The 45,610-nt window shown below is 60.7% G+C and carries 70 protein-coding genes; 11 read left to right on the plus strand and 59 right to left on the minus strand.

The features are described 5' to 3' along the window. The first annotated feature begins 99 nt into the window (after positions 1–99). The 3 genes from EH209_RS23455 to EH209_RS23465 all read left to right on the plus strand — a co-directional run bounded on the left by EH209_RS23455 (position 100) and on the right by EH209_RS23465 (position 2,470). Positions 100–1,191: a hypothetical protein gene (locus EH209_RS23455; RefSeq protein ID WP_126665217.1), complete on the plus strand. Its 1,092-nt coding sequence runs from the start codon at positions 100–102 to the stop codon at positions 1,189–1,191. 144 nt (positions 1,192–1,335) lie between these two features. Next, positions 1,336–2,109 carry a ParA family protein gene (locus EH209_RS23460; protein WP_126665218.1) on the plus strand — a complete coding sequence of 258 codons (774 nt, stop codon included), beginning with the start codon at positions 1,336–1,338 and terminating at the stop codon, positions 2,107–2,109. Then, a complete protein-coding gene (locus tag EH209_RS23465) occupies positions 2,102–2,470 on the plus strand; it encodes a hypothetical protein (RefSeq protein WP_126665219.1) in 369 nt (122 codons plus the stop codon). The genes EH209_RS23460 and EH209_RS23465 overlap by 8 nt, the downstream gene beginning before the upstream one ends. 117 nt (positions 2,471–2,587) lie before the next feature. Here EH209_RS23465 and EH209_RS23470 read toward each other — a convergent pair whose 3' ends face one another. The 4 genes from EH209_RS23470 to EH209_RS23485 all read right to left on the minus strand — a co-directional run bounded on the left by EH209_RS23470 (position 2,588) and on the right by EH209_RS23485 (position 4,707). Then, a complete protein-coding gene (locus tag EH209_RS23470) occupies positions 2,588–3,136 on the minus strand; it encodes a hypothetical protein (RefSeq protein ID WP_126665220.1) in 549 nt (182 codons plus the stop codon). Between the two features lie 2 nt (positions 3,137–3,138). Further along, complete coding sequence (locus EH209_RS23475; RefSeq protein ID WP_126665221.1) at positions 3,139–3,408, minus strand: hypothetical protein; 270 nt, start codon at positions 3,406–3,408, stop codon at positions 3,139–3,141. A gap of 196 nt (positions 3,409–3,604) precedes the next feature. After that, on the minus strand, positions 3,605–3,847 hold the full coding sequence (locus tag EH209_RS23480; RefSeq protein ID WP_126665222.1) for a hypothetical protein: 243 nt from the start codon (positions 3,845–3,847) through the stop codon (positions 3,605–3,607). 89 nt (positions 3,848–3,936) lie between these two features. After that, entirely contained in the window at positions 3,937–4,707 is a 771-nt protein-coding gene (locus EH209_RS23485) for a hypothetical protein (RefSeq protein ID WP_126665223.1), read from the minus strand. A 153-nt stretch (positions 4,708–4,860) separates the two neighbouring features. Between EH209_RS23485 and EH209_RS23490 the strand changes: the two genes are divergently transcribed. Next, positions 4,861–5,235 (plus strand): hypothetical protein, encoded by a 375-nt coding sequence (locus EH209_RS23490; protein WP_126665224.1) that lies wholly within the window; start codon positions 4,861–4,863, stop codon positions 5,233–5,235. A 39-nt stretch (positions 5,236–5,274) separates the two neighbouring features. Here the strand turns inward: EH209_RS23490 and EH209_RS23495 are convergent, their stop codons facing one another. From EH209_RS23495 to EH209_RS23525, 7 genes are all read right to left on the minus strand, one after another. Continuing rightward, positions 5,275–7,245, minus strand: coding sequence for a BppU family phage baseplate upper protein (locus tag EH209_RS23495; RefSeq protein WP_126665225.1), 1,971 nt, complete (start codon positions 7,243–7,245; stop codon positions 5,275–5,277). An 81-nt stretch (positions 7,246–7,326) separates the two neighbouring features. Further along, positions 7,327–8,829 carry a hypothetical protein gene (locus EH209_RS23500; RefSeq protein WP_126665226.1) on the minus strand — a complete coding sequence of 501 codons (1,503 nt, stop codon included), beginning with the start codon at positions 8,827–8,829 and terminating at the stop codon, positions 7,327–7,329. Between the two features lie 15 nt (positions 8,830–8,844). Further along, positions 8,845–9,582: a hypothetical protein gene (locus tag EH209_RS23505; protein ID WP_126665227.1), complete on the minus strand. Its 738-nt coding sequence runs from the start codon at positions 9,580–9,582 to the stop codon at positions 8,845–8,847. Further along, on the minus strand, positions 9,582–10,664 hold the full coding sequence (locus tag EH209_RS23510; protein ID WP_126665228.1) for a hypothetical protein: 1,083 nt from the start codon (positions 10,662–10,664) through the stop codon (positions 9,582–9,584). Before EH209_RS23510 ends, EH209_RS23505 begins: the two co-directional genes overlap by 1 nt. 51 nt (positions 10,665–10,715) lie before the next feature. Further along, entirely contained in the window at positions 10,716–11,591 is an 876-nt protein-coding gene (locus EH209_RS23515; RefSeq protein WP_126665229.1) for a hypothetical protein, read from the minus strand. A 16-nt stretch (positions 11,592–11,607) separates the two neighbouring features. Beyond that, on the minus strand, positions 11,608–12,105 hold the full coding sequence (locus tag EH209_RS23520; RefSeq protein ID WP_126665230.1) for a hypothetical protein: 498 nt from the start codon (positions 12,103–12,105) through the stop codon (positions 11,608–11,610). A 9-nt stretch (positions 12,106–12,114) separates the two neighbouring features. After that, positions 12,115–14,709 carry a phage tail tape measure protein gene (locus EH209_RS23525; protein ID WP_126665231.1) on the minus strand — a complete coding sequence of 865 codons (2,595 nt, stop codon included), beginning with the start codon at positions 14,707–14,709 and terminating at the stop codon, positions 12,115–12,117. Between the two features lie 105 nt (positions 14,710–14,814). Between EH209_RS23525 and EH209_RS23530 the strand changes: the two genes are divergently transcribed. Further along, positions 14,815–15,132, plus strand: coding sequence for a hypothetical protein (locus EH209_RS23530; protein WP_126665232.1), 318 nt, complete (start codon positions 14,815–14,817; stop codon positions 15,130–15,132). On the opposite strand, the gene EH209_RS23535 is transcribed toward EH209_RS23530, so the two are convergent. From EH209_RS23535 to EH209_RS23725, 42 genes are all read right to left on the minus strand, one after another. Beyond that, complete coding sequence (locus EH209_RS23535) at positions 15,129–15,335, minus strand: hypothetical protein (protein WP_126665233.1); 207 nt, start codon at positions 15,333–15,335, stop codon at positions 15,129–15,131. The genes EH209_RS23530 and EH209_RS23535 overlap by 4 nt on opposite strands. Then, the gene (locus EH209_RS23540) at positions 15,332–15,679 is read right to left on the minus strand and encodes a hypothetical protein (protein ID WP_126665234.1); all 348 of its coding nucleotides are present in this window, start codon (positions 15,677–15,679) and stop codon (positions 15,332–15,334) included. The genes EH209_RS23535 and EH209_RS23540 overlap by 4 nt, the downstream gene beginning before the upstream one ends. A gap of 29 nt (positions 15,680–15,708) precedes the next feature. Continuing rightward, positions 15,709–15,858, minus strand: a complete 150-nt coding sequence (locus EH209_RS24325) for a hypothetical protein (protein WP_164722120.1) — start codon at positions 15,856–15,858, stop codon at positions 15,709–15,711. Positions 15,859–15,923: 65 nt separating this feature from the next. Beyond that, positions 15,924–16,568, minus strand: coding sequence for a hypothetical protein (locus EH209_RS23545; protein ID WP_126665235.1), 645 nt, complete (start codon positions 16,566–16,568; stop codon positions 15,924–15,926). A gap of 6 nt (positions 16,569–16,574) precedes the next feature. Continuing rightward, positions 16,575–17,078 (minus strand): hypothetical protein, encoded by a 504-nt coding sequence (locus EH209_RS23550; RefSeq protein ID WP_126665236.1) that lies wholly within the window; start codon positions 17,076–17,078, stop codon positions 16,575–16,577. A 70-nt stretch (positions 17,079–17,148) separates the two neighbouring features. Further along, a complete protein-coding gene (locus EH209_RS23555) occupies positions 17,149–17,472 on the minus strand; it encodes a hypothetical protein (RefSeq protein WP_126665237.1) in 324 nt (107 codons plus the stop codon). 9 nt (positions 17,473–17,481) lie between these two features. Next, on the minus strand, positions 17,482–17,967 hold the full coding sequence (locus EH209_RS23560; RefSeq protein WP_126665238.1) for a hypothetical protein: 486 nt from the start codon (positions 17,965–17,967) through the stop codon (positions 17,482–17,484). Beyond that, on the minus strand, positions 17,967–18,128 hold the full coding sequence (locus tag EH209_RS24330) for a hypothetical protein (RefSeq protein WP_164722121.1): 162 nt from the start codon (positions 18,126–18,128) through the stop codon (positions 17,967–17,969). The genes EH209_RS23560 and EH209_RS24330 overlap by 1 nt, the downstream gene beginning before the upstream one ends. A 161-nt stretch (positions 18,129–18,289) precedes the next feature. Further along, positions 18,290–18,664 carry an HK97-gp10 family putative phage morphogenesis protein gene (locus tag EH209_RS23565; protein WP_126665239.1) on the minus strand — a complete coding sequence of 125 codons (375 nt, stop codon included), beginning with the start codon at positions 18,662–18,664 and terminating at the stop codon, positions 18,290–18,292. Beyond that, complete coding sequence (locus EH209_RS23570) at positions 18,661–19,065, minus strand: hypothetical protein (protein ID WP_126665240.1); 405 nt, start codon at positions 19,063–19,065, stop codon at positions 18,661–18,663. The genes EH209_RS23565 and EH209_RS23570 overlap by 4 nt, the downstream gene beginning before the upstream one ends. A gap of 9 nt (positions 19,066–19,074) precedes the next feature. Continuing rightward, on the minus strand, positions 19,075–19,488 hold the full coding sequence (locus tag EH209_RS23575; protein ID WP_126665241.1) for a hypothetical protein: 414 nt from the start codon (positions 19,486–19,488) through the stop codon (positions 19,075–19,077). A gap of 5 nt (positions 19,489–19,493) precedes the next feature. Further along, positions 19,494–19,814 carry a hypothetical protein gene (locus EH209_RS23580; RefSeq protein WP_126665242.1) on the minus strand — a complete coding sequence of 107 codons (321 nt, stop codon included), beginning with the start codon at positions 19,812–19,814 and terminating at the stop codon, positions 19,494–19,496. 1 nt (position 19,815) lies between these two features. After that, positions 19,816–20,967 carry a major capsid protein gene (locus EH209_RS23585; protein WP_126665243.1) on the minus strand — a complete coding sequence of 384 codons (1,152 nt, stop codon included), beginning with the start codon at positions 20,965–20,967 and terminating at the stop codon, positions 19,816–19,818. Positions 20,968–20,978: 11 nt separating this feature from the next. Beyond that, a complete protein-coding gene (locus EH209_RS23590; protein ID WP_126665244.1) occupies positions 20,979–21,437 on the minus strand; it encodes a hypothetical protein in 459 nt (152 codons plus the stop codon). A 24-nt stretch (positions 21,438–21,461) separates the two neighbouring features. Continuing rightward, complete coding sequence (locus EH209_RS23595; RefSeq protein ID WP_126665245.1) at positions 21,462–22,982, minus strand: DUF7282 domain-containing protein; 1,521 nt, start codon at positions 22,980–22,982, stop codon at positions 21,462–21,464. 67 nt (positions 22,983–23,049) lie between these two features. Next, positions 23,050–23,895 carry a hypothetical protein gene (locus EH209_RS23600; RefSeq protein WP_126665246.1) on the minus strand — a complete coding sequence of 282 codons (846 nt, stop codon included), beginning with the start codon at positions 23,893–23,895 and terminating at the stop codon, positions 23,050–23,052. A 9-nt stretch (positions 23,896–23,904) separates the two neighbouring features. After that, entirely contained in the window at positions 23,905–25,521 is a 1,617-nt protein-coding gene (locus EH209_RS23605) for an anti-CBASS protein Acb1 family protein (RefSeq protein WP_126665247.1), read from the minus strand. A gap of 3 nt (positions 25,522–25,524) precedes the next feature. Next, positions 25,525–26,850 (minus strand): terminase large subunit domain-containing protein, encoded by a 1,326-nt coding sequence (locus EH209_RS23610; protein WP_126665248.1) that lies wholly within the window; start codon positions 26,848–26,850, stop codon positions 25,525–25,527. After that, positions 26,847–27,338 (minus strand): HGGxSTG domain-containing protein, encoded by a 492-nt coding sequence (locus EH209_RS23615; RefSeq protein ID WP_126665249.1) that lies wholly within the window; start codon positions 27,336–27,338, stop codon positions 26,847–26,849. The genes EH209_RS23610 and EH209_RS23615 overlap by 4 nt, the downstream gene beginning before the upstream one ends. A 30-nt stretch (positions 27,339–27,368) precedes the next feature. Next, positions 27,369–27,656, minus strand: coding sequence for an HNH endonuclease (locus tag EH209_RS23620; RefSeq protein WP_126665250.1), 288 nt, complete (start codon positions 27,654–27,656; stop codon positions 27,369–27,371). Further along, the gene (locus tag EH209_RS23625) at positions 27,649–27,843 is read right to left on the minus strand and encodes a hypothetical protein (protein WP_126665251.1); all 195 of its coding nucleotides are present in this window, start codon (positions 27,841–27,843) and stop codon (positions 27,649–27,651) included. Before EH209_RS23625 ends, EH209_RS23620 begins: the two co-directional genes overlap by 8 nt. Before the next feature lie 14 nt (positions 27,844–27,857). After that, positions 27,858–27,992, minus strand: coding sequence for a hypothetical protein (locus EH209_RS25000; RefSeq protein WP_282957113.1), 135 nt, complete (start codon positions 27,990–27,992; stop codon positions 27,858–27,860). A 22-nt stretch (positions 27,993–28,014) separates the two neighbouring features. Continuing rightward, on the minus strand, positions 28,015–28,221 hold the full coding sequence (locus tag EH209_RS23630) for a hypothetical protein (protein ID WP_126665252.1): 207 nt from the start codon (positions 28,219–28,221) through the stop codon (positions 28,015–28,017). An 81-nt stretch (positions 28,222–28,302) separates the two neighbouring features. After that, on the minus strand, positions 28,303–28,563 hold the full coding sequence (locus EH209_RS23635) for a hypothetical protein (RefSeq protein ID WP_126665253.1): 261 nt from the start codon (positions 28,561–28,563) through the stop codon (positions 28,303–28,305). A 546-nt stretch (positions 28,564–29,109) separates the two neighbouring features. After that, positions 29,110–29,340, minus strand: coding sequence for a hypothetical protein (locus EH209_RS23640; RefSeq protein WP_164722122.1), 231 nt, complete (start codon positions 29,338–29,340; stop codon positions 29,110–29,112). Continuing rightward, entirely contained in the window at positions 29,340–29,906 is a 567-nt protein-coding gene (locus EH209_RS23645) for a hypothetical protein (RefSeq protein WP_126665254.1), read from the minus strand. The genes EH209_RS23640 and EH209_RS23645 overlap by 1 nt, the downstream gene beginning before the upstream one ends. Positions 29,907–30,039: 133 nt before the next feature. After that, positions 30,040–30,273, minus strand: a complete 234-nt coding sequence (locus tag EH209_RS23650) for a MarR family transcriptional regulator (RefSeq protein ID WP_126665255.1) — start codon at positions 30,271–30,273, stop codon at positions 30,040–30,042. Positions 30,274–30,321: 48 nt separating this feature from the next. Beyond that, on the minus strand, positions 30,322–30,951 hold the full coding sequence (locus EH209_RS23655; RefSeq protein WP_126665256.1) for a hypothetical protein: 630 nt from the start codon (positions 30,949–30,951) through the stop codon (positions 30,322–30,324). After that, the gene (locus EH209_RS23660; protein WP_126665257.1) at positions 30,948–31,190 is read right to left on the minus strand and encodes a hypothetical protein; all 243 of its coding nucleotides are present in this window, start codon (positions 31,188–31,190) and stop codon (positions 30,948–30,950) included. The genes EH209_RS23655 and EH209_RS23660 overlap by 4 nt, the downstream gene beginning before the upstream one ends. Then, positions 31,183–31,692, minus strand: a complete 510-nt coding sequence (locus tag EH209_RS23665; protein WP_126665258.1) for a hypothetical protein — start codon at positions 31,690–31,692, stop codon at positions 31,183–31,185. Before EH209_RS23665 ends, EH209_RS23660 begins: the two co-directional genes overlap by 8 nt. A 306-nt stretch (positions 31,693–31,998) precedes the next feature. Next, positions 31,999–32,244, minus strand: a complete 246-nt coding sequence (locus tag EH209_RS23670) for a hypothetical protein (protein ID WP_211338428.1) — start codon at positions 32,242–32,244, stop codon at positions 31,999–32,001. Beyond that, the gene (locus tag EH209_RS23675; protein ID WP_126665259.1) at positions 32,237–32,620 is read right to left on the minus strand and encodes a hypothetical protein; all 384 of its coding nucleotides are present in this window, start codon (positions 32,618–32,620) and stop codon (positions 32,237–32,239) included. Before EH209_RS23675 ends, EH209_RS23670 begins: the two co-directional genes overlap by 8 nt. A gap of 359 nt (positions 32,621–32,979) precedes the next feature. After that, a complete protein-coding gene (locus EH209_RS23680) occupies positions 32,980–33,330 on the minus strand; it encodes a hypothetical protein (protein ID WP_126665260.1) in 351 nt (116 codons plus the stop codon). Positions 33,331–33,605: 275 nt separating this feature from the next. After that, on the minus strand, positions 33,606–34,454 hold the full coding sequence (locus tag EH209_RS23685) for a hypothetical protein (RefSeq protein ID WP_126665261.1): 849 nt from the start codon (positions 34,452–34,454) through the stop codon (positions 33,606–33,608). Between the two features lie 303 nt (positions 34,455–34,757). Continuing rightward, positions 34,758–34,982, minus strand: coding sequence for a winged helix-turn-helix domain-containing protein (locus EH209_RS23690; RefSeq protein ID WP_126665262.1), 225 nt, complete (start codon positions 34,980–34,982; stop codon positions 34,758–34,760). Beyond that, positions 34,982–35,209 (minus strand): hypothetical protein, encoded by a 228-nt coding sequence (locus tag EH209_RS23695; RefSeq protein WP_126665263.1) that lies wholly within the window; start codon positions 35,207–35,209, stop codon positions 34,982–34,984. The genes EH209_RS23690 and EH209_RS23695 overlap by 1 nt, the downstream gene beginning before the upstream one ends. After that, positions 35,206–35,619: a hypothetical protein gene (locus EH209_RS23700; protein ID WP_126665264.1), complete on the minus strand. Its 414-nt coding sequence runs from the start codon at positions 35,617–35,619 to the stop codon at positions 35,206–35,208. Before EH209_RS23700 ends, EH209_RS23695 begins: the two co-directional genes overlap by 4 nt. After that, entirely contained in the window at positions 35,616–35,996 is a 381-nt protein-coding gene (locus tag EH209_RS23705) for a transposase (RefSeq protein WP_126665265.1), read from the minus strand. Before EH209_RS23705 ends, EH209_RS23700 begins: the two co-directional genes overlap by 4 nt. Further along, entirely contained in the window at positions 35,996–36,796 is an 801-nt protein-coding gene (locus tag EH209_RS23710) for a hypothetical protein (RefSeq protein ID WP_126665266.1), read from the minus strand. Before EH209_RS23710 ends, EH209_RS23705 begins: the two co-directional genes overlap by 1 nt. Continuing rightward, the gene (locus tag EH209_RS23715; protein WP_126665267.1) at positions 36,797–37,267 is read right to left on the minus strand and encodes a DUF7344 domain-containing protein; all 471 of its coding nucleotides are present in this window, start codon (positions 37,265–37,267) and stop codon (positions 36,797–36,799) included. Beyond that, the gene (locus tag EH209_RS23720) at positions 37,267–37,827 is read right to left on the minus strand and encodes an HNH endonuclease (protein ID WP_126665268.1); all 561 of its coding nucleotides are present in this window, start codon (positions 37,825–37,827) and stop codon (positions 37,267–37,269) included. Before EH209_RS23720 ends, EH209_RS23715 begins: the two co-directional genes overlap by 1 nt. Further along, entirely contained in the window at positions 37,824–38,195 is a 372-nt protein-coding gene (locus EH209_RS23725) for a PadR family transcriptional regulator (protein ID WP_126665269.1), read from the minus strand. Before EH209_RS23725 ends, EH209_RS23720 begins: the two co-directional genes overlap by 4 nt. 632 nt (positions 38,196–38,827) lie before the next feature. Between EH209_RS23725 and EH209_RS23730 the strand changes: the two genes are divergently transcribed. Next, complete coding sequence (locus EH209_RS23730; protein ID WP_126665270.1) at positions 38,828–39,058, plus strand: hypothetical protein; 231 nt, start codon at positions 38,828–38,830, stop codon at positions 39,056–39,058. A gap of 29 nt (positions 39,059–39,087) precedes the next feature. Here EH209_RS23730 and EH209_RS23735 read toward each other — a convergent pair whose 3' ends face one another. The 6 genes from EH209_RS23735 to EH209_RS23760 form a co-directional block, all read right to left on the minus strand. Continuing rightward, positions 39,088–40,158, minus strand: coding sequence for a Cdc6/Cdc18 family protein (locus tag EH209_RS23735; protein ID WP_126665271.1), 1,071 nt, complete (start codon positions 40,156–40,158; stop codon positions 39,088–39,090). 126 nt (positions 40,159–40,284) lie between these two features. Then, on the minus strand, positions 40,285–40,716 hold the full coding sequence (locus tag EH209_RS23740) for an FxLYD domain-containing protein (protein WP_126665272.1): 432 nt from the start codon (positions 40,714–40,716) through the stop codon (positions 40,285–40,287). Between the two features lie 139 nt (positions 40,717–40,855). Then, a complete protein-coding gene (locus EH209_RS23745) occupies positions 40,856–41,224 on the minus strand; it encodes a hypothetical protein (protein WP_126665273.1) in 369 nt (122 codons plus the stop codon). Beyond that, the gene (locus EH209_RS23750; protein ID WP_126665274.1) at positions 41,224–41,640 is read right to left on the minus strand and encodes a hypothetical protein; all 417 of its coding nucleotides are present in this window, start codon (positions 41,638–41,640) and stop codon (positions 41,224–41,226) included. Before EH209_RS23750 ends, EH209_RS23745 begins: the two co-directional genes overlap by 1 nt. Continuing rightward, the gene (locus EH209_RS23755) at positions 41,640–42,128 is read right to left on the minus strand and encodes a hypothetical protein (protein ID WP_126665275.1); all 489 of its coding nucleotides are present in this window, start codon (positions 42,126–42,128) and stop codon (positions 41,640–41,642) included. The genes EH209_RS23750 and EH209_RS23755 overlap by 1 nt, the downstream gene beginning before the upstream one ends. After that, the gene (locus EH209_RS23760; RefSeq protein WP_126665276.1) at positions 42,125–42,424 is read right to left on the minus strand and encodes a hypothetical protein; all 300 of its coding nucleotides are present in this window, start codon (positions 42,422–42,424) and stop codon (positions 42,125–42,127) included. Before EH209_RS23760 ends, EH209_RS23755 begins: the two co-directional genes overlap by 4 nt. Before the next feature lie 275 nt (positions 42,425–42,699). On the opposite strand from EH209_RS23760, the gene EH209_RS24885 reads away from it, so the two are divergent. From EH209_RS24885 to EH209_RS23785, 5 genes are all read left to right on the plus strand, one after another. Continuing rightward, on the plus strand, positions 42,700–43,083 hold the full coding sequence (locus EH209_RS24885; RefSeq protein ID WP_249038893.1) for a hypothetical protein: 384 nt from the start codon (positions 42,700–42,702) through the stop codon (positions 43,081–43,083). After that, positions 43,070–43,312 (plus strand): hypothetical protein, encoded by a 243-nt coding sequence (locus EH209_RS23770; protein WP_126665277.1) that lies wholly within the window; start codon positions 43,070–43,072, stop codon positions 43,310–43,312. The genes EH209_RS24885 and EH209_RS23770 overlap by 14 nt, the downstream gene beginning before the upstream one ends. After that, positions 43,309–43,662 carry a hypothetical protein gene (locus EH209_RS23775; RefSeq protein WP_126665278.1) on the plus strand — a complete coding sequence of 118 codons (354 nt, stop codon included), beginning with the start codon at positions 43,309–43,311 and terminating at the stop codon, positions 43,660–43,662. Before EH209_RS23770 ends, EH209_RS23775 begins: the two co-directional genes overlap by 4 nt. Before the next feature lie 304 nt (positions 43,663–43,966). Continuing rightward, positions 43,967–44,842, plus strand: a complete 876-nt coding sequence (locus EH209_RS23780) for a hypothetical protein (protein WP_126665279.1) — start codon at positions 43,967–43,969, stop codon at positions 44,840–44,842. Between the two features lie 323 nt (positions 44,843–45,165). Continuing rightward, positions 45,166–45,378: a hypothetical protein gene (locus tag EH209_RS23785; RefSeq protein ID WP_126665280.1), complete on the plus strand. Its 213-nt coding sequence runs from the start codon at positions 45,166–45,168 to the stop codon at positions 45,376–45,378. Positions 45,379–45,610 lie beyond the last annotated feature (232 nt).

Genomic DNA, 45,610 nt, shown 5'->3' on the forward strand with positions numbered 1-45,610 from the left:
ACTACTACTACTACTAGAAAGTAGTAGTGTAGTGTGTACACAGCAGGTACACTCTTTGGGAAAACCTAAGTGCCTGTGTACACACTGTGTACATAGACGATGGGACGTACTAACGGCTCCAAGGTAAAGCGGCATCTTGCACTCCGGAAAGAGGCTTCCGACACTCTCGACGAACTGGCGAAGGACTCGACGATGAACCTCGGAGAGATCGTGAGCGAGGCGATTCTCGAGTATTCAGACCGTGACCGGCTTGCACGAGTCGAAGGAAAGGTCGACAACCTTCTCGAGGAACTGGGGGCATCTCAGGACTCTACCCACGCCTCCGGAGTAACTCCGGTTGAAAAGAAAAAGAACTCGCAGGCGATCTCAGATTTTGATCCACTCGAGTACGATCCCGACGAGTTCGAGGGGACGCTCTCGAAAGACGGGCTCGAGGAGTTGATCCAACTCGAGGAGCCCGAGATCGCACTCGATCACGTGGATACATCCGACCTGCCGGGCAACACTGACGATAAGGCGACAGTGCTGGCGGCAACGCTCCGGCACGAGAATGACAAATTCGTGTTCCAGGACCAGATCGTGGATCGAATCAGCGAAACGCTTGGAAACAGCTACTACTACCACAACACGTACGACGACCTCATCGCGAGCCACTTCGACCAATTCGAGGACATCACACAGGGAGAAGATGGGTTCTATACGCGTGCCTCTGAAGACCGCTACTTCGTCACCGAGGAGGTCAAACTGGCGCACTATCGGACGCGCTTCAACGACACGAGAGAGTCCGCAAGCGGCGAGATAGCGGAGACATCTAGGGCGACAGGACCGCTGATTGACCTTCCACGAGAGAAGCCATATCCGTACTATCTGAAGTGGCTTAACGAGTTCAGTGGCGAGCTGGTGAAACACGATATCGCTACCTCTGACGAGATCGCTACAATCAAGCGAGACCTCGCTTCGAGCTTTTCTGATGTCAGGGACTCGATAGCGGATCTGATCGACTTGGCGAGTCGAAGCCCGCCTCACGATTGGTTTGAGTACGAGGAAGCAGTTGATATGCTCGAGTACAACGACGAACAGGCTCGAGACCTCCTCGAAACACTCGATGAGTGGGCGTATATCGCAGAGAATGCGGACCGGAAGGACCACTGGAAGGTTGTGGCCGGAAACCTTCCCGGAGGTGAACTCTAATGGATAACTCCCCCGACGGTTTCGACCACGGCTACCCCGTTAAGACGGTCAAACTTTCCGCAGAACAGATCCTCGAGCAGTATCGCGTCTGACGTAGCTTTAAGCTCTCCGAGATCTTTGCTCTCTTTGAGGCAGGAGAGCTATATGAGAATCGGAGTTACCAATCAGAAGGGAGGAGCCGGCAAGACGACAACCACGCTGAACGTGGCCGGCGCGTTGAACCAACTCGGGAACGATGTCCTCGTGATCGACTTGGATCCACAGGGCCACGCCACCGAAGGACTCGGATGCGAGGATCTGTACGACGACCGCGAGCGCGACTCGTTGTTCGATGTACTCCCCGACCTGGACCGAATGGACGACCTTGACCAACTGATCATCGAGCACGATGAGGTCGATGCCGTCCCGTCGCACGAGAAGATGATTAATGCCGAGGACGCGCTCGCGAACGTGATGAAACGCGAGGAGCGCCTCGACATGCTCCTCGAGGAGACTGACCAAGACTACGACTACGTGCTGGTCGACTGCCCGCCGAACCTCGGCGTGCTCACGGACAACGCGATCGTCGCGACGGGAAACGTGCTGATCCCGGCACAGGCGAAGACAACGTCGATCCGTGCAATCAAACTCCTGTTCAAGCAACTCCGCTCGATCGAGTCCGCGTTCGGCGATGTCGACGAACTCGCGCTGGTCGCGAACGAGGTCGAGGTCGACGGCGAGGCCGACGAAATGATGGACTGGTTCAGAAATGTCTTTGAGGACAAAGACGGGTGCGAGGTTTTTGAGGTCAGAAAGCGAGTCGCCTTGCAGCGCGCCTGGAACAACGGCGTCTCGATCTTCGAACACGAGGAAGAGTCTGATATGGAAGATGTGTATCTCGATGTCGCCCGGCACCTGGAGGCGTTCGGCGATGAGTGACAAGCGCGATTACGACCCGTGGGACGACCGCTACGACGGGAGAGACAACTCAAAGAGCGAGGAGACGACAGAGACGGCAGATACATCAAAGATGCAACAGAGCACACAGACGGAAGAGAGTTCAGAGAACTCAAAGGGTGAAGGTGGTTCAGAAACAGTCCGCGAGCGCAGGAACGTAAACATGTACTTGCCGGACGACCTCGTCGACGACCTGCAACTGCGGTACTCGGAACTGAACGTCAAGTGGCGACGGGAGCACGGTGACGATCTCCCGAAGAATGGCGAGTTCTATCCAGCGGCGATCCGCGCAGCGCTGAACGAAACGTCGATCGAGGAGGAGCTCGGCCTCGACGACGAGTGACGGGTTCGGGGCGTCCTTTTCTAGCGCGGCATGTGATTCACACCGGTCTCGCGGCATCAACCCTTTCCCTCGAGCCGCCGAGACTGGGGATCCGGACACTGATCACTCGAGACACAATCAGTTGTCGGGGTAGCCGATCGGTCGCGGATCCTCGAGTCGATCTTCGACGAAGTCGTTAGCCGGCCCGAACTCCCGGTCGGTCTCTGCGACGTGCTCGTTGGGATGGTGCCACAGCGTCGGCTCTTCCAGAGCCATCACCTCGACACCGCCGTTCATCTCGAATAGTCGGACACGGACCTGACGGTTCGGGAGCGGATGATCTGGATCGTAGAAGTATAAACGCATGCACTCGTCCTCTCCCTCGAATCTCGATCCAACTGGCCACCCCTGGACAAAGCCCTGCTCAGCGAGGGTCTGTCGGACCTCCTCGAGGGATCGCTCCCTGAAAAACGACGGGTGGTTGGGCTTGGCGACGGTGCCATAGTTACGTCTGACCCAGCGAGCCAGCTCTCGCTTCGCTGCCCAGGGGAGCTTCTTGAGTGGGATTTTGCCGTTGTCGCGGAAGCTCCGGGCACTTTTGATCATCCCGCCGATGAGCATGAGCAGAGCGACGGCTAACTGAGGGTCGATACTGTTGACTAATCGGATGAGTTCTGCGTTGGTCATATCTAATCGTCGTCGCTCTCGAGGCTGACCTTCAAGCCATTTCCGAGGAACAATTCAAGGATGTCCGGAGCGCCCACTGCCAGAATGAAGAGTGCAATCTGATAGCCTTGCATACCCGTCTGAAGGCCAATGTAGGCGATTAGTAGCGACAGTAAGAGGTTCTTGGCTGCTTTGTATATTTCTACACCCATTCCGTATCTACCCCTCAACTCCCGGTCTAACCCGACTGTGAACTCGCCGATTGACTGGTCGTCGTCGTGTCTGATACCCATGACTAATATTGCTCCCTAGGTTTATCGTGGTGTTCGTAAACAGTGCTAGAGCCTCGGGATCTCTCTTGCATGGAGGAATCCCTTGGCCGCCGTAGGGGTTCTCTCCCCTGCGTTTTCGTACCCTCATTCATATGATTAGTTGGATTCAATTCATCCACACGCAGACAGTTTCTTATCGTACTATTCGGTTTGCCGGCTATCTCTCCCGTCCGCCGTCCCCAATGAGCTTCTCTCGAGAGGCATCAACGCTGACGGCATCCGAGAGAACCCACAAAAGGAGCGAGACAGCCGTCAAGATGAGGAAATCCTGCACGATCGGGGTGACTACATATCCTTGTTCAACGAACTTCTTGGCGGATTCTGAGAAGAATAGCAGCGTCAGCCACGGGTTTTCGATTATCTCGCTATAGATGCGTCTCAGGTTGCGGTGTTCAGTCATTATGGAGTGTGTGTGTGGTTGGTTAGTTCGCTATGCTCGAGGGGTCGGACGATTGGTTGGCCTCGCTCTCGGGTCATCGACCTGCCATCTCACATTTCGGGGACGTTATCGTCGACCCAGATCGAGAGGTTCCGCTCGTAGAGATCGTTATCGACCGGCGATCCCCAGTCCCCTCCAAAGTGGTAGTGGCGGCGCCAGTACGGGATCCCTCGGTCGGCGAACTCCTCTTCGAGAAACAGATACTCGTCGTAGTCCCACGCCTTGACGCCATTCACCCACCCCTCGAGCCGCCCGTCTGGCACGCCAGGAGTGTTCAGCGTGATTCGGTAGTCGATTGTGGTCCACTCGCCTTTGCTCCCGCCTTCGGTCCAGCAGTGATGCCACCCGTGCTTGTGTTCGTCAGGGTCAACAGTCGCATCATAGACCTGCGATAAGAACGGCACCTCAGCACCTCCCGAGGCGTCGTGGATGCCACCCTGACACGGCGACCCCATCCGCATCGAGTAAGAGGCACCCTGATTATGATTGCCACCCGCAGCGCCGCCGGGGTCCTCCTCAGTACCACGATGATCGGCCCAACCTGGCAGCTTGGTGCCGCCATTGATACCGTCGTCCCACGTCTGCCAGTCCTCCGGGAAGAACAACTCGAAACGAGCGTGTGCGACTCGAGGCTCGTAGCCGACCGCGTTCTCGAGGTACACTCGCTCGTTGATTCCGAGAATTTCATCCTCCGGATAGAACACCTCGAGCGCTTTCCCGCCACCGCCCGCAGGGTCATCCACGATGTGGCAGCGCTCTGCTCGCGTGGCCTCGACGCCAGTCGCGGAGTGGTAGTCGGGCGTCGGCTCGGATGGCTTCACGCCGCCGAGAGACTCCTGTGGTTGATCCTCTTCGACCGACCGGAGCGGACGGATCTGATTGATGTTGTAGCGGTATCTCGTCGTCTCGGTACCGCCTCCAGTGTAGATTCCGGCTGTCGCGACTAACGCCTCACTTTTGATGGGATACTCGATATGGCTCCGACCACGATCGTAGGGAGCTCTGCCGGCAGCGCAAACGACCTGATAGCCTTTGCCGGCCTCGAGAGGCGTCGTGAACGTGAAGGAGTCCCCCGCCTCGAGAGTATCGATCGACCGCCGCTCGAGGATGTCGCCACCGCCGTCCTTGAGATAGGCCATCACGAGGCCGGACGTCTGCTCAGAGAGTCGACACTCGAGGCCTTCGAGATTTTGCTCTGCACGGATTCGAACTCCGGAGTGGTGGCTCTGTCCGGCCTGTTGCTGGTCGTCAGACTCGAGGTCGAGCGCCTCAAGCGGTTCTGGTTCCTCAGGTTCTTCCGGTTCTGGTTCTGTGTCTGTCCTATTGTCTCGGTCTTGTCCTCTGAGTAGCCACTCAAGGCACTCGAGGATTGCATTCAGTGGGTTCATTCAGAAATTGCCGCGTTCGACGTAGTTGGCCGCCCAATTCGCCGGATCGTCGTAGTGGCCGATCGCACTATTCACTTCGTCGTTGTCAACGAGTCGTAGGGAGCCGCCGTACCCAATCGAGTAGTATTCGATGTCGAGCGAGTTTCGGACGACGTTGACCGTCCCCCCAGTGTCCACCCGGCAGGCGGTCCCACCGCTCAGCTCGGAGATGATATTTGAGTTCTGGATCGTGATCTTCGACCGATCGGTCGATGCTCCGACAACGGCACGATACTGCTCGCCGCCACCATCCTTACAGATGTACGTAATGCCATCGACAACGACGTTATGGACGTTCGAGTCGATCGCACGATTCTCAACGGAGTCGTTCGACACCTCATAGATCATCCCGCCCTCGATTCGGACGGTCCCCTCATTATCCTGGTAGTTGCGGTACTCGTAGTTATCGTCCGCGATAGAGTTCCTGCTCGAGGTGATCCGAATGACCTCATACGGGACCTCGTGGTACACCTCAAGATCTGTAATTCGAAGCGTCTCGACGTTCTGTCGGGCCGCTACAGTAGCGTTGGTACTACTAAGATTGATGAGCTTCGCGCCTTGGACAGACGTTGCGCCGTTCGAATCGCTGATGCTCAGTAGGTTGGGATCCATCTGCGAATCCCAACCATCCGGTCGAGCAGGCCCACTGGAATGGCCGAGATTGAAGATACTTACAGGGTTCTCGACCGTGTCGTTGCGGCCGATCCGGACGTTTGCTTTCGCGTCATTTTTGTACAGTCCTCCGATGACTCTGTTCGACCCAGGGCTCCCGTTCACGAACAGCCCGTAATCACTGAACCCGTGGGCCTCGCAACCGATCCAGTCGATCGTCCCATGGTGACCGGAGTCGGCGCTAAAACCAGTCACTTCGTTGTTCCCGTATCCGTTCGGCACAGAACCATCGCGGAGATGGACGTTCCGAACCGTGCCGTGGCCACTCTCTGAGGCGATCTGGCAAAGTAGTGTGAATCGATCTCCGGTAGCGTCAGTCACTCGGTCTCGCTGGCCGATAAGCTGGACATTCTCTATATCCAGCGAGTCCTCTACTGTGATCCGTCCAATCCCACAGTCATTCGAGTCCCCGGAGATATCTATATCAAGGTTGTAGAGTCCCAGACTCTCGATCGCATTGGATCCGTCATAGTCTCCCGTCACAAACAGCTTGTGGAACCGTCCGTTGACGTTAAGAGTGGCCTTCGGCCGGCCGTCGATCACAAGACGCTCGAGATTTGTGTCACGAACGCTCAACTCGCTCTCGACGTTGTAAGTGCCGTCGGGTAGGACTAGATAGATCCGGTCGTGGTCGACGATAAGGTCCCGGATGTAGTCCATCAGGTCGCCTCCGGACCCATCCCCTGGATATCCCGCGTCGGCGGGGTTGAACATACTCCAGTCTTCGAGATCGTCGTAGGGCAGGGTATCGACGTAGTCTTCCGTCGCGACATCCTGCCCTGCGATCGACAGTGCCTCGAAACTCCCAGTGCCACCGATCACCTCCTGGGCATCGAGCACTCCGATTTCGACGTCGACCCGCTCGATATCATCAGGATTGCCGTCAGCATCGGGGACGTCGACGACCTCGATCGTGATAACCTGATTGCCACGCGGGGCTGACCACTGTTGGTCGCCCTCGAACCGGGCGATGAACACACCGGCGTGGGTACCCGTTCGCGACAGCTGGTCTGCCTCGAGCTGGTAGCTCACTTCGCCGGTCGTTGCGTCCTCGATCGTGGCGACGTCGTTGACGATCGTCTCGTTTCGAGCGGTGTGCACGAGGTAGAACCGAACAGAGAGGGCGTCGCTCAGATCGAGTGGGTCGCCATCATCGATCGGCCTCGAATCTGGTGGTTCTCCGCGAAACGTCTCCTCGATCGGGATGTAGCTATCTCCTCGCTTGCGGATGTGGTCGGGTCGTGGTTTATGTGTGGACATCTCAGCTTATTCTCGCATGATTGTCTACTTTTATCCCCAAATGGTTGTGCACATCTCCCGTTTCTGGTCCGAAATGACAGGTCATTTGATCCTCCCGTATGCTGTTATTGTTGGCGTTCGCAAATCAATCTCCTTCCCACCTTGCGACTTTCTCCTTATTTCCAGATTTATGTCTCCGCTCCCTGAATAAGGTCCGATAGAACTGGAAAACTCGGGATAACTTGCTGGTCCTGAAACCGATTTTGAAGTGATGGTTTCTCTCGATCCCCCCGAAAAAACAAATAGCTCTGTATCGGCCGTTTCGCCGTCAGGAACCGCCCAACTTGCCGAATAACCGAAGCCAATGGCGTCGAATCCTGAAAGACTCGCAAGACTATCAAAGTCTACACGGATACGTCCGTCAAACCCCAGTGTATTCGTATAACTGGTCGAGGTGGTTTTATGATCGCCACTCTCTCGCTGTACCCAGAGGGGCCACCAATCGCCAGAGTCGCCCATTATCCCCGTTACTGGGCCTGTACCCCCGACCGTTATTTCGTCTGCACTTACCGAGTCGGCGTTGACTGTACCGGCCTCCGTGATGTCGTGACCATGTGCCCTGATATCTCCGTTTTCACGCAACTCGAGGAAGTCGGTGGTAGCCGCGTTCGAGTTCTGGAGACGGACACTTCTCCGCCCCGAGTCGTACATGATGTTCGCTACCGGGGAACCGTCATGGTCGAGCCGGAGGTTGATGTTCCCGTCCGATTCAGCTTCGATGATGAAGTCCATGTTACCGTCATGAGAACCGTCCTCCGTCCGGGGCCCAATGTGGTACTGGTCGACTTTGTAGTAATCGGCCTTAGTGACCGGAGATCCACCGGCGATATTGAATCGCTTGACGGGCTGGGCGTCAGTTCCGTCGAAGGGACGGCCTCGAGTATAGATGCCCCAGTGGTTGTGGGCCTTGTCCGCGGCCATGGTAGCGATCCGCTCCCCAGCCTCGGTGAGAAAGTGAGCACCGGTCGCGTAGCCTGCATCTCCCACGGCCGCGCTGTCGTCCCCCATCTGGAAGACGTGCATCCCACGGGCACTGAGCCCCGGCTCACCGCCCCAGAAGCCAACAATTAGATTATCGAGGTTCTTCACCCCGTGGGCTCTCAGAACACTATCAACATCCAGTGGCGACCCGACAGTCACGCCCGATGCCGTATTCGCCCCGATAGAATCGACCTGCAGATTCTCGAGCGAGAGATTCGGGTCGTCGTACTCTCGAACGTCGGCCTGTCGATCGAGGATCTCCCGGACGTGGATCTCTTTCGGAGAGCCGTTCGGGACCGTCTGCGTCCCACCGTCGCTGTAGTTGATAACCCATTCGGCCTCATACGTCCCCGCAAGGGGCCAGCCGCCATCCATCTCGTATTTGACCTCGCTTTCGGGTCGATCCTCGATCGTCGCGACGTCGTTGATGAAGATCTCTCCCTCGGGGTCCTCGACGTAGAGTTGGACAGTGTCGTTTGGGCCGAGCGGGATCGTCGCCCGCCCGCGCGTCAGCTGGTCGCGAATGATCGGTCGGTCGTCTCCTTTTGCGTAGTCTGTGTGCATGTGGTGTACCTCTGGTTAGCTTTCTGGTGGCTCGACGCGCTCAACCTCGTGAATACGCAGTGAGACGTGCTCTCCACTCCGATATCCCCATCTCCCGGGACCATCGTTCGGACCGATCCCATCGATACTGCTCCCGTTATCGTACGGATGGTCCGCAGAATCGATGTACACGATCGCCTCCGACTCGAGCGGATAGTTCGAGTTCGCGTGCCAGACCCCGCCAAGGACCCCGCCGCCGGGCTTGCGGTAGATCCCTACGGCATAGGTCACGCCGGTCGAAAACCAGTCGTAGGTTTGATCGCTCTCGGCGTCGGTCGCAACGTCCACCTTGTTATCGGAGTTGTCCCGGGACTGGATGCGAAACGTCTCGCCGGAGTTGATGAGATGCATCTCGTAGCTTGGGTCGCGATCGCCCTCGTTGCTCGGATCGCCAAAGACTGGGAACCAGATCTGGTCGACGTTCTCCCAGCTGTCGATCGTCATCACGAAGATAATCCATTCGCCGGTGTCCGGGTAGCGCTCGAAACCGGACCCGGGGACCGTCCACATAAAATTGAATCCCTCAAGGCGAAGCCCGCCGGCAGTGTAGTAGCCAGCGTCGTCGACGATCGTCGTCTCGCCGAGAGTCGAACGCTCGTAGTACGCCGCCATCCTGTCTTCATCGAAGTTTTCGAAGAAGGTGCGGTCAACACCGTCGACGAGGCCGCCGGACGATGCCGACAGCCCGCCAGCACTAGCTGGATAGCCGCGCATCAGCGGATCATCTCCTTGGTGCTGCTAAGGTCGGCGTCAACCTCCTCAGTACGCTCAGCAACCGAATACGGACGCTCGATATCGAGCGTCCCGCTCGCCTCTCCGAGGCTCTCCTGGTAGGAGACGCGCTCGAGATCTCGCTCCTCGCCGTAGTACGGGACGTCGACGCGAACCCCTGGCGGCAGCAGCCGCGGGAGGATGTCGACCGAGCCCTCTTGCTGATCCTCCGCGAGCCGATCCTCAAGAGTGCTGTCGGCGATCTGCTGACAGTCCTCGTCGCTCTCGAGATCAGGCTCGGGACCGATCGACTCCTCAAGACGTTCCCCGACACGCGCGATCTCGTCCTCGGCGACGGCCTCGCCGCGATAGCGCCGCCCAAGTTCCTCGGAGTAGGCGCCCTCGACGACGACGGCGTTGCGGTAGTCGCCGACGTCCCAGCGTGGATCGATATCGATCCGCGTCCATCCGCTTGGTCGGACGATCCGTCCTGGCCGGAACGAGATCACGTCGGGGCCGTCCGTTGGGAGCATCGTAAAGTAGAACCGCATCCCGGCGCGGTCGTGGAGCTCTTTGAGGATCGACTTCGGCGTCCCAGAAAGCTCGATCTTCGAAAACGCCTGCGGTTCTTCCGGACTCAACACAAGTGCGTCGAACGGCGTATGGTCGCGCCAGACGCGTTCGATCACTCGATAGAGGTTGACGTTCTGCTCTTCAACCCGAACGTGACCGAAGCGGATCGCCGAGCCGGGCCCGTATCCCTCAAGGACGGTTTCGGCATCCGTGACCGATGGATCGACGCGCTGCAGCGTCCCGGTAAAGAGCGTGTTGCCCTGATATCGGACTTCGACGTCGGCAAAGCGCCACTCGGGAAGCGTTGGATCCTCGGGGACGGTCGCCTGCCAATCCGAGGAGTCCGTGTGCTCGCGGACGACATCGACCGACTCGATATCGGTGAGCGTCCGCGTCTCGCCGGGGTTGCGCTCGAGGTGGATTGAGTACCGCGACGGAACGTCTCCGGGATCGGTCGGGGAGTAGGACTCTGGAGAGCCAGCAACACCCGGCTGCGGCCCGCTGGCAGTCATCGGCGCCGGCCCTCCTGCCGTTCGTCCTGGAGGCGTCTCGGGGAGCGTCACTTAGATCGGCCTCCGGTCGACCGTCACGGCGAGCTGGGCCGACCAGTACTCCTCGTTATCCATGTCGCTGCTCCCGGTGTTGTGCAGTTGGATCCAGTAGGGCTGGATCTCGTCGGGCGACCCGCCGACGGCGATCTGCCAGGCAGGGTTACCACCGGCGAACTCGGATTCGGCGATCGTCGACTGGGCGGCGGTGTCCGGGTCACCGGGCTCCATGATTGAGAGTTCCCAGTTGGTATCCCACGACGCCCTGGATCCCTCGAGAAAACGATACTGTGCGACCGACCAGACGTGGAGCCACGAATCGCCGGGAACCGCCAGCGGCTGGGCGTAGAAGTCGCCGCTCTCGAGATTGACCGTTGGGGTCGTGATGTTGGGTTGCTGCCAGCCCTGTCGGCCGGACGGTGCGGGTTCCCGCCGACGGTCCTCGACGTCGTCGATCCCCGACGACTGTGTTGCGTTAGGCCCGATCGAGACGACAGCCAGGACGACCGCGTCGTTGCTAGCCGTATCGGGTGGCTGGGGTTCCCAGGCGTTCGCGTACCGGTACTCGTTGCCCGAGTCGTCGGTCGGCCACGAGCCAGGATCTCCCTCCTGGACGATGGCCTCGCCAGTCCCGTCGCCGGCGTCTTGGACGAGGACAACGTCGCGCCGAGGATCACCGGACCCGTCCGGGTGAGTGACAGCGGTCGGCGCGAACTCGAGCACGTTGCCGTCGATCTGAACGTAGCCACCGTCGACTTCGGTCTCGACGCTCGAACTCGAGTCGCCCGCCGAGACCTGGCAGCCCTCGAGGACGCCGTCGCCGCGGGTGGCTCGCCTGTTCTGGTTTTGCGTCAGTGCCGTGTGTGCGTGGCCGATTTGGTACTCGTGCATGTGTGGTCAGGTCAGGTCAGAAGGACAGTTCGGCGACGACCTCGTCGCGAGTCTCGTAGTCGTCGGTCGTCGCGAGCATCGTCACGTCGAGCGTGACGGTGAGCCCCGTTTCGGGGAGCGCGTTCGTCTCATCGTAGCCGTCGACGAGCCCCCAGACGCCACCGGCTGGCGTCTCGTAGGCTGGCTGGAGGCCGACGAGCAGTGACGGATTCCCTGGAGGGACCTGCTCTCGGTAGCGTGGCTCGGCCTCGAGGGGCTCGCGGAGAACGTAGCGTCCGGCCCAACGGCCGATCTCGACGACGCGGTCGTAGCGATCCGTGTGCTCGAGCGGATCGTAGCTCCGGGGACCGGCGGGATCGTGGCGGAAATTGAACTGCCACGAGCCGCTCTCGGCGACTGTCCGCGGCGGGATCTCCTCGACGAGGCCGTCTGCGAACGTGACGTACTCCTCGGTGCCGTCATAGAGATAGACATACCATGCGGTCCTCGGGACTGATTTCGGTAGATCTGGCATGAATGTGGATTACGCAGTTCGATTCTTTTCGCGCCGGCGGCGGTTGCGGACGGCCTCGTCGGCCATGTCCTCGAGGTCGCCGATCGAGACGAGGGCGTCCCGCGGGAGATCGCCGAAGTCGATCATGATCGGGCGTGGCTCTCTCCCGCTGTTCTGGTTGCCACCATCGCTCGAGTCGGCCGCATTAGCCAGACTCTCGAGGCGCTGGACCTGATCCGCTTGCATCACCTGCTCGCCCTTGTGAACCACCGCACGACCGGTCTCTCGAATCCGACCACCGACGTCGAGCTGCGGGAGTGAGATTGAGCCACCACTAATGTCTGCTCCCAGTGCATTTGCAGCCGCTACAGCAGCATCAGGGATATCAATACTACTGGGAATGGCCTCGTTGAACGCGCCGCGGAACCCTTCTGCGGCGGCGTCGCCAGCCGCGGAGAATGCTGACGAGAGCGTGCCAGCGATGTCCCAGTCGTTATCGAGCCAATTCGTGAGGTCGCCGAACATCCCCGTTACGTCGCCGTATAGCGTGTCATCGCCGGTCCCGGTCAGCCACTCGGCGGCCGACTCGGCCTTGGAGACGACAGTGTCGATTCCGCCCTCAACTTTCGAGCTCCCTGTATCCGTAATCCAGCTTGCGATACTCGAGAGGCCCGAGGTGACGGAGCCGTAGAGTGAGTTGTCGCCGGTCCCGTAGAACCACTGGAACCCGGTCTTGACGGCGGAGATGTAGCCGTTGATCGCGCCCTTGACGAGCGAGACCGCGGTCGACTTGATATACGCCGCGATATCCTCGAACATATCGGGAATCAGCGAGTTCCCGATCAGGCCCTGGTAGAGCCCCTTGGCAGCAGCCATGATCGCGTCGAACGCGAGTTTCGCGGCTGCCTTGAGGATCCCTGGTCCTTCGTTGATCAGCCATGACCCCGCGTCGATGATCATCGACTTGATAATCGAATCACCGTTCCCGGTAACCGCATTGTAAATATCAAGTGCGATGAACCGGATGCCTTCCCCAATCTTCCTAAAGGCGGATTTGAGAAGAGCGGGCCCGTTCGCCTCCAGCCACGTGGCCGCGTCTGATGCGACGCTCTTCAGCTTCCCGATCGCCTGATTGGCGAACTTGCGAACCACTTCCCTGTTTTCACTCAGAACATAGCCGATTCCGCCGATGGCTGCCACGAGCAAGCCGATCGGGCCGAGGACTCCTACCACAGCAGTACCGAACGTCCCCATTGTCCCAACGAGGCCAGTGAGTGGCGCTAAGAGTCCACTCACCATTGCTGTAAGCGCGCTGAATGGACCGATCACAGTACCGAGGAGTGCGTTGACTGGGCCGAGTACCGCAGTGAGACCTCCGAGCGTACCCACAGCCGTCGAAAGTGGGCCGATAAGCGCACCGAACGCGATGAGCAGCGGGCCGAGCGCCGCAGCAACCCCGCCGACGCCGACGATAACTGTCTGTGTCGTCCTGTCGAGCCCCGAGAACCGGTCTGCAAGATTCGTCGCGAGGTTGGCAGCCTGCCGGATGTACGGCGTCAGTACACTTCCGAACTCGATCGCAAGGTCAGCGACCGACGACTTGAGCATCTCGATCGAGCCGTGCAGCGTGTCTCGCTGCGTCTCGGCGACTTTCTGCGTCTCGCCGTCGAGTTCGGAGAGGGCCTGAGCCTCGTTTCGGAGTGCGTCGCTCCCCTGGTCGACAAGCGCCTGCATGGCCGGTCCAGCCTGGTTCCCGAACAGGGCCATGATGTCGGCTGTCTTGGCGCCACTCTCCTCGAGCTGGCCGATGATCTCGTGGAGGGGGAGCATGTTCCCCTCGGCGTCGTTGACCTTGATGCCGAGGGACTCGATCGTCTCGGCAGCTTTCCCGGTCGGGTTCTGCAGCGACGATAAGGCAGACCGGAGGCCAGTACCCGCCTTTTCCGCCTTGATACCGACGTCGCCCATCATCCCGATCGCGGCCGAGGTCTCCTCGATCGACATCCCGAGACCGGATGCAACCGGCGCAACCTGGCTCATCGCCGAGCCGAGACCCTGCATGGTCTGATTGTGTCGGTTGACCGTACCGGTCATCGTGTCAGTGACCTTGGAGAGTTCCGAAGCCTCCATTCCGAACGCTGACAGTGTATCTGTGGCTACGTCAGTGGCCTCCTGGAGACCCATTTGCCCCGCCTCAGCCATGGCGGCGACTTGTGGCATGGCCTCCATCGATTCGGCCGCGTCCATGCCCGCACTGGCGAGGTAGTAGTACGATTCTGCCGCTTGGTTATGCGACATCGTCGTACTCTTTGCGACGTCCCGCGCCGTCTTCTCGAGTTTATTACGTTCAGCAGTTGACACATCGCCCATTATTGATATGGACTGCTGCATCGACTTTTCAAAGTCAGCAGCAGTCTTTGCTGCGGCGCCGCCCATCGCAGCAAGCGGCGCAGTGACGCCGGCGGTCATGGACTTCCCTGCGGATTGCATCCGCTGGCCGGTCGACTCGAACGACGCGCCCATGTCCTCGGCCTGGCCCTGGACGTCCTCGATCGCGGACTTGGCGCCAGAATGATCTATCTCGATACTGCCGCGTAATTCGCTTAGTGCTCCGATAATTGACACCTCTGTTGAAGACTCCGGATTGCAGGATTCGTGGGCGCGAGCAGCGTGCTCGAGCGTGACCGAACGCTTAACTTACTAGTTGTTATCATTATAACTAGAGTCGCTATGGATACTGAGACCCAGGCGGTCGAACCAACCGAATTGAAAACGTGCGAGCGCTGCGAGGGAGAGTTGCCGAAGGGGACGCGCTGGAAGTGCCCTCACTGCGGGATGCGGCCGTGGCTTGATGCCGTCGTGATGGGCAGCGTCTGTGTGTCGGTCGGGTTGTTCCTGACCGTCACGGTTGTCCTCGCGATTGTCGGCGTTCCGTTGATGGTTCTCGGAGGGCTAATCGTCTTGCTCGCACCGTTGATGCGGCCACACCGCTCCGATCTCATGTCGGGGCAAGAGAGAACGATAACCGGCGACGTCGTCGAGAACTAATCCTCGAGCTCCGAGAGATCGAGCTGCAGCGGGATCCCGTCGGCGATCGCCTCACGCTCGAGTTCGTTCGTCTTGTTCACGATGTCATCAAAAGCGAGGGCGCCGGCACGGTTCCCGTGCTCACGGGCCGCGTCGCGCTGCTCTTTCGCGTACTCCCGGAGCTCGGCGAGCGGGCCAAGCGGGCGGACAACATCGTCGGTCATGCTCCCCTCTCTCCGAAAAAGTATGGCCGGGTCTCGATCGACTCGTAGTCACCACCAACCCAGTGGGCCGTCCCACAGGCGCCGGCATCGAGCTCTCGATCGGGCCCGTAAATCTGGATGTACAGCTCGTCGGCACCCGGCCAGTCAGGATCGTCGATCTGGGCAATCGCCTCGAGGACGGCGTCGGCGATCTCTCGAACGTCGTCGTCCGACGGCGCCGAGTCGACCGCGTCGTCTAGCTGGACAACAACCTCGTAGCAGTACTGTCGACCGTCCGGCGCCGGCGGCAGTTGCTCGGCGTCGACGACGTGAGCAGTGTCCGAACCGGGGAGTAGCGAGCGCATGAGTAGTATGAAAAACGGATACAACTCTACTAGTTGTTCTGGTTGGCTTGCTCGGCCCGCTCACGCTTGGCGGCGGCCTTCGAGCGCACGTACTGCCGGATCGCATAGCGCTCTTTCGGCTCCGTATCCCGACCGAACTCGATCGGCGTTTTCCCGAGCCCTTCGACGACGACCTCCATCCAGGCGACGCCGTAGTAGTCGTCGCGCCCGACGAAGTCGTCGATCGCCTCACGTTCGTCGGGGGTTAGTTTCCCTCGCCCTCGTCGGTCGCCTCGAGGCGCTCGGCGACAACCTGCTGAGAGAGCGTCGATAGCCCCTCCTTGATGACGTTACCGTCGGCGTCGGTCTCGTCCTCGAGCTTGAACCGGCCCCAGCGCTGGGCGCCTCGGGAGAGATCATCGCCCTCGGGGACGGTCTCGTCGCCCATCACGGGGTCGGTACAGAGCTCGGTGATCGTCTCGAGCTGGTGATCGTAGAGCCCGACAACACTCTTGATCGACTCGGGATCGAGGTTCTCCTCGATCGTCTCGTTGACTGCCTCGTCGTCGTCGGGATCAACGTCCTCGAACGTCTCGGGGTCCGACTCGGAGAGGATCTTCATCGTCTGCCGGCGGTGGATCACGCCGGGCTGAGAGAACTCGAACTCACGGCCACGGAACGAGATCGTGTCGACGTCGCGGGTCGTCTCCTGAGTGAGCCAGTCCTCGATCGCCTGGCCGTCGGCAGCGCTCTCGAGTTGTTCTTGTTTCTGCTCTTGGCGCTCGTCTTCGGCAGCCTCGTGCTTTTGCTCGCCACGCTCGAGCTGCTCGTCGACGTTCTCGCCACCGAGGTCCTGGAGGACTTCCTCGCGATCCTCCGGCTCCGGCGGCTTGGTAGGTGCCTGGGACATGAGTGATCAGCTCCCGTCGTTGAGTGCTGCGGCGCCGTCGAACCAGTACTTGCCCTCGATGAACAGCGTGAACGTGAACTCGTAGGGCCCGTCGGACAGGCTCTCCTCACCAGTCTGGACGCGAACGTTCTCGCCGACGCGCTTGATCGCGGTCGTGTCGTCGGTTTCATCGGCGCTCGGCCAGATCACGAAGACGATCGCCTCTTGGCGGACGTTGTGGAGCTCGGCGCCGTCGTCGTCGACGAGGCCGAGCGTCTGGAGGTCGGCGTTCTCGGAATCCGGATAGATACCGAACTCGGCTTCGCGCGTGACGTGACCCTCCTCGGTGATCGTGTACTGCGATCCGTTGTACTGGAACTCGTCGCTGTCCGAGTCTTTCGAGATCGACGTGTCGGCGTAGACATGGTCGAGCCACTCGATCGTTTCCTCCGTGGTTCCGAGGTCGGTGACGACGCCGATGTCGACCCACCGGCCCTGAAAGTTCGCTTCGGTGTTGGGATCTGCGTTCATGGTATGTTTGCGTTTTCGTTTTCGATCGCGTTTGCGCGTAGGATCCGGTCGTTATCCGGGACCGGAGCGGTTACTCGTCGGTCGGTTCGCCTTCGCTGTCGTCGGCATCGCTGCCGCCGGCGCCGACGGCCTCGAGGATCGCCGCTTTCGTCGAGTTCCCGTTGACGGCGTCGTAGGTATCGCTCGCCGCGATCCGCTGCAGCGTGCGATACTTGAGGCCCTCGAGGACGTCGCGATCGACGGCCCCAGTATCGGGATCGTCGAGGCGCTCGAACTCATCGCCGAACTTCTCGAGGATGTGCTCGGGCGGCGCGACGATGATCTCGCCGCGGCGGTAGGCGCGGTCAGAACCGGCCCACGACAGCGTGCCTTTCTGGTTGCGATATACTGACATGATGATCTCCTAGTTGCGAGACTGCTCGAACTGCCACAGCCGAGCGGCGGCCTTCTCCCCGCCCTCCATCGGCGAGTCGAGGATGCCCGATCCACCGCCAGTGCCAGCATCGGAGGGGGCGAGGTGGTCGACCCCGAAGCCGACGTTCGCGCGTTCGCTGACGGCGTCGAGGATACTCGAGAACGCGAGCTCGGCGTTCGGGCCCGGTCGGTTGCCCTCGATCCAGCCGGCGGTGACCGTGAGCCCGGCCTCAACCTCGTAGTCGACGAGGGCGGCGACGCCACGATCCGCCGAGGCGACGGCTTGGACGTCGATGATCAGCAGCGCCGGTGGGATGTCGTCAGGATCGGGAGCGGTCAGCGGGGTCCGGATCTGCTCGGTCGCATCGCCTGGAGAATCGCCGTCGCCGAGCGCCTCGAGCAGCGGGTCGTAGCTTCGCAGATCCGTGAGCGCCGCCTGCGTGAGGCCGGCCTCGTTGTCTGATCGGCGGGGCATTACTCCTGGCCCTCGTCTCGATCTCGGTCGCCTAGATCGTGCGGCCCGACGCCGAACGCCTCGGCAATAGCGCGGACGTTCGCGGGACGTCGCGACCAGTCCTCGAGGTCGGCAAGTTCCCAGTACGCCTCGGGGCCGTCTTGGGCGAGTGCTTTCAGCATCTCCTGATGGATCGGACAGCTTTCGATCGGATCAGTGACGTCGCAATCCTGGCAGCGAGATCGGCGCTGAGCGAGATCTATGAACTCGGTACGCTCGGTGACTGCGAATCGCCATAGAGTCCGGGCTAGCGATGGGAGTGCTTTGAGTGTTCTGAGCATGGTCAGAGAGCTCGAGCGGCCTGGTCCCAGCTTTTCGTGACCCGGTCGACAAGGTCCTGCTCGACCTTCCGCAGTGCCGGCCGGATCATCGGCTGAGCGCTCATATACACGGTCCCGAATTCGTTGTAGGCGCTGTGCTCAGCGCCGGCGATCAGGTGCGCAACGATCTTGCCAGTCATCTGCTCGACCTTGTTTCGGATCGAGTCGCGGAGCTCACCAGTGTCCACTCTGGCCCGGGACTGGGCCTCCTCGACGGCCTCATCGACAGTCGTTTCGACGTCGTCCTCGAGGCGGCCGAAGAACTCGTCTTTGAATGTCTCGAGATCCTCGACAAGCGCGTCCGGACCCTGGCCGCTCGTCCAGTTGAAGTCGATCACGACGTGACCACCTCGAGCTCGAGGCGGACGGCCTCGGGAACGCGACCGTTCGGGCCCGGTACCTCCGCGACGCTTTCGATCGAGCGCCGTCGAGGGTCGCGATCGCTACGATGGAGCTCGACGCGACGGTCGATGCCTGGACGGAGCCGATCGTCGAGAAGGTAGGTACCGTCGCCGGCGATCTCGCCGACATGGCGCGGATGGATCGAGACGAAAGCGGTGTCTTGGATGCGCTCGCCAGTGTCCTCGTCGACGATCGTTTTGCCTTCGGGGGAGTAGCGGGCAGGGATCTCCTCGGCGATCGCGACCCAGTCCTCGATCGGCTGGGTGCCGCCCATGCCGTCATCCTCGGTCTCGCCGGTCTCGACGTAGGCCGAGATCGTGATTGTGGCGTTCTCCATGATGGGCCGTTATCTGACCTCGGGGACGTCTATCGACGCCGTCGGCTTGTTGGCGTCAGCCAGCTTGCCGGACTGGTCGAGGTTGACAGCCTGCTGCCCGAGCGACGTGCTTCGGTAGTCGTCATGGTTGTAGTCGCCGACGTAGGACGCAGATGAGCCGTCCGCATCCGATTCGGACGTCGTCTGTCGGAGCTCGTCGATGTCGCTCGCGAGGATGAAGTGGCCTGCAAGGTACGTCTCGATCTTCTCGAGCCGGCGATCGGACTGCTCAGTCTCGCTGAGGTCTTCGGTGACGACCATGTTCGCGTCGTCGATGAAGACCGTTAGTTGGTTGTCCTCGAGGCCGGTCGTGTCCCATCCGTCAAGCGTGAGTCGCTGACGAACCTTCCCCGGAGTCGTCCGGTGGTCCTCGGTTGTCGCCATGTGCGTTACTCCTCGAGCTCGCCGATCCGAGATTCGATAGCGGAGACGGCCGTGTCCCGTTCGTCGTTCTTGTGCTCGCGCTCGAGCATCGCCTCGGCAGTCTCGATGTCCTCGACGTCACCGAGGGCGGCCTTGATCTCCTCGACCGTGGATTCGGCTGGGTCAGGTGGCTTTTCGCCGCTGTCTGGGCCGTCGACTCGCTCGAGCGTTCGCGGGTGGTTCTCGAGAGTGGCCTCGTCGACCTCGAGCTCGTCACCGTTTGCGTACCGTTCGCCGCCGTAGCCGAACGAACGACCGGCGACGCGGACAGGGATCTCGTCAGCCATGCTAGATCCCCGTCATTCGGACGATGCCGCGAATACCGTCAGGCTGGCGCCGGACGAACGGCATCCGGCTCGCGACGAGCTTGTGTCGGCGTGCGTGTCCTCCATCGATGTCCCAGGCAGTGTTGGTCATGCCCTGGGCGTTGACGATCCCGAAGTAGCGCGGGTCGTTGAGCAGGAAGATCGCGGTGTCGCCGGCGAGACGCGGCGCCGGGAGCACGTTGATGTAGGGGTACTTCCGCTCGATGCGATCGATGAGCGGCTCGTCGACCGCACCGGAGTCAGGCTGGTAGTCCTGTCGAGTGACGTTGCCCCACTGCTGGCGCGGGACCAGCAGGTAGCCGCCGACCTGGTCGACGAGCGGGACGTCGTCAGTGTCCTCGACGTCCTCCTGGTCCTCGATCTGGTCGTGGAGGTGGTCGAAGTCGTCAAGGACGACCTGCGCGTCGTCCCAGCCGGCGCCGGTCGAGCCGGTCTGAATGATCTGCGAGGTGTCGGAATTGAGGCCGGTGACGCTAACGGATCCGAAGTCCTCCATCTCCCACGTTCCGCCCCAGCCGTTGAACAGGACATGAGCCTCGCGACGGTTGATCGCACGACGGGCTTCTCGAGCCTGGTCAGTCTCGGGCTCCTCGCCGTGGGCTCGGCGAACCTCCATCTCGCGGCCGTCGAGCTCGTAGTCGACGTGAACCACGGGCTGTGCGACGGCGTCGACGCCCGATCGCGTTCGGTCCTGGCGGGAGCGCGATCGCGGGTTCATGGAGACGTCGGCCTCCATCCGGCCAGCCTGTAGGCTCGTCGCGTACACGTAGTTCGCGAGCGAGGATGGGATGTTGAAACCGGCGCCGAGTAGCGTGTCAATGATCGTCGACTGGACGAACTGCTCGTTCAGTACCTCATCACCGAACTCGATGCCCGACTGGTACCCGTAGGGACTGTCGGCGGTGATCTCCTCTTTCCCTTCGGGCTGCTTGATGCCGGCCTGGATGTCAAGCTGCTCCCACATCTCGGGGGAGTGGCCCGACTTGGCGCGAATCTCTTTGAGTGCGCGCTCTCGAGCGTCCTTGAAGGGGTTGAAGAACGCCGTGATGTGCTCGTCCTCTGCTTCGTCCTGGAACTCACTGTGCGTCGAAACGTACGTCTCACTAGTTGCCATCTTGAATCACCTCACTCGAACTCCACGATCGCCATGTCCGTTCCGTCGACGTCGATGATCTCCTTGACGTGGCCGACGATCGTCCCAGGGTCGCCAGTCCCGTCACTACCAGTCGAAGTCAGCGCTCCATCGGCGTCCCAGCCGACAGCGTCATCGGCAGTGGCATCGGATACCTGGCAACGGGCCTGGTCGTGATCTCCGAAGCCGACCGTCTCGACGTGTTCGTCCGTGCTGTAGCTCTGGGAAAGCGGGCTCTCACCCTCGACGCCGAGACCGCGGGGCGGGTTACGAGCTTCACGGACGACTCGACTCGTCGCCTCGTCGGCGTTCGCCGAGCGCACGCGCTTCTCGCCGTTCTCATCCTCGTAGATGACACAGCCCGTGCCGGGGTCGAGTGCCTCGTCGGCGAAACCCTCCTCGTAGGAGGCCTGGTTGTGGAGCTTTGCGATGACTGCGTTAGGGGTTGCCATATATTGTCACCTCTAGAATTGTTGTTATTCCTGGACGCCGGTACCGAAGGCATCGAGGTCGTCCTCGTCGGCGTCGGCGCCGGCCGTGACCTGCGAGCGCGCTCCCGCGGATCCCGGTAGCGAGGCGCCCGTCGTTCGCGTAGCCTGCGAGTGGATCTTCTCGAGCATGTCCGAGGCGACGAGCTCCTCGCGGTCGTCCTCGTCCCACTGCTCGCTCGAGGCGATGACCTCCTTGGCCATCTCCTCACGGTCCTGCGAAGCCGTGGCCTCACTGACAGCTTCGGTTACTTTCGTCTCGAGGAACCTGTCGAAGTCTTCGTGATCGCCGATGTCGACCTCGACCGTATTGCCATCGTCGCCGGCGTCAGCGTCGGGATCGTCGGGGTCGTCGGGAGTCTGTCCACCGTCGTCCGTGGGATCGTCTGGATCGCTCATGTCGTTCTCCGTGTCTGTGTCGTCGTCCGCTCCGGGTTCCGCCGGTTCGTTAGGTTCCTGTTCCTGATCACTCGCGACGATCACGCCGTCGGGAGCTACGGTGACGGTCGCCGAGTCAACGTAGTAGCCGCCGTCGCCGGTCGGGATGTGTTCGGACTTTTCGCCGTCCTCCGTGACATACCGAAGCGATGCGTAGACCGTCGCCGCCTCCTCGAGCGCTTCATCGAGCTCGACCTCCTCGTCGGTTCGATGATCGCCAGGTTGATGCGGCATCCCGTCACCGATCGACGGTCCGAGGCCAGGCCCGACGTCAGGGAACTCCTCGCCCTCAAGGTGGAGGCTCGCCATCCAGCCGGCGTCATCGAAGGCGGCATCGGAGACGGTGACCGTCTCGCCATCGGACGTCTGATCCGAGAGATACAACATGCCGCTCGTACCACCCTGTGGGAGCAGGCCAACATCCTCGGCCATCTCCCGGATCTTCTCTCGCAGCGAACTCGACTCGTCTGCTGTATCAGCCGCCGTCACCGAGTCGATCTCCTTGCCGATGTCTGCCTGGCGTGTCCAGGAAGCAAGCGCCCGGTTCGGACCCCACTCGGCAGTGTTGCTCTCACTCATTCCCTTCGAGACTACCGACAAATCTAGGAAGTTGACCGACTCGGGATCCGGGATGTAGGCGCCGGTCTCGGGATCTCGCTCGTCAGTGAGTTCGAACTGCGGATGTACCGAGACCTCGTAGTTGCCGGCCTCGACGCCGCTCGCGATCGCCTCGTCGTGGGTGTTGGCCTCGTAGATGAGGCCCTTCCCCTCAACGTAGCCTGCCTTTGGAACTTTCCCAGGAGACTTGTCGACCGGCGGGGGATAGATCGGGTTCCCGTTGTCGTCAGCGGGGTGATCAATTGATAGCGGTTCGCCTGCTTGAGTCTCGGCAGCTGTCGCGAGGACCTCCGGAGTAAACAGGACCGGCGTGCCGTCGTCCGTGTAGAGGATGTCGTTCTCTCCGACGGCGACCCCGCCGAAGCGCCAGCCGTCTGTATCCTCGTCGTCCTCGTCACCGGCCGTAAGTTCGACCGTGCGAGCCGAGACGCGAATGTTGTGTTCGTCTTTCATCTTTCCTCCGGAGCCCATGTCCTCGCCATCAGGCGTGTTAGAGGTGGGTCATCGGTGGGCCCAGAACCTAGATCGTCTCTTCTGTCGGAATCAGCCAGCAACGGCACCGCGGATGGGTGTCGCGAACTGGTTTCGGCGCCTCGCCGCTGCGTATCTCGGATATCTTGTAGGCGTTGCCCTCGAGCGCTTGGCACTGTTCGCAGACGTTCGAGTCGCCTGCAGTGGTCCACGAGTTCAAGGGCTCGTCGTCAATCGTGATCGCGGGCTCCTCGACCTCGACACCGAGCTCGTCGATCCCAGCCTGTTCGTATCGGGAGAGCCCGCCGTCGGCGATGAGCTCGACGCCGCGGGCCTCCGAGATGAGGTCGGTCCGGTTGCGACCAGTCTTGTCGACGCGGTCGTTCACTGCAGCAACGAGCCCAGCGACCGCAGCCCCCTCACGAACACCGGATCGGTACTCGCGAGTGGCCTCCTCCTCGGCTGCTCGGACAGCATCCTCGACGTCTTGATAGACCTCGAGGCGCTCCTCGCGGAGCTCGTCAGCGTAGGGCTCGCTCTTGGCGAGCTGTCGATAGTCCTGTCCGGTCGGGACGTCAACGCCAACCTTCCGGAGTTCCTGGTCGGCTCGCTTGAGCGCGTGAGTGTAGAGTTCGTCAACGTGCTCGGCAGTCCAGTGGCGACCGCGCTCAACGTCGCGAGTTGCGGCGGGCTCGAGGACGGTCGTGTAGACGAGATCCTCGAACCAGTCACGAAAGTCGCCAACTTGTCGGGCGTCGGACCGATCCGACTGCGGCCGGAACCGGTCGCGCTTGAGTGCTCGACGAACCTCACCTCGGACGTCACGCCAGCGCCGGCGAAACTTCCGAGCGAATCGGTCGCGCTTGCTCGCCGATCGAGTGGGATCTGTCGCCATGCGTGAGCGTTAGTCGTCGTCCGCCGGCGCACCGTTGGCATCTGCGCCGTTGCTCTCGGCGCCGGTGCCGATCCCCATCTCTTCGGCTGCCTGTTGGACGTCGGCATCGCTTTCGTCAATGTTCGACTCGGCACTGTTCGCGATTTCGTCGTCGAGCTCGGTCGGGAGCGTTCCCTCGCGATAGAACTCGAGTTGCTGCTCACGAGTCAGCAGGTCGTCGGGATAGCCTGCGGTCGCTGTGTTTAGGAACTCCGCACGAGTCTTCTTGATCGACGCGACCTCGGACTCGTCCGTTTCGGCGAGCGGCGGCCAGGAGACGTCGTACCCGCCGATCTCTCGATTTTCAGCCTGGCCGGCCGGCGCAATGAGGACCCCGTACCGGAGACAGCGATCGATGATCTCACGAACGAACGTCGGAGTCACGAACTCCTCGCGGCGGGACTGGATCTTGCCGTACCACTCTCGGAGATCCTGCTGGGTCGCCCGCTCGCCCGTCTCGTTGCCCTTGAGGACCGACTGCGGAATGCCGACCTGAGCCGAGATGGCTGCGACGTTCGGATCGATGATCGGCTGGGGGTCAATCGTTTCGCCGCCGAGGTTCTGGACGTCGTCGGCGCCCTCGGTCCGCAGGATCGGCTCGAGTCCGTAGTACCAGCGCTGGAGGTGATCCCGGAGGTTGTCCCCTCCATCCTCGAGCTGGTAGTCCGGCGAGATGTTGACGTTGATCCCCCACGCCGAGGCGCGGTAGGCGACCTCGCCAGCGGAGCCGAGTGCCTTCTCGATGTCGACGAGATTGTTCCAGATCGGTTCCTGGCGCGGCGTCCCGCGGATCTCGTCGTCGAGCAGGCCGTCGCTCGGGATGTGGACGACTCGAGAGTGGTGAATCTCGAGCTCGGTCGGCCCGTTGTGGCTGACTGCGTCATCCTCGTCGTCGAGATCGACGTGGTAGACGTTGGGCTCTCCCCAGCGTCCGGATCCCGGCCCACCGAGCTCGATCTCGTCGACGGAGGCCTGCGAGAAGGGGCGGAGGCCGTTGAGCTCTGAAACCGAGTTTTCGTCGACCTCGTCGGCGAACCCTTCCGGCGAATCAATGTCGTCGAACTCGAGGACGAGGATGCCGAACTCACCGATCCCCGAGAGCTTGTCTGCTCGGTGCGTGTAGTGCCACAATCGAAGATCCTCGACGAGGTGCTCGACCTCTTGCTCGAACTCGGTCTGTTCGTCGTCGGCAGTCTCACCTCGATCCTCGATCTGTGGGGCATCACGCCAGGTCGTGTCGACGGGCTGGTCGCAGACCGCCCTCGCGTAGGCGTTCCGCAGGTACATCCCGTAGTAGTCTTCGACCTCGGGATCCTCGTCCCAGCCGAAGACGTCGTACTTGTCCTGGCCACCGCCGATCTCGGAATCGATCGCGGCCGTCAGCGCGTGCCGCATCTGCATGTCTGCACGCTGGCGCTGCTCGGCAGCCGTGATCTCGTAGGTCTCCGAGTCGTCAGTCTCCGCGCCGGCGGCTGCCCGGAGATCGATCGACGGTGCCTCGTGAACGTCGCTGGCCTCGAGGACGCCCCGGATGTCTCTGTGCGTCGGGCCGTAGACCTCGCGTTTGTCGTCGGTAGGTGCACCCATAAGTTACCAGACCCCCGTGCCGGAGTTGTCCTCGTCCTCCTCGACGTAGCGGTCGCCCATCACGGCGTAGCGGGTGACGTCGAGGCAGTGATCATCAGCTCGAGCAGTCCCGACGTCGTCCTCCTTGTAGGACTGGAACTCCTGGATGAGCTCGGTGAGGTCGTCGACGACGATCAGTCCCGGTCCAACCTCGTCGACCTCGAGGACAGCCTGCACTTCTTGGATCCCCTCGTCGAGGTCCTTGGTCGCCGCCTCGGCAGGGTAGCCGGCGTCGCGGAACTTCTGGATGTGCTCGGGGTCGTGGTCGCAGTAGATCGGACCGACCGGCTTGTCGTTGTCCTGCAGCCACGAGATCGCGTGCTCGACGGACTTCCCCGTCTCGTAGTAGGCGTCCCAGGCGACGTACTGATCGGCGTGGGTCTTCCCGTACTCGATCAGCACTCGCGGGTCGCCCCACCCGTAGTCGTAGCCGTACAGGCGGATGTCGTCGCGGATCTCGATGTCCTCGCGCGGACGGACGTGCGTGTTTCGAGAAAACGAGTCGTAGACCAGTCCCTCCGCAGCGGCGAAGCCGCCATGTAGGCCCTGCTCTTCGCGAGCGGTGCCTTTGAACTGGCGCTTGATCTTCTCGAGGCCGTCCTCCGGGAGCAGCGTGTTGTGCTCCGTGCTCGCGACGACGACCTCGAGGCGATCGCGCCACGGGAGCGGCATCTCGCCGCCGTCGCCGTCGGGCTGGACCTGGCGCTCGGTGATGTCGAAGTACTGGTTGAATCCGTTCCCGGTCGACGTCCAGAGCGTCGTGTTGGGCCCGACGTCGGTCCGCTGTCGGGTCGTGAGCATCCGGTGGAGGTCGTACAGATCGGTCTGCGGCGGGTAGTGGGCGACCTCGTCGCACCAGATCCTCGCGAACTCCCCGCCGGCGAACCGCGACCACTTGTCGGCGCCGCCGAGCCAGACGGTGTGGCCGGTCACGTAGACGACGCGCTTGTCGTTGGCGTTGTAGTCGTCGACGATCGGCGAGTTCTCCGGGTCGCCATCCTTGAACGGGTTCGTGTCCTCACCAGGTAGCGTCTTGAAATAAACGCTGTAGGTCGTCGATTTGCCCTTTTCGTAGTCCTGGGCCATCACGAGGCTTTCGCCGACGCCCTCGGTATCTGTCATCCCGCCGCGATGGATCCACTGCGCACCGCATCGGGACTTGCCACCCCCGTAGCCGATCCGGAGTACGACGACGTCGCAGTCGCCGTCCTCGAGGAGATCGCGGACGTGCGCCTGGTAGTCGGTCCACTGGTAGCTGACAGTCTCGACGGTTTCGGTGCTCGAGCTCATTCGTCGTTGTTCTCTTCGCTCCAGGGTGTTTCGACGACCTGTTCGCTAAAGTTGATCTGGACCGGACCGCCGCCGTCGCCAGTGTGCTCGATCTTGTCGTTCGGGAAGATCCCCGCCTTGTCGCAGATCTGTCGGTACTCGCGAAGGAATCGCTCGTCTCCGGAGCGCTTGAACTGCTCGAGCGCGACGCCGGCCATCATCCGGGCGTGCTGCTGCGACCCCTCGGGTGTCGAGAGGATCTTCTCGAGATTCGTGACTCGGTCGGCCTCCTCCTCAGTGAGGTAGTCCTCGAGGAAGCTCTCGCGATAGGCGCCATGCTTCGCGGCATTCTGTGATGATGTGTCCTTCCCTTCCTCCGTATTGGGGCCTGTCGAGCTCCCGCCGTGGAACTTGCACGGACCGTCATCGTTCTCGGTTCCCCACCCCTTCGGGTGGCCGCACGGCTCGCCGTTCCGGTTCGTTCCGGGGCACCTATCCTCGTCGTTCATGGGGTTCGTTTCGTTATATTTCGGAGACCGTCAGAATCCGGGCGCGTCAGGACTCGGTGACGGTGCTGACGTATCTCGAGGTGACGGTGGTTGCATCCGCTTCGAGACACGCCGGTTGCCGTGCTTGCCGTCCTGGTGGCAGTCGGTACAGAGCCCGATCAGATTGTTCGGGTCGTTGTTGTGTTTCCGTTCGTCCTGGTGGTGGAGCTCGATCCCGTCGACGGCGTCTCGAGGCCGGCCGCAGCCAGGGCACCGATAGGAGCTCCCGTCTCGATCGGACCAATAGAGATCGCGACCGAGTTGGCGTTGGTCAGCCATCGATGATCAGGAGTGTGTAGGTACACTCCTCACAGAGGGTCACGGTATCGCCCTCGTTGTAGCCAGCTTCTGAAAGGTCGCCGGCGAGCTGGCTGGTTCTGAAAAACTGCGGCGAGAACTGTGCGAGGAGCGCTGGCGACGGATCGCACCGTCCTCCACAGCGGTCGCAGGCTGCTTTGTATCCCATATTTCTGAAAACTGCTATCGCCACCGCTCGAGGTCGCAAACGACCAGGGACCGGAGCCAGCCGTCGGGCGTCCCATCCCAGAGGATAAGCCAGCCACACCCTTCGATCTCTTTCACGTCGTCTTCGCGGTCGAGAGGGTCGATAGCCATATCTCAGCCCGTGGTCAGAGTTTCACTTGTCCGTCGGAAGTAGGCGTTCGGCCTCGAGGTTCCAGAGGCGACCGACCAGCAGGAACACGAGCGCCGTGAACAGCCCGTAGTAAGGCGGGGCGACTGCCGCAACCCCCTCAAACGTGAGCGAGAGGGAGATCACCGACCAGAGAACGACCAAAATTAGCGCAACAACCTTCGGGACCGTCTCAGTCTCATCCTGCGGCATCAGTGCCCTCCAAAGTCCGACAGCCTCGATTTTCGCGCGCTCGTACGACGGAGTGTGTGGTTTGGCAGACATAGGTCATCCTCAGTCCGTGAGTCCGCCGACGATCTGGTCCGCTACGGGGATCACCGCCCCCATCGCCACCTCGAACGATCCTGGTTCTGGCTCCTCGCCACGAGCCGCAACCAAGACACCAGCGATTGCACCAATTGCCAGCGTCCGACTAAATTTGCGTGGCTTAAATTCCTTCTCGTCGTTTAAGACTGCGTGAGCGTATCCCGAAACGGCATACGCAGCGCCCAAGACGACGTACAGTGCAAGCATCACCGCCTTATTTTCTGCCATGATTGCATTGAAAGTCTTCGAACCGCAGTACGGAAAGGTGGGGAGGCGGACTGGCTGATGAGGATCAGTTCGCGGCAGGAGGTCGCTCGAGAGAGATCCTCGCTTTCGCTCGGGCTCTCAAACGAACCGGCAGATCCTGAGTTGTCCCCAGGGCACTGCCGGCCTACCCGCACCGCGGACTCGCTGACTCGTAGCGCGTAGCGCTTAGACCGAAGAAGATGAACAATCGAAGAACTCCTGTCCAGGACACGACGTCCGAACGCTTGCCGACGGCAGCGTCACGTACCGTGTCAGTCGTGTACCAGCCCTCGAGTACAACGAGAAACTCACAGCGCTCTATCAGAGCGCTCGGGTATCCTCAGCCAGCTATGCTCGAGCGCAACACGAGCAGGGAACTGACTTCACCGGAAACCGGAGCCGGGAGTCGAACCCGTTTGACCTGGCCCATTGGTGCCAGTACTCCGGCGACGTCCGCAATCCCCTCGGGCATCGAACGATAGGATACGATCGGTTAGCCGAGCCACGGCGCCGTCATCGGAGAGGATGTTATAGCTGCGACCACTCTGGGAGCGTCGTCTGTCCTTTCACGACCGGGCGCTCTGGTTCAGCTGGCTCCTCTTCGGGATCGGTCGTCGTCGGGACGTTCTCGGCTCGTTCCTCGCCGACATCCTCCGGGTCGGTCGCGTAGACGACGTCGTCGGCCTCGTCCTCGAGCGATGGCCGCTCGGTAATCGACTGGTAGGTGGCGTCGAGCGGGTCGCCATCGTAGGAGTGCATCAGAGGATCTCGAGTTGGTCGATGTGGTGGTCATCAGTTGCGAATGTCTCGTTGTACCGCTCGCACACGAGATTGCGAATCACCCCGTCGACGTCCCCATGCTCCGCGCTCGAGGCGCAATAGCCGATCGGGTCAACCCCCTGCTTGAATTTTAGACCAGAGCCACAGTGGGGACACCGCGGCGTAAAGTGATCTAGCATCCACACGACCCAGTAGCCCTTTCGACAGAGGCGCTCGGCGAGGACAAGCCACGCGACGGAGTCGTAAATCCGTTTGTGGTCGGCTTTGATACGCTTGACTGCAAGCGCTGCAGATCGGTCAAGAGACGTGTTCGGATCGTCTCGTACTGTCCGGTGGATCTTGCGGAAGTAACCGAGGAGCCCCTGCGAAGAACTCTCGAGTTCGCCGTTCGTCAGTGCAGCATCCCGATTCGCTTTCCAATTGGCGTCGGGATCCCTGACCGGGGAGCGAACGCCCGACCCGCCACCAGTCTCGTAGGGCGGATATTCCTTAGTCTCCGAGAGCGGTGCTCCCGTCGCTGGGTCAAAGCGTACCTTTCCTAGCATGGTTTGAGAAGGGCGTAGCTACGGAGCCAAGCCGATCACTCGCCCATTGGCGTCACGGCGGGCAGGCTATCGCGCTGTTACCTACCACATTCCGTTTATTGGTAAATAAAGCGCCGTATAGTGACCTAATAAGTCACTTGTCAAGTGAGTAGAGTAAGCGACGGGTGTCTGGGAGGTAGGTCTTTTTTGTGACCAGACCCTCATCTTCGAGCTCGGCAAGTGCACCACGGACCGTCCGTTGCGGGAGGTATGACTCCTCGGCGATCTCCGTCTGGGAGAGAGGTTCGTCCGCGTACTCGAGCGTCTTGTAGACGAGTTTCTGTGCCGGGGTACACCCTTCGATCTCCCCGAGGTCAGCGTCACCCATCGTGATCAGCCTCCTCGCCGAGATGCGAGTGAGTGAAACGGCGGGCGCTCATTGGCTTCTCACCCCACTCACACCACCAGGGCTCTCAGACCGCTTATAACTCCGCCAGATGTGTGGCTTGAGTCTCGAATCTTCTGCAAGGATTTTAGAGACTTTCTTCTCGTCCCTTTCGGCAGAACCCGCATGGATGGATTTGCAGTATCCAACGACCGGCTCACCGTTGATTTCTGCTGCTGAAAGCGGCCAAGTCGTGTGTCGCTTAATCCCTGTCACGGGCTCTTTCTGTCGGTTATATTCTTTAGCTTCATAGCCGTCGAAGGAGTACGTCGTAGTGATATCCAGCACCCCTGTATGGAGATCAACAGAGAACTTTCGCTTCACTACGATGTCACCAGCCTGTCGAATCCCCAGCCAACTACTCTCTGTGAGTTGCTTAAACGAAGTCTCACAGTCTTCGAAAAACACTATCCCGTTCTCAGTGTCATTGTCCTCGCCCTCAGTTTCGAACTCACTAAAGGGCGGGAGTCGGTTCGATATCTTCTGAGAGGCGTCTACTCTTGACTTAGCGTCCTCTCTATCTTCACCCTCGTATTTCTCTTGAAGGAGATTTAGTGCCTCTCCAATGACGTTCCGTTCGTGCTCCCCGTGGATTTGGAGATTCCTCGTTATCTGGCTCATTCGTGGTCACGCCCCGTGGCCGATTCTATTGTCCACTCGTCCGATTCGATGAGGTAGTCGCCAAGATCCGAAAACGCCTCATATAAATGGTATTCAGCGCCACGAATATCGCCCTCTGAAATCTTTTCAGCGGCTTTCGAATGGTGCGTCTGAACCGACGCCATAGCGATCATGAGGTCACGCCCCCACTCGCCCCCGCGATCAGTGTCGCTCGTAGACTTAACGTTCTCGTCACTCATGCTGGCCTCCATAGCGATCGTGTCCGAGCTGGGTCTCGTACTGCTCGCGCTGCTCGTCGCGACGCCGTCGGGCCTCGCGGATATGATCCGGGAGTCGAGCGTTGCGATCCCGGCGGTCGTCCTCGAGGTCGGTACCGTCGAAGCATTCGCTAAGCGCGCTGGCCACTGACTCGGCCGCCTCTGCGACTGCGTCCATCAACGGTTCGAGCGCATCGGAGAACGCATCGGAGAACGCTACCGCATGTGCACTGACAACCGTCGCGAGCGAGACGACGTCGCCGGGCTCGGCGTCAAGCCAGTCGCGTGTCCGCTCGGGAAGGATTATCCGGCCAGCGTTGTCGGTCGAGAGGGCCCTGGTCGCGTGCATGATCGCCGCGATCTCGTCTGGCGACCTCGGGAACGCTGGATACACAGGCTCGAGAACCCACTGGCCGTTCTCGTCGATGATCCGGTACTGCAACGCCTTGCTCTCTGGGTCTACATCCAGTTCTGGATTACTCATTGTGGTTTAGATTCTGCCGGGTCTGTCGTTTTATGATGCTCTCTACGCCTTTTTGCGGGACAGGATGTGCTGCTTCGGCCGATGACATTCGGGAAGCTGCCTGGGCCTGCTGGGCCGTCGTGATTGACTGATTCCCACGGAGGTTACCTGCGACCGTCGCTGTTCCGCCGCCAACGAGACAGACGATTCCAAGGATACCAGGTGGGATCTCACACGAGGTACACGGGGTGTGGTTGTACTCGAGACACGCCCGACACCGGGACCAGTCTTCGATCCAGCCCCACCACGTCGGGAGCCAGTAGTCCGTCATCGGTCCGAACCCTCCGATTCCGGGTACCGTCCCCACTCAATTTCGCCGTCGCAGACTGTCCGGAAATCAACAAACGAGTGGTACACCGATTGGTGACCAGACTCAATTTTGTCGTCGGTTTCGGGAACGCTCTTGGGGATCCACTCGAGGATGATGAACCCGGAGGGGAAGCGGTAGCCCCACGCTTCGAAGCCTTCCGAACCGGTGTAGTGAAACGGGCCAGCCCGATAGGGATCAGTCATCGTCCTCACCTCGAAGGTCGTCGACGCGCCGATTCGCGATGTTAAGACAGAGCGCTCCGTTGCGGGTTGTTCGGCTCGAGCGTTCGTGATACTCCCGTATCTTTCGCTCGAGGTCGTCCGGGTCGTCAATCCCGAGGTAGGTCCGCTCGTGCTCACCTGAATCGTCAGTGACTCGAACAAGGTCGCCCCGAGACGTGGCCGCCGAGATCGCCGACCGGACCCGTGAAGGATGCTCGTCCGGGTAGCTCCACGAGACGCTCGCGACGACCGGTGCCTCATGGATCAGCGGTGGCTGGGAGCCCCCGGTGTTGTGCTCGACGTAGCCAACCACGCTATCGTAGATCTCCTTCGACGAGGCGTCCGTCTGGTCACTCATCGCGATCAGCTCCCGCTTGGGGTGATCGGTCAACCTCTACCCACTCGCCTTGTCTGACTAACTGGCTCTCCATCTGATCACCGACGCTATAGTATTTTGACTGGGCCGCGCTGTGTCCCTTTCCTCGTCGCTCTTTCCCGTGGGTTTGGGCTTTCATGGCGATTTCGCACAGCCCCCCAGAAGGGGCCCTGAAACGCATCTTACCAGAGGGGTAGTTCTCTGGTTCGTCGGCGAACGCTCGGTACAGTTCTTCCATTGCAGGATGGTCGCGTTCCATCCCCATCTTAGACGCAGCTATGTGAGCGGTTCGCGCCTCAGATGCCGACAATTCGACTACTGATGTGCGTTCAGTATCGTCACTATTCATCGACCATCGCCTCCTCGAGTTCGATAAAGGACCAGCCACCTTTGGCGTAGAAGTCTGCGACCTCGGTGGCAGTCTCACAATGGGAGTGTTCCTTCCAATGAACGCCTGCGTTGTGTGGGCCAAGCCACGGTCCAGAGAAATCCTGGTAATTCTCAATCGAAATCGATTGAACCCCTGCAATGACGATTATCTGCTCTAATTCGTCCTTCGTGGCCGACGAATACATCACGTAGTCCAGAGTCTCCGCGTTCGAGAAGAACTCCCTCACCTCGTCGATTGAGACCGGACGGTCTGGAAAGAGGTTCTCGAGTGCGTACGTGAGTTGCGTTGTTGGGTCTGCCATGATTGCGTGCGTGTGTGTTGATGTTGAATTGGTGTGCGAACGATGCGGGACGGGAAGCCGACACCACGAGAGGACCGTCAGACGGGAAGGTCGTGGACAGATGACGGCCACGGGATCACCTCCGAATCGGTCCTTGGATTAGACCGACGACGGACCGATCGAGCGGTATACGAGCTAGTAGCGGTACGTTGCTTACAACCGCGTGCTGTGTGCATTGTTTTCTTAGTGTTTGATGGCTGAGGGCTCACGCCCGGTCTGCTGGGCCGGGGACAGGGTCACTCGTGGACGCCAGCTGTCTCGTCCCCACCACCCGACGTGGTTTCTCCGGGGATCTCGGTTCCTTCCATGATCTTGACGCGGCGCTCCTTGCTGGTCACACCGCTCCGTCCACTCTTGGTCTTGCTAACCACGATCCGGTCCTTCGTGAGGTCCTTCATCGCACCGATCGTCCGACTAACCAACTTCTTTGCGTAGGCGTCGTCGACGGCACCGCGGCCGAGTTCACGGCGAATCCAGTGCTTTATCTCGCTCGCATCGATGTACTCTCGGACGCCCTTGCAGCCGTTCTTCCAGGGGTTGTCGACCTCGCTATCACGCGCCTGCCAGAGTCTCGCAGCGAGATAGTCGCCCTTCGTCTTGGCCGTCCGGTCGAGCATGTCGTCGTCCATCTGGGCCAGCTGCTGGATCGGGAGGAGATCAGCGTGCGCCAGGTTTGTCGAACCGCCGCGAGCCAGCGGATCCTCGCTCTCGGGGAGCCGGTAGTACTCGCCACTGTCTTTCTGGATCTTCTCGAGGCGCCCCTCCTTGATCGGGAGGTCGAACTCGACGACGATCTCCGCGGGGAGGTGTGCTCCCTTCTCGAGCTCGCGGGCCATCAACTCGTTCAATCGATCGTCGTTGAGGTCAGTCGCGGCATCGAACCGGGCGTGCTTGACTTCTTGCTCGTCCTCGAGCTCATCGACGCGCGCTTCGAGCTCCTCGATACGCTCGTCCTTCTGCTCGTTCGCTTTCCGCAGCTCTTCGTTCTCGGCCTCAACGGTTTCGAGGCGATTGCGGATCTGTTCGAGTTCGGCAGCGAGTTGTTTGTTCGTCGGTGCGGTCGTCGTGTCGGGGTGGGCAGACATCGTGTGTACAGAGTTGCCAGTTCGGTCGTCTCGCGATGCGTCTCGAAATACAAAGTAGCCTCTCGAGGGGTGGTGGAAGGCCGCGCAGGACAGAGCCGCGGCTCCTCGAGAGGCGAACTTTTATAGAGATCCGGAACGCAGGATTATGCGACCAAGCATGGGGGCGAATTGACGCCCCCTTCTCCTGCGTTCCACACCTCGTAGCGGTGGGTGTGCTTCTCCTATCGTGTTGCCTAACCGGTAGACGCGGGCGGCACTTAAATCCGGTAGTCACACCTAACGAGTCACGTAGGCGGGGATCCATCACTCACCACCGTCCGAGTCGACGATCGAGTAGAGGTAGCGACCGCCGAGCCCCTCTCGGTAGGAGACCAGCCCCTGCTCACGCAGCCGATCGAGCGCCCTCGAGGCGGCGTTGGCAGTGATCGCTCCCGATCGATCCGTGATCTGGCTCCGAGTGAGTTCGCCCGAGTCCTCGAGGACGTCGTAGATCTCGCGCTGGGTCGGGCCCAGCTGCTCTGGGTTCATCATCGCTCGACCACCTCGAGGAGGACTTCGGCGTCGCCGTCGGACGACCACGCCGCTACCGTCGATCGGACACGGCAGTCGGCCTCGTAGATCTGCTGATGGACGTCGTCGAGCTCGATCGCGTCGGCGCCGTCGTGGCCCCGGCACGTCACGAGGATGTGGTCGTCCTCTTTCGAGACCGAGACATCATCGAGCTCAACCAGTGAGAGGACGAGTGCACCCGTCACGCCGAGTCACCCCCTGGCCGTTCTGTTCCCGTGTCGCGTGAGCGGGCCCAGTCCTCCGCTGCATGGAGGATACACTGGTCCCCTCCGTCAAATTCGACCGGCCAATCGCATTCGCCCCGGCGGCAAGTTCCGCTCGTAGACTTAACGTCGCGACCTCCGTCGGTTACCGGCTCTCGGATCTCGATGCCCATGATCTCGGCCGCCTCATCCTGGTCGTCGAGAGTCAGCGTCCCGTAGCGACTGTTGAGCATCTGCTGTGTGCCCCGCTTAGTGAGTGCCGCAATCGCATCAGCGGACTCGGCGTCGTAGCGCCCGGCCAGTCGCTCGGGCTTGAGGCCGCGACCGACCTGGACACGGGCTTCGGTCAGGCGCTCCTGCCAGAGTTCCTCGGTGGTCTTTCCGTCAGTCATCGCGACCACCGCGAGTCCGCGGGATCGGTTCGGCGGAGGTGGTCCTTCTGGGGCTCGTAGATGTGGCCGCGGGACTGGAGCCACCCAATCGCATCGATCACGCCCGCGCGCTCGAGGTCGGTCCGATCAACGACCCAGTCGACGACGTCTCCTGTCGGGATCCCATTGTCGGCCTCCTGGTCGCCGAGGTCCTCGAGGGCCCGACCGACGAGATCGTGGGTCGAGCATTCCTCGAGGTCGGAACCGCCATCAGGCCGGAGCTGTTGTGCACCGCTCGAGTCACCGTCGCCGTCGAACGGCTTCCCGCAGCGGTGGCACTTGTAACACTTCTTGCTCTCGGCGTCGCAGACAGGGCAGTACCGGCTACTACCCGCCATCAGGCGTTCACCCCAGCGTCTTCGCTGGCTTTGTCAGCGCAGACGAGGCAGAGTTCACGACCGTCGACAGAGTGGAGGCCGCGCTCGGGTTCGCGGCCACACTCTTCGCATGTCGATCGTCCGAGGACATCCTGATCGTCACCGGTGTCGTACTCGAGGTACGGGAGGATCTCGTCGCTGATCCAGGCGGCGAAGACGTCCTCTTGCGTGAGGTTGTAGGCGGCGACATAGCCGGACTTGGCGACCATCCCGCGGACCGGGTACCCGTCCCACTCGTAGGAAAAGCCGAGTGCGCTGATCCCGGTCGGCGGTAGGTTGTGCCAGGCGGCGTCCTTGTGGTACTGCGCGCCGGCGCGATCTTCGTCGTCGCCGTCGTCGATCGACTGCGAGTAGCTGGCGCCCCAGACGCTTCCGCCGTTCTGTTCGAACCGTTCGGCCCACGCGTCGAGGCGGATCATCGCGTCCTCCGCAACCATCCCCTCCTTAGCGAGGATCCAGTCGTGGACAAAGCGGCCGTCGGAGGAACTGACCCCGACCCATCCCTCCTCGAGGTCGGCGTACCACTCGGTATCGACGCGGCGGGAGACCTCGTCCTGTTCTTTGATGAAGCCGTCCTCGGTCGGGACGGGGACGCGCTTCTCCTCTTCGATCCACGCGGCAGCCTCGCCGTGGTAGAGCGTCTTTCCGTCGAGGTACTGCGTTCCGTCGACGACGATCGTCGGAAGGTCGCCGCCAAGCACGGACTCGAGTTCGCCTGTGTTGGGCTCGCCGGTCAGCAGCGAGAGGATCGCGGCGTGCATCTACGCACCACCTCCGACCTCCGAGACGTCGTCAGAAACGGCGCTGACTGCATCCTCGTTGAACTCGACTACCGCCGTCTGGTTGGACTCGCCATCGAACCGCTCCTCGAGATCGGCGCCGAAGTCAACGAACGCGTCGAAGTTCGGGCCCGGCTCAACGAGGTGGCCGCGTTCACCGATATCGATGACGTCGTGCACATCGAGTTTCGGTAGATGATTCTGGTAGAGGGTGCAGTACACTGACTTGCGGTTGTCGTCGGCGATCGTCGCGACGGCGTCCGCGAGTGCGCGGAGTCTCATCGGGCCGAGCTCGTTGACCAGCGCGACGGCCAGGCGCCGCCGCTGGTTTTTCATCAGATTCGCCGCCGTAGTGATCGGGACGTCGCAGGGCTCCGGATCAGCGGCCGAGTCTGACTCGGTGGTGGAGCTTTGGCTGAGGATACGGGCGATGCGCTCGAGCAGTCCGGACATCAGACCCGCGCACCTCCGTTACCGGTGAACGCGTCGAGCGTCGCCTGCGACGAGTCCGCCTCTACGTCCGGGGACGGGAACTCGAGCGGTTCGGTGTCGTTGCCCCAGCGCTGGTTGGTGTGGTAGGTGCCGTGGTCAGACTTGTCGACCGGACCGACGTTCGATGGGCGGTTGTCCCACGGAATCTCGTTGTCGTGGTGGACGTCCATATCCGCGACCGCATCGAAGCCGTACTCCGAGACGGCGAGCAGGCGGTGGACGTAGCAAATCTTGCTGACGCGCTCGTCGCCTTCCCAGAGTTTCGTCACCCAACACTCGTACGGATGATTTTCATGAAGCGTCCGCATCTTGACGCGCTCGACGCGGTTCGCCTCAGCGGCCGCCTCCACGCCCGCCTTCCAGTTCTCGCGTGTCTCGATTTCGTGCCGGTTGAGCCAATCTGAGATGGTGCCGTTGGAACAGTTGAAGTGGTCGGCGATCTCCCGCGTCGTCATCTCGCGGTCGACGTACAGGTCGCGGAGTGTCTCCTCGTCGCGGTAGGCACGCTCCGGCACTGTCACTGCCCGTCGCCTCCGTTGATATGCTCCTCGAGCCAATTGAGCTCGTACTCGAGGACGTCCTCGCCCATCTCCGTGATCGCGTAGTTGTTCGTCCGCCGGTCGCGCTGCCCCTTCTCGACGAGGCCATAATCGACCAGCCTATCAAGGTTCGGAAAGAGTCGGCCATGCAACAGCTCCTCGCCGTAGTAGGTCTCGGCCTCGCGCTTGATCCCAAGGCCGTACCGGTCCTGCTGGGCGATCGTGGCGAGACAGCGGACTTGAAACTTCGTCAGGTCGGCCGCAATCGCTTGAATGTCCTCGTCCTCTGAGTTTCTAGTGCTGTGCGACGTGGCGTTGCGCTTATCTGTGTTGTTGTCGTCTGTTTGCATGGTTGCAGGATTGCAGGATTGCAGGATTCGGAGCCGATTCTCGCTCCGGATTAGTGTCTGTGACCGGCGATCGGTCGGGGCGCGCTAGGACCTGGACAGTTGCAGCGGGCCCCGACGTAGATCGCAAGCGGCTGGTTGTTCGTTCGACACGATACCCTACTAAAGTGACGCGCACCGTTTCGGAGAGGATACACAACAGTAATATGCTGTTAGAAGTGCTGAACGCTGCTGTAGGCAGCCATTTACGAAGTCGATTTTGGGTGTGTTGTGTCATCCTTGATGTTGTATGCCGACGCGAAATTACCGCGCCAGTTATAATTCTGCCAAATGGCTTTCAGCGGTGCCTAGTGTTTGGCCGGATTTCTTCCAACCGTCCTCCACTTCGTCACTGTGTTCATCGACATAGTCCTCGAGAGCTTCGATGAGGACATCTGTCCGGTTTATATCGGAATCTGGGCTAGACCGTGCATGGACGATTGCGTCCAAGTCATTTTTGAGCCCATTTGGAATTCGGAACGAGGTTGTCGGCATACGAATTCCTGTAATGCGGCAATTCACATAAATGTAATGCAGCAACTCAGTAATTCCGTCGGTGGAATGAAGTGCATTGGCTTAATACTGTAATGCAAGAGATGACCGACGAAGACAAACTGAAGACGCACTCTTTTCGCGCCAATGAGGACACAGTCGAATACCTGGACTGGCTCATTGACCAGAAGAATGCCCAGCTACCGCCAGGATCTGATGAAAGAATTAGCCGTAGTGACGTCCTCAGAGAGTGCATCAACGATGTAATCGAAGAGCTTGAGGACGAGGTTGATGTGGGAAACTCAACCAGTCAGAAGATGATGACGGCTGATTAGGCGGAACTCACATACGACACACACTCTCTCTATGATGCGTTCGCCAGTAGCTCCAGCTGAATCGGTACCTCGAGATTCTCGTCGATGACTTCGTACTCTGCCCATCTGTTTTCTCCGTGCTGCCTGACGAGATCGTACTCTACCAGTTTCGATAGGTAGTCGTTCACCCGTCGCCTCGAGACAGGGTCGTGATCTCGATCGGCGTAGATCGCGGACCCATGAGTCTCGTACAGTGAGTGGAGCCGCGCGCCATCGACGAGATTGGCGTCGGCGTACCGAAGGAGTTCATAGATCACACAGGGGCCGAACGGTAGGCTCCGGAGATTCGTCTCTCGGATCTTCGTACGTGCGCGGCCAAACGCATCTCGGATATCGTGCTCTCGGATCCGGCTATGGTCTCGTTCTTCGGCGAACTCCGCCGCAGACAGCAGCGACTGGATCCCATAGCGCGCGACGCCGGCGACTTCGTCGGCGATCCACTCCAGTTGTTCATTATGGATGACGCCGGGCTCGAGGCCATGCTCAGCACGGTGCTCGAGAATATCCGCGAGTTCGTCGACAGCGTATCGTTCGAACTCGATCTGCGATTTGAGCGAGAAGTAGTTTTGAAGCTCGTCATCGAGGCGGGCCAGCCACTCTCGAGGTTCATGGACGATCGCGATGACCGAGAGCAGCGGAATCTCGTATAGATCGCGGAGGACCTTCAGGTCGCGGACTGTTTCGGCTTCGTCGAGGATCACGACGTAGGGCTGGTCAACAATGCTCTCGAGAGCGTCAACCAGCTGGTCGGCTGGCGAGTTTGGCCGCACTGCGGCATCGACCCGATGCTTTATCGCGGCTTCGTGGAGGATCGCGCAACGTGTGTTGCTCGAGTTGATCAATGTCCAATCGATGCTGTAGTCACGAAATTCGCGGCGGAGAACGTGTCGAGCGGTCGTTGTCTTTCCGACACCCGATGGGCCATAGATCAGCACGTCCTCGCCGCGCTGACCTCTCGTTGCCGGCTCGAGAGCTCGCGTGAGTTGCTCGCACTCACTATGCCGATGGGGAACCTGTTCCGGGAGCCGCTCGTCGAGAAACACCCATCGTTTGGTAATCATTACTGACCGTTTCAATAGATGGTGTAAAAGGTCTGACGGGCGTTGTTTCGGAGAGGACACCGCGTACTTCCGCTGTAACCCACGAACAGCGAGAGAGACCCGCCCTTAGGGCGAGAGGGCCGTGGATTAGATCGACGTGCTGGTCTCGAGCTCGTACTCGTCGTATTCGGACGACCCAACGGTCGTCACAATTTCGAATGAGAGCGTTGAGCCGTCTGCCACATCATTGAAGTTATCCATCCCGTCACCGACGCGGGTACCCTCCGAATCGTAGAAGAGGGCTGAAACTTCAATGTAACTCTGTTCTTCGCCAGTGTTGTTCTGGATTTTCCCCTCGATGTTGACGGAGTCGCCGTACTCTGCCTCGACAGCCTCGTGTTCGAGGATTTCGACCGACCCACTGTCGCCGCCGTTCTCGTTCCCGTTCTCGTCACCGTTCTCGTCACCGTTGCTGCTTGCCGAGTCTCCGTTATCCTCGCTCCCACTGCACCCTGCGAGCAGCGCGGTAGTTGCTCCACCAATACCAACGATCGCTTTGCGTCGAGTTAGTTCCTGCATCTGTCAGTACCTCCCCTGTGCGGGGAATGCTACCCGCCCGCTGTGACACGGGATACACACTCCTAAAGTCAGGTAGTTGAACATAATAGGTGATTTGAACCTTATGTAGCTGTTTATTTCAAATATTCATATATTCTGACTATAGGAGTGAGCTATCCCCGAACCGTTCGCGCTGGGCCTCGAGTGACCTGCAGACGTCGGCGTCAGCCGGTGGCAAGACTTGCTTGATGGCCATCCCGACACGAGCCATGTGCTTGCATCGAGTAATCTCGCCACGACCAGGCCCGCCACGGAAGCGCCAGTCGTCACAAGTGCACCGACCGGCGCCGGCGTCAACGACGTACTCGCTGTAGTCTTCACTACCAGTCCCGACGCCCCAGAGGCCGCCGCCGATCTCCCAGATCCCCATCGGCTCCTCCGCTGCTCGCCGGTCCCGCGTGAGCGTCTCAGTATCGATGCCGACAGCGCCGTCACTCGAGCGAGCGTGGGTATGACTCGAGGCCGCCATCACGAAGACACCTCGTCCCAGACGCCGGCGCGTTCGGCGGCCTCGTGGTGCGCTTGCAGCCAGTTTCGAGCCTCGTGCTTCGCCGCGGCGATCTCGTCGGCGCCCCAGGCGTCGTCCCAGTCGTCGATGTCCTCGAGGAGATCCGCGAGCGCAGCGGCGATCGTCTCGTCGACGACGTCATCGATGTGGTCATCGATCGTCTCGGCGGCACCGAAGACGTCTAGCCGACGGTCCTCGCGATCCTCGTCAGCCGAGAGCTCGTAGACGTCCTCGGCGACCGAGACGTACCGCTCGAGGTCGGGGCCGTGATCGTGGTGGCCCTGGACGACCTCGTAGACGCGGTTGTGGCAGATGGTCTCGTCGAACTCGTTCGCGCGCTTGTGGGCGAGTTCGTTGAGCCGCTTCCGAGCCTGCATCACTCGTCACCTCCCTCGGTGCCGTCGCGATCATGGACTCGATGAACGACCTCGAGGCGCTCCTTCGGATACGCGTACGTCTTCTTGTCCTCGAGGGAAAGGTCGGTCTGGTCGGGGAATACGCACTCGACGACGTCGTCGTTCGGCGGGTACTCTGGGTTGACGTCCGCGACGGTCAGCCCGTCCTCGAGCTCGTAGGCGTCAGCCTGGAGCGTGTCGAGGTTGACGACGAGCATCGTCGCGTCGGGGTCCTGCTCGTCCTGGACGTGGTCGCCGACGCCGATCGGCTGGGACTGACCCTGTTCTTCGCCGCCGTCGGCGCGCAGCCCGTCGTCGCTGGCGACGATGATCTCCGAGCCATCGGTCCCGTCGACGTGCTCCGGGCCCGCTATCGCGCGAGCCTCGGCCAGCTTTCGCATTTCCTTTGCGGCCTCGCGCTCGAGGGCCTCCGCGCGCCGACAGACGTGATCGTAGTCGCGGACCATCATCGGCGTTCCCCTCCGTCGGTCGCGACCGCTCGCCCGCCGATCGGGCCGATGTAGCGCCGTTCGCGGGCCCCGCAGTCGGGACAGGCACAGTCGCCGTCGTGGTCGTACTCCGTCCCGCAAGCGGTGCACTCGACGCGCTTCGTCTCGGCGCGCTTCGTCTCGACGTCATCCTCGTCGTCTCCCTCGTCCTCGAAGTGATCCGAGGGGACTCCGTGGCGGTTCTCGAGGGAGCAGTCGCGGCAGATCCGGCGGTTCGGGCCGGTTAGATGGCCGCACTGTTTACAGTTGCGCGTCATTGGTCGATCACCGATTCCGAAATCGTTTCGTGGGTTCGCGTTTGAGCGTTCATTGCTGGTCTTCAGCACGGTCGGGGGCGCTCTAACGCCCGCCGGCCACAGACTTCTGCGGCCGATCTCCCGTGCACAGTAATGTCTATGCGACCCATTTACTTAAAGGTTTGCCTATGTGGGAACGTATTCCTATTTGGGATCATTTGCTTTTGTGGGAAGGTTTATTGATATGGGAACTGTGTGTCCATATGGTAATGGAGGTAAAACAACCCGCCACTACGATGGCACGACGACGCGCGTTGCTTACTGATCGTGAGCGGGAACTGATCGCTGAAGATGATCCGGACGACGAGAATCGCCGTTACCAGGCGATCTCGAGGGCCCGAAATAAGATTCAGGATGAGCTTCCCAACGACGTTGAGCTACTTGCGGAGAACCACCCACAACTCCTATCGGAGCTCCAGAACGTCGTTTGCGAGGATGTAGGTACGCTCTCGGAGTACCGTGAGCAGCTACAGGTTGCGCACGAGCAGATCGGCGAGACCGAATCCGCGCTAGACGAGATCGAAGCTGCGTTCGAACGCGGAGATCCTGACGCAGCACGCAAAGCACTCGAGCAAGCTCAAGACGCGATTTCAGACGGTGATCCGAATGACTCAGACTAACCGAGAACCCCGATCCGATCTCGAGTGTCGCGAGGAGGACGACGAACTGTGTTTGCTCCGAGGCGGCACGCTCGGCTACGACTATGAAGGCTCTCGCGCTTCGCTCGAGGCGTTTGCCGAAGACGACTCGGATGCGCACAAACTGGTACCGAGAGACGAAGAATACGCCGAACGGAAGCGCCTGACCAATGGCGAGTACGACACTCCGCAGGAGTGGGTGGAAGCATGAACGACTTCATCCATCACCGTTGCCCACGTTGCGACGAATCGATTTTCTTCGACGAGGAGAACCAGATCTGCGACAAGTGCGAGTGGGGTCTGGATGAAGACGATGACGAAGCACTCCCGTTCAGGTGCGAATGGGAGGTCGGGATCAACGAAGCCGGTGATGCCGACGACTGGAACCACTACCATCCACTTGCGAAGTCGGAAGAGGAAGCCAAGCGGAAGGCGCAGCAAGAGGCCCGAGAAGACGGTTACACCGATCCGTACCCGTACATGTGCACTGGGCCGTACAAGCCTCGAGACCCGATCCGTGTCGGCGAGGAGATGATCGAGGAGGTGTTTGAAGATGGCTGAGCGCACGTGGTCGTCAGTCCTGTGCCTACTGTTCGGCCACAGTTGGGTCGGCCACACCGCCTACAAGCTCAAGAACGACATGGGGCGTGCTTTGCACGGTGACCTGTGCGAAGTGTGCGGTAAATTCCAGCCCCGTTCCGATGGAAAGGCGCGGTATGTAGACACGGGTAGTGAACAGTAGCGAGCGTCTGTTAAACTCCTGTTTAACTGAGTGATCCACTCGGCGCAAGTACTCTCCTGCTCCCCTATACACCACAAGCTATAAGTGGTTGTCCCCCTATGTACTACATAGAGGCGAACACCAATGCACGAACTCACCGACGCCACGAACATCGAACTCGAATCGGCCACGTACGAGAACCTCTCCGACGACTACACCGACAACCGAACCGACGAGGTTGAGGTTAGCCGTTGGTCGAAGAAGGGCGACCGGCTGTACATCAACGGCCCCGCGAAGTACAAAAAGAACAGTACCTTCTTCGACCTCGTCGCAGGCGAAATGCAGGATCTCCCCGGCAGCCGGGATGTTACAGTCGAGCGCGACGGCGACACCGTCACGATCACCGTGGCGGACACGGGCGGGCTCGGATACGACGAGGAGTGGACGTTCGTTCTCGAGATGGCGTTCCCCGGTCAGGAAGACGAAGACGAAGACGGTGGGAACGAGGACGATCGCGAGGTCGCGACCGACGGCGGCGAAGAAGAAGAAGAAGCCTCCGAGGACGAAACAACGAGTGAGCAGGATGACGTGGCCGAATCGCTGTCAACGAAGCGCCTCAGCGACGAGTCGCGAGAATGGACCGTCGAGGTCGACACCATCAACGACGGGCGGCCCGCGGTCCGCGTGTCCTGGGAGCCCGACACCGATGCCTCGCTCCCCACGGTCGACGAGGAGCGACTCCCGCACGACTGGCAAATCGTACAGTTTGGCGTCGGCGTCAGCAGCGAGATCGGCGAGAGCGACGACAAACGGTATCTGGTGATCGCGCCGCAGAAAGCCAACAGCGAACCCGCGATGTACGACGCGCTCGCACGAGAGTTGACCGCGTCGGAGCTACGCGACTACCTCGCCGTCGAGCGGTTTGGGTACTCTCAGACTGGTTGGGCCAAGGCGTCTGGTCTCAACAGGTCCAACGTCTCCGAGCGCGTCAATTCAGCGCGTCGGAAGATCAGCAAGTAGCCTCACAAGAGTCCATCTGAAACCGCAGTGTGGTCGGGACGCCAACTTCAACTGCTTCGAGCACCGTCTGAAGCGGTTTGGTCTGGTCTCCGCAACCACAAAACTGTATCGGCGTGGTTGGACACCCGACAACGGACGGACACAGGACATTACTCGCCTAATGTACACTGTCGGCACTACTCGTCAATAAATCACATACTGCGATACGTATGGTGTAGGAGGTCTTCAAAAGGGCGGATGTCGTCTAGACTAATAATACGGTTCGCACATATCCACAGGAAATAAACCAAAGAACAATATGCGCGCGTGACGTGTCTATAACCATGCAGGGGAACGATCCGGATGAGTTTGACCGTGTGGACGCAGCCCGTCTGATCGTCAAAGAACAGGACTCAGACGAGATGTACGAGACACTCAAGATGGTTGCTCGAGAGATGGCGAAGACAGGAAACGGCGTCCAAGCAGCGGACCTCATGCGGAAAGAGGCCAACCGGACGTTGACGAGTGTCTCCGACACCGAAGACGTTGCTGAATAACGACGGCCCAGCCGAGATTTTCTTTTTCGAGCCCCAAACCAACGAAGGGGTCCCCCCGGGGACCCCTTGGAACTCTAATCCGCCGATAGAGGCCCCCTCTCGAGGGGGCCTATTGTTTCCTGCTGTGCTACTGCACAACTACTACTACTACTACTAGAAAGTAGTAGTGTAGTGTGTACACAGCAGGTACACTCTTTGGGAAAACCTAAGTGCCTGTGTACACACTGTGTAC

The organism is Haloterrigena salifodinae, assembly GCF_003977755.1.
In the GTDB taxonomy this organism is placed as follows: domain Archaea; phylum Halobacteriota; class Halobacteria; order Halobacteriales; family Natrialbaceae; genus Haloterrigena; species Haloterrigena salifodinae.

What these genes read in the sequence shown, in the direction of transcription:
- EH209_RS23750 (WP_126665274.1), bottom strand. Translation starts at nt 41,640, where the DNA reads ATGCAGGCTCGGAAGCGGCTCAACGAACTCGCCCACAAGCGCGCGAAC.
- EH209_RS23640 (WP_164722122.1), bottom strand. Translation starts at nt 29,340, where the DNA reads ATGCACTCCTACGATGGCGACCCGCTCGACGCCACCTACCAGTCGATT.
- EH209_RS23600 (WP_126665246.1), bottom strand. Translation starts at nt 23,895, where the DNA reads ATGGCGACAGATCCCACTCGATCGGCGAGCAAGCGCGACCGATTCGCT.
- EH209_RS23505 (WP_126665227.1), bottom strand. Translation starts at nt 9,582, where the DNA reads ATGCGCGGCTATCCAGCTAGTGCTGGCGGGCTGTCGGCATCGTCCGGC.
- EH209_RS23595 (WP_126665245.1), bottom strand. Translation starts at nt 22,982, where the DNA reads ATGAAAGACGAACACAACATTCGCGTCTCGGCTCGCACGGTCGAACTT.
- EH209_RS23550 (WP_126665236.1), bottom strand. Translation starts at nt 17,078, where the DNA reads ATGAACGCAGATCCCAACACCGAAGCGAACTTTCAGGGCCGGTGGGTC.
- EH209_RS23675 (WP_126665259.1), bottom strand. Translation starts at nt 32,620, where the DNA reads ATGAGTGACCAGACGGACGCCTCGTCGAAGGAGATCTACGATAGCGTG.
- EH209_RS23620 (WP_126665250.1), bottom strand. Translation starts at nt 27,656, where the DNA reads ATGGCTGACCAACGCCAACTCGGTCGCGATCTCTATTGGTCCGATCGA.
- EH209_RS25000 (WP_282957113.1), bottom strand. Translation starts at nt 27,992, where the DNA reads ATGGCTATCGACCCTCTCGACCGCGAAGACGACGTGAAAGAGATCGAA.
- EH209_RS23660 (WP_126665257.1), bottom strand. Translation starts at nt 31,190, where the DNA reads ATGAGTGACGAGAACGTTAAGTCTACGAGCGACACTGATCGCGGGGGC.
- EH209_RS23580 (WP_126665242.1), bottom strand. Translation starts at nt 19,814, where the DNA reads ATGGCTGACGAGATCCCTGTCCGCGTCGCCGGTCGTTCGTTCGGCTAC.
- EH209_RS23725 (WP_126665269.1), bottom strand. Translation starts at nt 38,195, where the DNA reads ATGCAAACAGACGACAACAACACAGATAAGCGCAACGCCACGTCGCAC.
- EH209_RS23515 (WP_126665229.1), bottom strand. Translation starts at nt 11,591, where the DNA reads ATGCACGAGTACCAAATCGGCCACGCACACACGGCACTGACGCAAAAC.
- EH209_RS23735 (WP_126665271.1), bottom strand. Translation starts at nt 40,158, where the DNA reads ATGATTACCAAACGATGGGTGTTTCTCGACGAGCGGCTCCCGGAACAG.
- EH209_RS23645 (WP_126665254.1), bottom strand. Translation starts at nt 29,906, where the DNA reads ATGCTAGGAAAGGTACGCTTTGACCCAGCGACGGGAGCACCGCTCTCG.
- EH209_RS23540 (WP_126665234.1), bottom strand. Translation starts at nt 15,679, where the DNA reads ATGCGCTCGCTACTCCCCGGTTCGGACACTGCTCACGTCGTCGACGCC.
- EH209_RS23530 (WP_126665232.1), top strand. Translation starts at nt 14,815, where the DNA reads ATGGATACTGAGACCCAGGCGGTCGAACCAACCGAATTGAAAACGTGC.
- EH209_RS23715 (WP_126665267.1), bottom strand. Translation starts at nt 37,267, where the DNA reads ATGTCCGGACTGCTCGAGCGCATCGCCCGTATCCTCAGCCAAAGCTCC.
- EH209_RS23760 (WP_126665276.1), bottom strand. Translation starts at nt 42,424, where the DNA reads ATGACGCGCAACTGTAAACAGTGCGGCCATCTAACCGGCCCGAACCGC.
- EH209_RS23520 (WP_126665230.1), bottom strand. Translation starts at nt 12,105, where the DNA reads ATGCCAGATCTACCGAAATCAGTCCCGAGGACCGCATGGTATGTCTAT.
- EH209_RS23560 (WP_126665238.1), bottom strand. Translation starts at nt 17,967, where the DNA reads ATGCCCCGCCGATCAGACAACGAGGCCGGCCTCACGCAGGCGGCGCTC.
- EH209_RS23785 (WP_126665280.1), top strand. Translation starts at nt 45,166, where the DNA reads ATGCAGGGGAACGATCCGGATGAGTTTGACCGTGTGGACGCAGCCCGT.
- EH209_RS23755 (WP_126665275.1), bottom strand. Translation starts at nt 42,128, where the DNA reads ATGATGGTCCGCGACTACGATCACGTCTGTCGGCGCGCGGAGGCCCTC.
- EH209_RS23670 (WP_211338428.1), bottom strand. Translation starts at nt 32,244, where the DNA reads ATGACTGATCCCTATCGGGCTGGCCCGTTTCACTACACCGGTTCGGAA.
- EH209_RS23775 (WP_126665278.1), top strand. Translation starts at nt 43,309, where the DNA reads ATGAACGACTTCATCCATCACCGTTGCCCACGTTGCGACGAATCGATT.
- EH209_RS23625 (WP_126665251.1), bottom strand. Translation starts at nt 27,843, where the DNA reads ATGGGATACAAAGCAGCCTGCGACCGCTGTGGAGGACGGTGCGATCCG.
- EH209_RS23460 (WP_126665218.1), top strand. Translation starts at nt 1,336, where the DNA reads ATGAGAATCGGAGTTACCAATCAGAAGGGAGGAGCCGGCAAGACGACA.
- EH209_RS24325 (WP_164722120.1), bottom strand. Translation starts at nt 15,858, where the DNA reads ATGGAGGTCGTCGTCGAAGGGCTCGGGAAAACGCCGATCGAGTTCGGT.
- EH209_RS23475 (WP_126665221.1), bottom strand. Translation starts at nt 3,408, where the DNA reads ATGGGTATCAGACACGACGACGACCAGTCAATCGGCGAGTTCACAGTC.
- EH209_RS23555 (WP_126665237.1), bottom strand. Translation starts at nt 17,472, where the DNA reads ATGTCAGTATATCGCAACCAGAAAGGCACGCTGTCGTGGGCCGGTTCT.
- EH209_RS23455 (WP_126665217.1), top strand. Translation starts at nt 100, where the DNA reads ATGGGACGTACTAACGGCTCCAAGGTAAAGCGGCATCTTGCACTCCGG.
- EH209_RS23510 (WP_126665228.1), bottom strand. Translation starts at nt 10,664, where the DNA reads ATGACTGCCAGCGGGCCGCAGCCGGGTGTTGCTGGCTCTCCAGAGTCC.
- EH209_RS23480 (WP_126665222.1), bottom strand. Translation starts at nt 3,847, where the DNA reads ATGACTGAACACCGCAACCTGAGACGCATCTATAGCGAGATAATCGAA.
- EH209_RS23570 (WP_126665240.1), bottom strand. Translation starts at nt 19,065, where the DNA reads ATGGAGAACGCCACAATCACGATCTCGGCCTACGTCGAGACCGGCGAG.
- EH209_RS23545 (WP_126665235.1), bottom strand. Translation starts at nt 16,568, where the DNA reads ATGTCCCAGGCACCTACCAAGCCGCCGGAGCCGGAGGATCGCGAGGAA.
- EH209_RS23780 (WP_126665279.1), top strand. Translation starts at nt 43,967, where the DNA reads ATGCACGAACTCACCGACGCCACGAACATCGAACTCGAATCGGCCACG.
- EH209_RS23685 (WP_126665261.1), bottom strand. Translation starts at nt 34,454, where the DNA reads ATGTCTGCCCACCCCGACACGACGACCGCACCGACGAACAAACAACTC.
- EH209_RS24885 (WP_249038893.1), top strand. Translation starts at nt 42,700, where the DNA reads ATGGCACGACGACGCGCGTTGCTTACTGATCGTGAGCGGGAACTGATC.
- EH209_RS23610 (WP_126665248.1), bottom strand. Translation starts at nt 26,850, where the DNA reads ATGAGCTCGAGCACCGAAACCGTCGAGACTGTCAGCTACCAGTGGACC.
- EH209_RS23665 (WP_126665258.1), bottom strand. Translation starts at nt 31,692, where the DNA reads ATGAGTAATCCAGAACTGGATGTAGACCCAGAGAGCAAGGCGTTGCAG.
- EH209_RS23590 (WP_126665244.1), bottom strand. Translation starts at nt 21,437, where the DNA reads ATGGCAACCCCTAACGCAGTCATCGCAAAGCTCCACAACCAGGCCTCC.
- EH209_RS23690 (WP_126665262.1), bottom strand. Translation starts at nt 34,982, where the DNA reads ATGAACCCAGAGCAGCTGGGCCCGACCCAGCGCGAGATCTACGACGTC.
- EH209_RS23495 (WP_126665225.1), bottom strand. Translation starts at nt 7,245, where the DNA reads ATGTCCACACATAAACCACGACCCGACCACATCCGCAAGCGAGGAGAT.
- EH209_RS24330 (WP_164722121.1), bottom strand. Translation starts at nt 18,128, where the DNA reads ATGCTGAAAGCACTCGCCCAAGACGGCCCCGAGGCGTACTGGGAACTT.
- EH209_RS23630 (WP_126665252.1), bottom strand. Translation starts at nt 28,221, where the DNA reads ATGCCGCAGGATGAGACTGAGACGGTCCCGAAGGTTGTTGCGCTAATT.
- EH209_RS23585 (WP_126665243.1), bottom strand. Translation starts at nt 20,967, where the DNA reads ATGGCAACTAGTGAGACGTACGTTTCGACGCACAGTGAGTTCCAGGAC.
- EH209_RS23615 (WP_126665249.1), bottom strand. Translation starts at nt 27,338, where the DNA reads ATGAACGACGAGGATAGGTGCCCCGGAACGAACCGGAACGGCGAGCCG.
- EH209_RS23655 (WP_126665256.1), bottom strand. Translation starts at nt 30,951, where the DNA reads ATGAGCCAGATAACGAGGAATCTCCAAATCCACGGGGAGCACGAACGG.
- EH209_RS23605 (WP_126665247.1), bottom strand. Translation starts at nt 25,521, where the DNA reads ATGGGTGCACCTACCGACGACAAACGCGAGGTCTACGGCCCGACGCAC.
- EH209_RS23650 (WP_126665255.1), bottom strand. Translation starts at nt 30,273, where the DNA reads ATGGGTGACGCTGACCTCGGGGAGATCGAAGGGTGTACCCCGGCACAG.
- EH209_RS23680 (WP_126665260.1), bottom strand. Translation starts at nt 33,330, where the DNA reads ATGGCAGACCCAACAACGCAACTCACGTACGCACTCGAGAACCTCTTT.
- EH209_RS23575 (WP_126665241.1), bottom strand. Translation starts at nt 19,488, where the DNA reads ATGGCGACAACCGAGGACCACCGGACGACTCCGGGGAAGGTTCGTCAG.
- EH209_RS23730 (WP_126665270.1), top strand. Translation starts at nt 38,828, where the DNA reads ATGACCGACGAAGACAAACTGAAGACGCACTCTTTTCGCGCCAATGAG.
- EH209_RS23490 (WP_126665224.1), top strand. Translation starts at nt 4,861, where the DNA reads ATGGCTCCGACCACGATCGTAGGGAGCTCTGCCGGCAGCGCAAACGAC.
- EH209_RS23745 (WP_126665273.1), bottom strand. Translation starts at nt 41,224, where the DNA reads ATGGCGGCCTCGAGTCATACCCACGCTCGCTCGAGTGACGGCGCTGTC.
- EH209_RS23710 (WP_126665266.1), bottom strand. Translation starts at nt 36,796, where the DNA reads ATGCACGCCGCGATCCTCTCGCTGCTGACCGGCGAGCCCAACACAGGC.
- EH209_RS23705 (WP_126665265.1), bottom strand. Translation starts at nt 35,996, where the DNA reads ATGGCGGGTAGTAGCCGGTACTGCCCTGTCTGCGACGCCGAGAGCAAG.
- EH209_RS23465 (WP_126665219.1), top strand. Translation starts at nt 2,102, where the DNA reads ATGAGTGACAAGCGCGATTACGACCCGTGGGACGACCGCTACGACGGG.
- EH209_RS23470 (WP_126665220.1), bottom strand. Translation starts at nt 3,136, where the DNA reads ATGACCAACGCAGAACTCATCCGATTAGTCAACAGTATCGACCCTCAG.
- EH209_RS23500 (WP_126665226.1), bottom strand. Translation starts at nt 8,829, where the DNA reads ATGCACACAGACTACGCAAAAGGAGACGACCGACCGATCATTCGCGAC.
- EH209_RS23635 (WP_126665253.1), bottom strand. Translation starts at nt 28,563, where the DNA reads ATGGCAGAAAATAAGGCGGTGATGCTTGCACTGTACGTCGTCTTGGGC.
- EH209_RS23770 (WP_126665277.1), top strand. Translation starts at nt 43,070, where the DNA reads ATGACTCAGACTAACCGAGAACCCCGATCCGATCTCGAGTGTCGCGAG.
- EH209_RS23535 (WP_126665233.1), bottom strand. Translation starts at nt 15,335, where the DNA reads ATGACCGACGATGTTGTCCGCCCGCTTGGCCCGCTCGCCGAGCTCCGG.
- EH209_RS23700 (WP_126665264.1), bottom strand. Translation starts at nt 35,619, where the DNA reads ATGACTGACGGAAAGACCACCGAGGAACTCTGGCAGGAGCGCCTGACC.
- EH209_RS23740 (WP_126665272.1), bottom strand. Translation starts at nt 40,716, where the DNA reads ATGCAGGAACTAACTCGACGCAAAGCGATCGTTGGTATTGGTGGAGCA.